The 43,807-nt window shown below is 69.7% G+C and carries 46 protein-coding genes and 1 pseudogene (1 of these 47 only partly in view); 22 read left to right on the top strand and 25 right to left on the bottom strand.

Going from position 1 to position 43,807, the window contains the following annotated elements:
• Positions 1-1,191 precede the first annotated feature (1,191 nt).
• On the top strand, positions 1,192-1,572 hold the full coding sequence (locus tag ASF88_RS19905) for a hypothetical protein (protein WP_055922972.1): 381 nt from the start codon (positions 1,192-1,194) through the stop codon (positions 1,570-1,572).
• Positions 1,573-1,826: 254 nt separating this feature from the next.
• Here the strand turns inward: ASF88_RS19905 and ASF88_RS19900 are convergent, their stop codons facing one another.
• The 6 genes from ASF88_RS19900 to ASF88_RS19875 all read right to left on the bottom strand — a co-directional run bounded on the left by ASF88_RS19900 (position 1,827) and on the right by ASF88_RS19875 (position 8,297).
• Positions 1,827-2,240, bottom strand: a complete 414-nt coding sequence (locus ASF88_RS19900; protein ID WP_055922970.1) for a heat shock protein transcriptional repressor HspR — start codon at positions 2,238-2,240, stop codon at positions 1,827-1,829.
• Positions 2,241-2,255: 15 nt separating this feature from the next.
• Complete coding sequence (locus ASF88_RS19895) at positions 2,256-3,251, bottom strand: DnaJ C-terminal domain-containing protein (protein ID WP_055922968.1); 996 nt, start codon at positions 3,249-3,251, stop codon at positions 2,256-2,258.
• A gap of 109 nt (positions 3,252-3,360) precedes the next feature.
• The gene (locus ASF88_RS19890; protein WP_055922966.1) at positions 3,361-4,011 is read right to left on the bottom strand and encodes a nucleotide exchange factor GrpE; all 651 of its coding nucleotides are present in this window, start codon (positions 4,009-4,011) and stop codon (positions 3,361-3,363) included.
• Positions 4,012-4,013: 2 nt separating this feature from the next.
• Positions 4,014-5,882 (bottom strand): molecular chaperone DnaK, encoded by a 1,869-nt coding sequence (gene dnaK / locus ASF88_RS19885; RefSeq protein WP_055922963.1) that lies wholly within the window; start codon positions 5,880-5,882, stop codon positions 4,014-4,016.
• An 81-nt stretch (positions 5,883-5,963) separates the two neighbouring features.
• Complete coding sequence (locus ASF88_RS19880) at positions 5,964-6,692, bottom strand: pyridoxal 5'-phosphate synthase (protein WP_082519086.1); 729 nt, start codon at positions 6,690-6,692, stop codon at positions 5,964-5,966.
• A 24-nt stretch (positions 6,693-6,716) separates the two neighbouring features.
• Positions 6,717-8,297, bottom strand: coding sequence for an MFS transporter (locus tag ASF88_RS19875; RefSeq protein WP_055922961.1), 1,581 nt, complete (start codon positions 8,295-8,297; stop codon positions 6,717-6,719).
• Between the two features lie 84 nt (positions 8,298-8,381).
• Between ASF88_RS19875 and ASF88_RS19870 the strand changes: the two genes are divergently transcribed.
• The 4 genes from ASF88_RS19870 to ASF88_RS19855 are packed head-to-tail and all read left to right on the top strand — an operon-like array spanning position 8,382 to position 11,916.
• Complete coding sequence (locus tag ASF88_RS19870) at positions 8,382-9,107, top strand: GTP pyrophosphokinase (protein WP_055922959.1); 726 nt, start codon at positions 8,382-8,384, stop codon at positions 9,105-9,107.
• Positions 9,108-9,151: 44 nt separating this feature from the next.
• A complete protein-coding gene (locus tag ASF88_RS19865) occupies positions 9,152-9,736 on the top strand; it encodes a signal peptidase II (protein ID WP_082519085.1) in 585 nt (194 codons plus the stop codon).
• Between the two features lie 58 nt (positions 9,737-9,794).
• Positions 9,795-10,427, top strand: a complete 633-nt coding sequence (locus ASF88_RS19860; RefSeq protein WP_055922957.1) for a DUF2461 domain-containing protein — start codon at positions 9,795-9,797, stop codon at positions 10,425-10,427.
• 49 nt (positions 10,428-10,476) lie between these two features.
• Positions 10,477-11,916: an MFS transporter gene (locus tag ASF88_RS19855; protein ID WP_055922955.1), complete on the top strand. Its 1,440-nt coding sequence runs from the start codon at positions 10,477-10,479 to the stop codon at positions 11,914-11,916.
• A 97-nt stretch (positions 11,917-12,013) separates the two neighbouring features.
• Here ASF88_RS19855 and ASF88_RS19850 read toward each other — a convergent pair whose 3' ends face one another.
• Complete coding sequence (locus ASF88_RS19850) at positions 12,014-12,706, bottom strand: MarR family winged helix-turn-helix transcriptional regulator (protein WP_235493576.1); 693 nt, start codon at positions 12,704-12,706, stop codon at positions 12,014-12,016.
• A gap of 56 nt (positions 12,707-12,762) precedes the next feature.
• Between ASF88_RS19850 and ASF88_RS20585 the strand changes: the two genes are divergently transcribed.
• Positions 12,763-13,896 carry a MarR family winged helix-turn-helix transcriptional regulator gene (locus ASF88_RS20585; protein WP_055922953.1) on the top strand — a complete coding sequence of 378 codons (1,134 nt, stop codon included), beginning with the start codon at positions 12,763-12,765 and terminating at the stop codon, positions 13,894-13,896.
• A 58-nt stretch (positions 13,897-13,954) separates the two neighbouring features.
• A complete protein-coding gene (gene idi, locus ASF88_RS19840; protein WP_055922951.1) occupies positions 13,955-14,509 on the top strand; it encodes an isopentenyl-diphosphate Delta-isomerase in 555 nt (184 codons plus the stop codon).
• A 143-nt stretch (positions 14,510-14,652) separates the two neighbouring features.
• Here the strand turns inward: idi and ASF88_RS19835 are convergent, their stop codons facing one another.
• The gene (locus ASF88_RS19835; protein WP_055922949.1) at positions 14,653-15,180 is read right to left on the bottom strand and encodes a hypothetical protein; all 528 of its coding nucleotides are present in this window, start codon (positions 15,178-15,180) and stop codon (positions 14,653-14,655) included.
• A gap of 22 nt (positions 15,181-15,202) precedes the next feature.
• Positions 15,203-15,808, bottom strand: coding sequence for a dCTP deaminase (gene dcd / locus ASF88_RS19830; protein WP_055922947.1), 606 nt, complete (start codon positions 15,806-15,808; stop codon positions 15,203-15,205).
• Between the two features lie 77 nt (positions 15,809-15,885).
• Between dcd and ASF88_RS19825 the strand changes: the two genes are divergently transcribed.
• Positions 15,886-16,416 (top strand): GNAT family N-acetyltransferase, encoded by a 531-nt coding sequence (locus ASF88_RS19825; protein WP_055922945.1) that lies wholly within the window; start codon positions 15,886-15,888, stop codon positions 16,414-16,416.
• Between the two features lie 7 nt (positions 16,417-16,423).
• On the opposite strand, the gene ASF88_RS19820 is transcribed toward ASF88_RS19825, so the two are convergent.
• The gene (locus tag ASF88_RS19820) at positions 16,424-16,843 is read right to left on the bottom strand and encodes a MarR family winged helix-turn-helix transcriptional regulator (RefSeq protein WP_055923133.1); all 420 of its coding nucleotides are present in this window, start codon (positions 16,841-16,843) and stop codon (positions 16,424-16,426) included.
• Between the two features lie 78 nt (positions 16,844-16,921).
• Between ASF88_RS19820 and ASF88_RS20850 the strand changes: the two genes are divergently transcribed.
• Entirely contained in the window at positions 16,922-17,326 is a 405-nt protein-coding gene (locus tag ASF88_RS20850; RefSeq protein WP_055922943.1) for a helix-turn-helix domain-containing protein, read from the top strand.
• Between the two features lie 39 nt (positions 17,327-17,365).
• On the opposite strand, the gene ASF88_RS19810 is transcribed toward ASF88_RS20850, so the two are convergent.
• From ASF88_RS19810 to ASF88_RS19800, 3 genes are all read right to left on the bottom strand, one after another.
• Complete coding sequence (locus ASF88_RS19810; RefSeq protein WP_055922941.1) at positions 17,366-17,821, bottom strand: hypothetical protein; 456 nt, start codon at positions 17,819-17,821, stop codon at positions 17,366-17,368.
• Between the two features lie 105 nt (positions 17,822-17,926).
• The gene (locus ASF88_RS19805; protein WP_055922939.1) at positions 17,927-18,787 is read right to left on the bottom strand and encodes an NAD-dependent epimerase/dehydratase family protein; all 861 of its coding nucleotides are present in this window, start codon (positions 18,785-18,787) and stop codon (positions 17,927-17,929) included.
• Between the two features lie 47 nt (positions 18,788-18,834).
• The gene (locus ASF88_RS19800) at positions 18,835-19,308 is read right to left on the bottom strand and encodes a hypothetical protein (protein WP_055922937.1); all 474 of its coding nucleotides are present in this window, start codon (positions 19,306-19,308) and stop codon (positions 18,835-18,837) included.
• Positions 19,309-19,382: 74 nt separating this feature from the next.
• On the opposite strand from ASF88_RS19800, the gene ASF88_RS19795 reads away from it, so the two are divergent.
• Positions 19,383-19,946: a TetR/AcrR family transcriptional regulator gene (locus tag ASF88_RS19795; RefSeq protein ID WP_055922935.1), complete on the top strand. Its 564-nt coding sequence runs from the start codon at positions 19,383-19,385 to the stop codon at positions 19,944-19,946.
• Positions 19,947-19,950: 4 nt separating this feature from the next.
• Here ASF88_RS19795 and ASF88_RS19790 read toward each other — a convergent pair whose 3' ends face one another.
• The gene (locus ASF88_RS19790) at positions 19,951-20,967 is read right to left on the bottom strand and encodes an SDR family oxidoreductase (RefSeq protein WP_055922933.1); all 1,017 of its coding nucleotides are present in this window, start codon (positions 20,965-20,967) and stop codon (positions 19,951-19,953) included.
• Positions 20,968-21,115: 148 nt separating this feature from the next.
• Here ASF88_RS19790 and ASF88_RS19785 point away from each other — a divergent pair, with 148 nt between their 5' ends.
• Complete coding sequence (locus ASF88_RS19785) at positions 21,116-21,463, top strand: hypothetical protein (RefSeq protein ID WP_055922931.1); 348 nt, start codon at positions 21,116-21,118, stop codon at positions 21,461-21,463.
• Positions 21,464-21,482: 19 nt separating this feature from the next.
• Positions 21,483-24,512, top strand: coding sequence for an FAD-binding and (Fe-S)-binding domain-containing protein (locus ASF88_RS19780; RefSeq protein ID WP_055922929.1), 3,030 nt, complete (start codon positions 21,483-21,485; stop codon positions 24,510-24,512).
• A 33-nt stretch (positions 24,513-24,545) separates the two neighbouring features.
• On the opposite strand, the gene ASF88_RS19775 is transcribed toward ASF88_RS19780, so the two are convergent.
• The 5 genes and pseudogenes from ASF88_RS19775 to ASF88_RS19760 all read right to left on the bottom strand — a co-directional run bounded on the left by ASF88_RS19775 (position 24,546) and on the right by ASF88_RS19760 (position 28,203).
• Positions 24,546-25,220 (bottom strand): glycosyltransferase, encoded by a 675-nt coding sequence (locus ASF88_RS19775; RefSeq protein ID WP_055922927.1) that lies wholly within the window; start codon positions 25,218-25,220, stop codon positions 24,546-24,548.
• A complete protein-coding gene (locus tag ASF88_RS20575; RefSeq protein ID WP_235493575.1) occupies positions 25,217-25,840 on the bottom strand; it encodes a class I SAM-dependent methyltransferase in 624 nt (207 codons plus the stop codon). The genes ASF88_RS19775 and ASF88_RS20575 overlap by 4 nt, the downstream gene beginning before the upstream one ends.
• Before the next feature lie 244 nt (positions 25,841-26,084).
• A pseudogene (locus tag ASF88_RS21185) lies at positions 26,085-26,483 on the bottom strand (PIG-L deacetylase family protein); the annotation flags it as partial.
• Positions 26,477-27,484 (bottom strand): acyl-CoA dehydrogenase family protein, encoded by a 1,008-nt coding sequence (locus ASF88_RS19765; protein ID WP_055922924.1) that lies wholly within the window; start codon positions 27,482-27,484, stop codon positions 26,477-26,479. The pseudogene ASF88_RS21185 and the gene ASF88_RS19765, both read right to left, overlap by 7 nt.
• A 140-nt stretch (positions 27,485-27,624) precedes the next feature.
• Positions 27,625-28,203, bottom strand: a complete 579-nt coding sequence (locus tag ASF88_RS19760) for a Dps family protein (RefSeq protein ID WP_055922922.1) — start codon at positions 28,201-28,203, stop codon at positions 27,625-27,627.
• Positions 28,204-28,376: 173 nt separating this feature from the next.
• Here ASF88_RS19760 and ASF88_RS19755 point away from each other — a divergent pair, with 173 nt between their 5' ends.
• From ASF88_RS19755 to ASF88_RS19710, 9 genes are all read left to right on the top strand, one after another.
• Complete coding sequence (locus tag ASF88_RS19755) at positions 28,377-29,036, top strand: DUF1345 domain-containing protein (RefSeq protein ID WP_157498443.1); 660 nt, start codon at positions 28,377-28,379, stop codon at positions 29,034-29,036.
• An 83-nt stretch (positions 29,037-29,119) separates the two neighbouring features.
• Positions 29,120-30,295 (top strand): alcohol dehydrogenase catalytic domain-containing protein, encoded by a 1,176-nt coding sequence (locus tag ASF88_RS19750; protein ID WP_055922921.1) that lies wholly within the window; start codon positions 29,120-29,122, stop codon positions 30,293-30,295.
• A gap of 73 nt (positions 30,296-30,368) precedes the next feature.
• Positions 30,369-30,722, top strand: a complete 354-nt coding sequence (locus tag ASF88_RS19745) for an ArsR/SmtB family transcription factor (RefSeq protein ID WP_055922920.1) — start codon at positions 30,369-30,371, stop codon at positions 30,720-30,722.
• Position 30,723: 1 nt separating this feature from the next.
• A complete protein-coding gene (locus ASF88_RS19740) occupies positions 30,724-31,365 on the top strand; it encodes a dihydrofolate reductase family protein (RefSeq protein ID WP_055922918.1) in 642 nt (213 codons plus the stop codon).
• Between the two features lie 9 nt (positions 31,366-31,374).
• Positions 31,375-31,842: an SRPBCC domain-containing protein gene (locus ASF88_RS19735; RefSeq protein ID WP_055922916.1), complete on the top strand. Its 468-nt coding sequence runs from the start codon at positions 31,375-31,377 to the stop codon at positions 31,840-31,842.
• Positions 31,843-31,869: 27 nt separating this feature from the next.
• Positions 31,870-33,348 (top strand): outer membrane protein assembly factor BamB family protein, encoded by a 1,479-nt coding sequence (locus ASF88_RS19730; RefSeq protein WP_055922914.1) that lies wholly within the window; start codon positions 31,870-31,872, stop codon positions 33,346-33,348.
• 45 nt (positions 33,349-33,393) lie between these two features.
• Complete coding sequence (locus tag ASF88_RS19725) at positions 33,394-33,771, top strand: VOC family protein (RefSeq protein ID WP_055922912.1); 378 nt, start codon at positions 33,394-33,396, stop codon at positions 33,769-33,771.
• Between the two features lie 564 nt (positions 33,772-34,335).
• Positions 34,336-34,542: a cold-shock protein gene (locus tag ASF88_RS19715; protein ID WP_055922908.1), complete on the top strand. Its 207-nt coding sequence runs from the start codon at positions 34,336-34,338 to the stop codon at positions 34,540-34,542.
• A 152-nt stretch (positions 34,543-34,694) separates the two neighbouring features.
• The gene (locus ASF88_RS19710) at positions 34,695-35,789 is read left to right on the top strand and encodes a fatty acid desaturase family protein (protein ID WP_055922906.1); all 1,095 of its coding nucleotides are present in this window, start codon (positions 34,695-34,697) and stop codon (positions 35,787-35,789) included.
• Between the two features lie 28 nt (positions 35,790-35,817).
• Here the strand turns inward: ASF88_RS19710 and ASF88_RS19705 are convergent, their stop codons facing one another.
• Positions 35,818-36,225 (bottom strand): MarR family winged helix-turn-helix transcriptional regulator, encoded by a 408-nt coding sequence (locus tag ASF88_RS19705; protein ID WP_055922904.1) that lies wholly within the window; start codon positions 36,223-36,225, stop codon positions 35,818-35,820.
• A 107-nt stretch (positions 36,226-36,332) separates the two neighbouring features.
• On the opposite strand from ASF88_RS19705, the gene ASF88_RS19700 reads away from it, so the two are divergent.
• Entirely contained in the window at positions 36,333-37,112 is a 780-nt protein-coding gene (locus ASF88_RS19700) for an alpha/beta fold hydrolase (RefSeq protein ID WP_055922902.1), read from the top strand.
• Between the two features lie 34 nt (positions 37,113-37,146).
• Here ASF88_RS19700 and ASF88_RS19695 read toward each other — a convergent pair whose 3' ends face one another.
• From ASF88_RS19695 to kdpB, 5 genes are all read right to left on the bottom strand, one after another.
• A complete protein-coding gene (locus tag ASF88_RS19695; RefSeq protein ID WP_055922900.1) occupies positions 37,147-38,520 on the bottom strand; it encodes a YibE/F family protein in 1,374 nt (457 codons plus the stop codon).
• Between the two features lie 85 nt (positions 38,521-38,605).
• Positions 38,606-39,316, bottom strand: a complete 711-nt coding sequence (locus tag ASF88_RS19690) for a response regulator (protein WP_055922899.1) — start codon at positions 39,314-39,316, stop codon at positions 38,606-38,608.
• Complete coding sequence (locus tag ASF88_RS19685) at positions 39,313-41,817, bottom strand: DUF4118 domain-containing protein (RefSeq protein WP_055922897.1); 2,505 nt, start codon at positions 41,815-41,817, stop codon at positions 39,313-39,315. Before ASF88_RS19685 ends, ASF88_RS19690 begins: the two co-directional genes overlap by 4 nt.
• Positions 41,818-41,829: 12 nt before the next feature.
• Positions 41,830-42,453 carry a K(+)-transporting ATPase subunit C gene (kdpC, locus tag ASF88_RS19680; protein ID WP_055922892.1) on the bottom strand — a complete coding sequence of 208 codons (624 nt, stop codon included), beginning with the start codon at positions 42,451-42,453 and terminating at the stop codon, positions 41,830-41,832.
• Positions 42,454-42,473: 20 nt separating this feature from the next.
• Positions 42,474-43,807, bottom strand: the 3' portion of a protein-coding gene (gene kdpB / locus ASF88_RS19675) for a potassium-transporting ATPase subunit KdpB (protein ID WP_055922890.1). Its footprint extends 823 nt past the window's final position; 1,334 of the gene's 2,157 nt are visible here — the last part of the coding sequence; its start codon lies off the right edge, out of view — the gene reads right to left on this strand; its stop codon occupies positions 42,474-42,476.

Here is a 43,807-nt window from a genome sequence, read left to right as displayed (position 1 = left end):
CGTGAAGCCGTAAGTGATATTCAGGCCGAGCTGGCGTCGTACGAACACGCGCACTCCGTGCTCGCCCAGTACGGGAACCTTGACCATGACGACCTCACAGAGGCGCTGCTGGAGGCGCGGGAGCGTCTTCGTCTGATCGAGGAGCAGATCGAACGCAACAACGACTTCTTCACCCAACTCCAAGCAGTGTTCACCGGAGATCTGGAGAANGGAGGCGCGGGAGCGTCTTCGTCTGATCGAGGAGCAGATCGAACGCAACAACGACTTCTTCACCCAACTCCAAGCAGTGTTCACCGGAGATCTGGAGAAACTTGCCTACCAGAACACCGTGCTCGAGCGACTCAAAGACCAAGTCGAGAGCGAGATCGACGACCTCAAGGAAAAGATCGACAAGCTGGAGTGGTTCGTCGCTGACGTGTCGAAATACTTCTCCGACAGTCTGGAGGTGATGCGCCTCGCCACGCAGGCTGCTGTCGAGTTGGACAAGGTCGCGGTCGAGGCCGACGGCAGCTACTACACGAACGGTGTGGACCTCGCACTCATTCGCGGGCTGTCCGCTGCGAAGATTTCCACGCACGGCCACGCCGACGTCAGTGTCCCAGCACAACCTGGGACGGTTCAAGAAGACAACTTCGGATACCCGCTTGGTTACTTACATCAGTACGACCTCGGGCCATACATGAACGACAAGACCCCGGAGGAGGTCTTCGCGTATATCAAAACTCATTTCGGCCAGGTGTTTCCGCCAGCTTGGAGGCGTGACGGCTCCGCTCAAGACGTCACGTTGACTCGCGTCGGCCAAGTGACCCACACCAGATTGGCGGACCTAGAAAACGAAGGTCTGACCTCCGGGGACATCAGAGTCACCAAGCTCACCGACACCAGCTACACCATCGAGGCTCTCCCCGGCCACCCGGAGTACCCGGGTACCGTTGAGTTCACCGTGCGAGCAGGAGCCAACGGGCACAACTTTCTTGACGTAAAAGCTGGCTTCGAGAAGTCGACACCAGAAGGGTGGGACGACGCATACTCACTCTTCACAGGAGTGCTCTGGACGGGTTACGCGGCGAACCTTCAAGCCGCGATGGGACACCCGCCGCTCCCCGCGAAGCCCCCGCAGAAGTGAATCGCGACCTCCACCCGATAGGCAACGCGAGTGAACCGGGTAAGCCACGGCGCCACGGACCTTGGTTGGTCGTCGTCGTCGCCGTCGTCTTCGTTCAATTCGATCTGTGGGCGCGTACGATCTCTTCGCAACACTGGGGCTACTTCCCGGTTTTCGTCGTCATGTTCTTCCTCCTTGGAGCGATTGGCGGTCTTGCGCTCGGCGGGACCGCGTATCTTTTCAACCGTCTTCTCGGTCTCCTCGGAGTCGCGCTTCATTGGCTCGTGGCAGGTCTCTGCGCGGGGCTCTTCTGGGTCGGATGGACGCGCCTCCAGTCTTGGTCCGTCTTCTGGGGAACATGGCTGATGTGGGCCGACCTCATAGTCGGACTCGTGCTGCCGTTCGCAACGCTGCTCCTTCGGCCTCCTGGAGCAGAGACCCGGACGAACGACGTCAGCCGCCCATGACCGAAAATGAGTCGCAGGTCGTGTAGAGGCGCGCGTATGAGAAGCTCGGAAGCTCACTCAGCTGCTCCGAGATGGCATCAGTTTCAAGGAAAGCATGACCTGTGGGCCTCTTCGGCGTTCTCACGAACATCGGCGATACGAGATTCGAGAACCTGGACGCGGGGCATTCCGGTCGCGCGAGAGCGTTGACGCAGTAGTCAGATGCTCCCTGCTAGTGGATGTCACGGACTCCCTCTTGGCGCGCGCTGTTAGTGCTACCGCTCCAGCGGCCTCCACACCACGACCTGATTGCTGCGGCGCACGCGGGTGCCCGCGCGCATCGAGACGACCTCGCCCTCCGAGCCGGCCGCGAAGACGCGGCGGCCCGGGCGGTTGAGGAGTTCGTCGGCCAGTGCCGACTCGAGCTCGCGCACGCGGCCGCTCAGCGCGTTCACGTGGTCTTCGAGCTCCAGGATGCGGCGGATGCCCTCCAGGCTCACGCCCTCGGAGCCGAGACGCGCGATCTCCTGCAGCTTCTCGATGTCGCGCATGGAGTAGCGCCGCGACTTACCGGCCGTCCGGCCGGGGCTCACCAGCCCGAGCCGGTCGTACTGGCGCAAGGTCTGCGGGTGCATCCCGGCCAGCTCGGCCGCGATCGAGATGACGAAGACCTGGGTGTGCTCGTCCATGGGTAGCCTCCGACCCTAGCCTCGGGCCTTGGCGAGAATGTCCTCCCTGGGGTTCTCGTCGGGGAGCTTCTCGGCGAACGCCTCCAGGGCCTCCTTGGCCTCGGCCGACAGGTGCGACGGCACCGCGATCTGCACCACGGCCAGCAGGTCGCCCGTGCCCTTCGCGGTCTGGACGCCCCGGCCCTTCACGCGCAGCACACGGCCGCTCGGGGTGCCGGGCGCGACGCGCAGCTTGACGGGGTCGCCACCGAGCGTGGGCACCTCGATGGTCGCGCCGAGCGCGGCCTCCGCGAACGTGACCGGCACGGTGACTCGCAGGTTGAGTCCGTCGCGCTCGAACACCGGGTGCTTGCGCACGGTGACGGTGAGGACGATGTCGCCGGGCTCGCCGCCGTCCGGGCTGGGCTGGCCCTTGCCGCGCAGCTTGATCTTCTGCCCGTCGGCGACGCCGGCGGGGATCTTCACCTTGAACGGCTTGCCGTCGGCCGCCTGGAGGCTGATGGTCTCGCCCTTGGTGGCGGTGACGAAGTCGATGGTGGTGTGCGCGGTGACGTCGTTGCCGCGGGTGGGGCCGCCGTAGCCGCGGAAGCCTCCGCTGGCGCTGCCGAACCGACCGTTGCCGAACAGGCCGCCGAAGACGTCGTCGAAGCCGCCCTGGCCGCCCTGCTGGAACGTGTAGCGCTGACCGCCGGCGTCCTGGGCGCCGAACATCCCGCCGAAGACGTCGTCGAAGCCGCCCTGACCTCCCGAGCCCGGCGCGGTGAACCGCGCTCCCGAGCCCATGGCGCGAATCTGGTCGTACTCCTTGCGCTGCTCGGGATCGCTCAGCACCGAGTTGGCCTCGCTGATCTCCTTGAACTTGGCCTCGGCCGCCGCGTCGCCCGGGTTGGAGTCGGGGTGGTACTTGCGGGCGAGCTTGCGATAGGTCTTCTTGAGCTCGGCCTCGCTGACGTCCTTGGAGACGCCTAGGACCTTGTAGAAGTCCTTGTCGAACCAGTCCTGGCTTGCCACGGCGCCTCCTCTCCTGTCGTTGTCATCTGTCTCGAAGTCTGCATGTTCTGTCGAGCGAGGAGCGGCGGGACACGCGTCCCGCCGCTCCCGGCGCTCATCGTCCGGCCGGTCAGGCCGGGGTGGAGACGACCACCTTCGCCACCCGCACCACGGTGGAGCCCAGCCGGTAGCCGGTCTCCACCACCTCGGCGACGGTGTCGGCCGTCGCATCGGGGGTGGGCTGCTGGAAGATCGCCTCGTGGATCTGCGGGTCGAAGGGCTCGCCCTTCTCGCCGTACGGGGTGAGGCCGAGCCGCTCGACCGCGGTGCGCAGCTTGCCCGCGATGGCCGCGAACGCGCTGCCCTCCGTCAGGTCGCCGTGCTTGTCCGCACGCTCCAGGTCGTCGAGCACCGGGATGAGGCCCTTGACGGCCTCGCCGATGGCGCGTTCGCGCTCGACCTCCCGGTTGGCCTCGGTGCGCTTGCGGTAGTTCGCGTACTCCGCGGTCACCCGCTGGAGGTCGGCGAGCCGCTCCGCCGCGACCTGGTCGGCCGTGGTCTGACCCGACAGGATGTCGAGGTCGTCATCCGAGAGGATGCTCGCCTCGGCATCGTCGGACGGACCCACGTCGACCAGTTCTTCGTGCGCGAGGTCGTGCTCTTCGCCCTGCGGCTCCCGAACCTTGCCGGTCTCGGGGTCGATCCTCCGCTTGTCGCGGATGATCGGCTCCTCGCGTTCGGGCTCTTCCGAGCCGTGCCCGTCGCGGTTCTGGTCGCTCATGGTTACTTCTTCTCCTCGTCCTCGACGACCTCGGCGTCGATGACGTCCTCGTCGTCGGAGGAGGATCCCTCACCCTGAGCGCCCGCCTCACCGGCGTCGCCGGCCGGGGCCTCGGACGCCTGCGCGGCCGAGTAGATCGCCTGGCCCAGCTTCTGCTGGCTCTCGTTGAGCTTGTCGTACGCGGTCTTCACGGCCTCGTCGTCATCGCCGGCGAGAGCGGTCTTCAGCGCGTCGACGTCGCCCTGGACCTCGTTCTTGACGTCCTCGGGCAGCTTGTCCTCGTTGTCCTTGATCAGCTTCTCGATCGAGTAGACGAGCTGCTCGGCCTGGTTGCGGGTCTCGGCGGACTCGCGGCGCTTCTTGTCCTCCGCCGCGTGCTCTTCGGCCTCGCGCACCATGCGCTCGATGTCGTCCTTCGGCAGGCTGGAGCCGCCGGTGATCGTCATCGACTGCTCCTTGCCGGTGCCCTTGTCCTTGGCGGACACGTGCACGATGCCGTTGGCGTCGATGTCGAAGGTGACCTCGATCTGCGGGATGCCGCGGGGGGCCGGGGCGATGCCGGTCAGTTCGAAGGTGCCGAGCGGCTTGTTGTCGCGGGTGAACTCGCGCTCGCCCTGGAAGACCTGGATCGCGACGGACGGCTGGTTGTCGTCGGCCGTGGTGAAGGTCTCGCTGCGCTTGGTGGGGATGGCCGTGTTGCGCTCGATGAGCTTGGTCATGATGCCGCCCTTGGTCTCGATGCCGAGGGACAGCGGGGTGACGTCGATCAGGAGGACGTCCTTGCGCTCGCCCTTGAGGACACCGGCCTGCAGCGCGGCGCCGACGGCGACGACCTCGTCAGGGTTCACGCCCTTGTTGGGCTCCTTGCCGCCGGTCTCCTGCTTCACGAGCTCGCTCACGGCGGGCATGCGGGTGGAGCCGCCGACGAGCACGACGTGCGCGATGTCGCCGACCTTGATGCCGGCCTCGCGGATGACGTCCTGGAACGGCTTCTTGGTGCGGTCGAGGAGGTCGCTGGTCATCTGCTCGAACTGGGCGCGGGTGAGCGTCTCGTCGAGGTTGGCCGGACCGTTCTCGGTGAGCGACAGGTACGGCAGCTGGATGCTGGTGCTCATCGAGGAGCTGAGCTCCTTCTTGGCCTGCTCCGCGGCCTCCTTGAGACGCTGCAGCGCGATCTTGTCCTTCGAGACGTCGACGCCGGTCGAGTCCTTGAAGCGCTTGATCAGCCAGTCGACGACGCGCTGGTCCCAGTCGTCGCCGCCGAGGCGGTTGTCGCCGGCGGTCGCGCGCACCTGGATGGTCGAGAAGTCGTCGTCCTTGCCCACCTCGAGGAGGGAGACGTCGAACGTGCCGCCACCGAGGTCGAAGACGAGGATGAGCTCGTCCTCCTTGCCCTTGTCGAGGCCGTAGGCGAGCGCGGCCGCGGTCGGCTCGTTGATGATGCGGAGCACGTTCAGGCCCGCGATCTCACCGGCCTCCTTGGTGGCCTGGCGCTCGGCGTCGTTGAAGTACGCCGGAACGGTGATGACGGCGTCGGTGACGGTGTCGCCGAGGTACTGCTCGGCGTCGCGCTTCAGCTTCTGGAGGATGCGGGCCGAGATCTCCTGGGCGGTGTACTTCTTGCCGTCGATCTCCTGGGTCCAGTCGGTGCCCATGTGGCGCTTGACGGACGAGATGGTGCGGTCGACGTTGGTGACCGCCTGGCGCTTCGCGGTCTCACCGACGAGCACCTCGCCGTCCTTCGTGAACGCGACGACGGACGGGGTGGTGCGGAAGCCCTCCGCGTTGGCGATGACCGTGGGCTCGCCGCCCTCGAGCACCGAGACGACGGAGTTGGTGGTTCCGAGGTCGATTCCTACTGCACGTGACATATGTGCTTTCTCTCCTTTGTTGCTGGCTGCTGCCGGTGTAAGTCTGGGGGTCAAGAGTTGAGCCTCGACGGCTCAAGCTTGTCACCCCGGTGGGGAGACTGTCAACCCGTCAAGTTCAAAACTTGAGTACATCTGACTCAACTTTGGGAGACTTGCAGGTATTCCCTGATCAGGGCTGAGTCCGCGAACCGACCAGTGCCCCGCGGTGTCGCGCTCGTAGCGCAGACGGCGATGCAGCCGATCCGGGCTGCCCTGCCAGAACTCGATCGTCGACGGCACCACCCGGTATCCCCACCAGTCGGCCGGCCGGGCGATCGGCACGCCCTCCGCCAGCAGTTCGTCCGCCCTGCGGTGGAGGGAGTCGAAGTCGTCGAGCGCGTCGTCCTGCCGGGAGGCGACGGTCGCGGCGCGCGCTGCGGGCGGCCGGTCGGCGCATAGGGCGTCGGAGGCGTCGGCATCCAGCACCTCGACGGGGCCATCGAGACGCACCTGCAGGACCAGCTCCCGCCAGTACACCGTCACGCTGGCGCGCGGATTGGCGGCCAGTTCCCTGCCTTTGCGGCTCGACGACGAGGTGCCGAACACGGCTCCATCTGCCGTCAGCTCGGCGAGCCGCACCGTGCGGGACGACGGGATCCCGTCCGGGGTGGCGGTGGCCAGGGTCGCGGCGAGCGCCTCCCGAACCGCTCTCTCCTCGGCCTTGCGCAACCATGCCACGAGCAGCACGCCGGGATCGGGCGCAGAGCCCGCGGGCGGCAGGTCGGCGGCGGGGAGCAGAGGCATGGCGTCGCCGGTGAGGAAGTCGGACATGGTCCGACCGTACTCGCGTGGAGGTCAGCCGAGCAGCGGGGCGTCGCTGTCGGAGGGTGCCGGGTCGGGGAGGCGGCGCATCCGGAGCGCATTGCCCGCGCCCAGCAGGCCGGCGACCAGCGGCACCAGCAGCGCCACCTGCAGCGCGATCGGCCGCGCCTCGGTGTTGATGCGGATGACCTCGGCGCGCACCGGCGGCGTCTCGGTGGCGAGCTGCTTCTCGAGCTGGGTGTTCGACATCACCTGCGCGTCCTCCTCGAGCGCAGACGCGACCTGCTGCTTGTCGTCCGCCGGCAGCACCGTGCTGGCGTTCGTCATCGAGGTGAAGGTGAACGCCAGCGTCGCCAGCATGATGGCGCCGGCGAACGCGAGGCCGAAGGACAGCCCGAACGACCCCGCCGCCGAGTTGACTCCCGCGGCCTCGCTGACACGCTCGTCGCTGATCGGCGACAGCGTGTAGTTGTTGAGCTGCGACACCAGGAGGCCCAGCCCGGCGCCGGAGATGATCAGAGGCACGGTGAGGTACCACCCGTTGGTGGCGATCGGCACGAGCGGCAGTAGGATGACGATCCCGACCACCGACAGCACGAACCCGAGCAGGATCAGGTTCGCCGGTCGTCCCTTCGCCCTCCGGCCCGCCAGCAGGGCGACGACGAACATGCTCAGCGAGAGCGGCGCGATCGACAAGCCCGCCTGCAGAGCGTTGTACTCCAGCACCATCTGCAGGTAGATCGGCAGCGCGATCATCGTGCCGCCGAGCGACACCTGCTGCAGCAGCTGGCCGCTGACGCCGGTCCGGAACAGCTTGGAGGAGAACAGGCCGGGGTCGAGGAGGGTCGGCTTGCCGCGGCGGCTGCGGGAACGCAGCCAGAACACCAGCCCGGCGAGCGCAGCCGCACCGACGACGATGAGCAGCAGGACGTACTCGCCGCCCTCCTGCCACACCAGGATGCCGGTGACGATGCCGCCCATCCCGACGACAGACAGCAGTGCGCCCACCAGGTCGATCGACCGGGAGCCCGTGTACGGGACGTCCTTGACCAGCCCGATGCCGGCGAGCACGACGGCGATGATGACGGCCTCCAGCAGGAACCCGACGCGCCACGACAGGAACGTCGTGATGAACCCGCCGAGCAGCGGGCCGACCGCGGCCGCGATGGCGGCGGACGCGCCGACGAGCGCGTAGACGCGCTTCTGGTGCGCGCCCTCGAAGTTGCCGTGGATCAGCGACTGCATCGACGGCAGCAGCAACGAGGCGCCGATCCCGCCGATGAGCGCCCAGAAGACGATGATGGCCGAGAGGTTCTGCGCGAGCGTCATGGCGATGGCGCCGACCGCGTAGCCGAGCAGCCCCAGGATGTACGCGAGCTTGCGACCGATCAGGTCGCCGGTCTTGCCCCCGATGAGGATGAACGCCGCCGAGACCAGCGCCTCCAGCGCGATCGCGCCCTGCACCCCGCTGACGGTGGTGTGGAGGTCGTGGACGACCGCGGAGATCGACACATTCATGAGCGACGTGTCGACGACGAGCACGAACATCGCCATCGCCAGGAGGATCGCGAGCCGGAAGTTGAAGGGCGCCTCCGCGCCGTCCCCAGCACTCATGCGCACACGCTGGCACATCGCCCCCGGGTTTGGCGACAGCGGATTCACACCGTCCGCACAACCCGCCTCGATAGCGTCGAAGACATGGATCCGGACCCCGCCCCGCTTCTCTCCACCCGCGCGATCGAGGCCCTGCAGAGCATCGATCCCGCGACGCTGAGCGAGGTGCAGGCGTTCCGGGAGGACTTCGCGCGGTTCATCATGCCGTACAAGTTCGGCATCGACGAGATCTCCACCAAGGTGTCCATCCTCCGCGAGGAGTTCGCCGAGCTGCACGAGTACAACCCGATCGAGCACATCTCCAGCCGACTCAAGTCCGCCGAGAGCATCGAGCAGAAGGTGCTCCGCAAGAACTGCGAGCCGTCGTTCGATGCGATCCGCGAGGCCATCACCGACATCGCCGGCGTGCGCATCGTGTGCTCGTTCGTCTCCGACGTCTACCGCGTCTTCGAGCTGCTGACCGCGCAGGAGGACGTGCGCGTGCTGCGCGTGAAGGATTACATCGCGCACCCCAAGCCGAACGGCTACAAGAGCCTCCACATCATCGTGGAGGTACCGGTCTTCCTCAGCGGCGGCCCGGTCGCCGTGCCGGTCGAGATCCAGCTGCGCACGGTCGCGATGGACTTCTGGGCGAGCCTCGAGCACAAGATCTACTACAAGTACGACGGGGAGGTCCCCGAGTCGCTGCTGCGCGACCTCACCGCCGCCGCCAGCACGGCCGGCCAGCTCGACATCACCATGGAGGACATCCACCGCCAGGTGCGCGGGGACGGCGGCGGCGTCCACTACGCCCTGCCGATCTCGGTGTAGGCGTCGCGTGCGGCCGTGGCCGGCGCGCGTGCGAGGATGTCGGGGTGACCGACAGCGACGAGCCTCTTCGTGAGCCGACGGCGGCGGACGCGGAAGCCGCACGGGCGGACGACGCTGCGGCGTTCCGAGCACGCCGCTCGCGCGCGCTCGTCATCATCCTCGTCGTCGCCCTCCTCGTGCTGCTCGCCGACCAGCTCACCAAGCTCTGGGCGACCTCCTCACTGAAGGAGGGCGAGTACCACTCGCTGATCGGCACGCTGCTCGGGCTCCAGCTGACGTACAACTCGGGCGCCGCGTTCTCGTTCCTGGTGAACGCGACCTGGGTGTTCACGATCGTCGCCGCGCTCGCCGTGATCGCGCTGCTCTGGTTCTCGCGGGTGGTCGGCTCGCGGTCGTGGGCGGTCGCGTTCGGGCTGCTGCTCGGAGGCGCGGTCACGCACCTCGGCGACCGGCTGTTCCGCGCGCCCTCGTTCGGCCAGGGGCACGTCGTCGACTTCATCGCCTACGCGAACTGGTTCATCGGGAACGTCGCCGACATCGCGATCTTCTTCGGCGCCCTCCTCGCGCTCGTGCTCGCGGTGGCCGGGGTGCCGCTGCGCGGCGGGCCACGGCAGGTGCGCCAGCCGTAGCGCCTCCTGGCCGGAGGCGGTGCAGCGGGCCGCAGCCTGACCGACGTACGATCGGCCCATGGCATTCACCGGTTTCGACGAGGACGCCATCGCGTTCTACCGCGAGCTGACCCTGAACAACGAGCGGGCGTTCTGGCTGGCGAACCGCGACCGCTACGAGACGCGGGTGGCCGGGCCGATGCACGATCTCGCCGCCGCGCTCGAGCCGCGGTTCGGGCCGGCCCGGCTGTTCCGCCCCTACCGCGACGTACGGTTCTCACCCGACAAGTCGCCATACAAGACGCACGCGGCGCTGACGTTCGAACGCGGCGGCTACGTGCAGGTCTCCGCCGAAGGCCTCGCAGGCGGCGCGGGCGCATACCAGCTCGACAAGGAGCAGCTCGACCGGTACCGGCGCGCGGTGGACGCGCCGCGCACCGGGGCCGAACTGGAGGCCGCGCTCGCCGAACTGCGGGCCAAGGACGTCGGCATCGAGATCCCGGAAGCGCTCAAGACCTCCCCGCGGGGCTTCGACGCCCACCATCCCCGCGCCGAGCTGCTGCGCTACAAGGGGATCATCACATGGGCCGACTGGGGCGTTCCCGACTGGTTCGCCACTCCGGAGGCCGCCGAGCGCATCGCGGCGTTCCTGGACGACAGCGCGCCGCTGACGCGGTGGCTGCGAGCCAATGTGACCGGCACGCCGGACTGACGGCGCCGGCGTTCACCGCCTGTTCCCCGCCACGTCCTACGCTGTCCCCATGACCAGCGACAGACCGGCGAGCGCCGGACCGGGCGGCGACGGCGACGCCCTCGTTGCAGCAGCGCCGCTCTTCGGCGACAGCTCGGCCGACCGCCGCATCCCGCGCAGCTGGGTGGCGGCCTGGGCGCTGTGGGACGCAGGCGGGGCGGCGTTCAACGCGGTCATCACGACGTTCGTCTTCACCGTCTACCTGACCAGCGAGTACTTCATCTCGCCCGCGCTCCTCTCGGCGCAGGACGCCGAGAAGAGCGCCTCCGGGCCGGCCCACCACGCGGTAACGGTCGCGATCGCCGACCTCTCCAGCGGGCTCGCGTGGGGCATCGGGATCGCCGGCATCGTCGTGGCCGTCCTCGCGCCGGTGCTCGGCCGGCGCACCGACGGGTCGGGGCGCCGCAAGCTCTGGCTCGGCATCAACACCGGCGTGGTCGTCGTCGTCACGGCGCTGATGTTCTTCGTCGTCGGGGAGCCCGCGTTCTTCCTCTTCGGCGTCGTGCTCGTCGGCGTCGGCACCGTTTTCTACGAGATCGCGACCGTCAACTACAACGCGATGCTCGTGCAGGTCTCGACACCCAAGACCGTCGGCCGGGTCAGCGGTCTCGGCTGGGCCAGCGGCTACTTCGGCGGAATCCTGCTGCTCGTGATCGTGCTCGTGCTGCTCGCATCGCCCAACGGCGACGGCACAGGAGGCATCCTCCGCGTCACCACCGACCAGGGCCTCAACTACCGGCTGGTCGCGATCGTCGCGGCGATCTGGACGCTCGCGCTGTCGGTCCCGGTGCTCGTGCGCGTGCCCGAGGCGCCGGCGAACCAGCGCCTCCCCCGCGTCGGCTTCTTCGCCTCCTACCGGCTGCTGTTCCGCGACATCGCGGTGCTGTGGCGGGAGAGCCGCAACACGGTGATGTTCCTCATCTCCTCTGCGCTGTTCCGCGACGGGCTGGTGGGCGTCTTCACCTTCGGCGGCATCCTCGCCAAGGGGACGTTCGGCTTCACGCAGTCGGGTGTGATCGTGTTCGCGATCGCGGCGAACGTGGTCGCGGGAGTCAGCACGATTCTGTCAGGCCGGTTCGACGACCGGTTCGGCGCCAAGCCGGTGATCGTGACCGCGCTCATCGGCCTGGTCATCGCCGGGCTGGCGGTGTTCTTCCTGCACGACTCCGGCGCGATCGTCTTCTGGGTGTTCGGCCTCATCCTCTGCCTGTTCGTCGGCCCCGCGCAGTCGGCGAGCCGCACGTTCCTCGCACGGATCACGCCTTCGGGGCGGGAGGGCGAGGTGTTCGGCCTCTACGCGACCTGCGGCCGAGCGGTCTCGTTCGTCGCGCCTCTGCTGTTCGCGATGTTCGTCGCGATCGGAGGCGCTCAGTACTGGGGCATCCTCGGGATCGTGCTGGTGCTGCTGGTCGGGCTGCTCCTCCTGTTGCCGGTGCGGTCGCCCCGGTAGGTTCCGGAGGAGATCCGCCCGGCTGCGTTGGCTGGAAGCGGGGTGCGGAGGTGTTCCGGGTGGTGTCGGCCGGGATCTCCTCCGTTCGCGACGGGGCTCAGCGCGGCCAGGCCCGCACGAACCGGTCGAAGAGCTCGGCGAAGGTGCGGGCCTCCTCCGGCGTGAAGGAGGCCAGGGCCGCCTCGACGGCGGACCTCCGGTGGTTCTGCACGTCGCCCAGCTGGGAGCGCCCGGCAGCGGTGAGCTGGAGGAGCGCGCGCCGCGCGTCGGACGGGTCGGGGACCCGGCGCACCAGTCCGCGCTCGACGCCCTCCTGCACCAGCCGGCTCGCGCGCGGCTGATCGACGCCGATCGCGGTCGCGAGCGAGCTGACGGAGAGCTGGCGATCCTCCGCCTCGGCCGCGGCCAGCGCCTCCAGCATGCGGAAGCGTGCCATGCGGCCCAGGGACCCGTCACGGCTGCGGCGACCGGGGCCCGGCCGCGCGGAGTCGCCGAACGGGCCGGGGAAACCGCCCCACGGGCCACGCTGCGCCCAGCCGTGCGCGCTGTCGTGGCCGTTCTCTCCGTGGCCGTGATCCGCGTGCGTGTGATCGCCATGCGTGTGATCGCCATGCGTGTGATCGCCGTGGTGGCCGGGGTGGCCTCCCTGCCCCCAGGGGCCTTGTGCTCCCCACGGGCCCTGCGGCCGACGGCGGGACTGGTCGCGGCGCACCGCCACCAGCGACCGCTCGATCAACTCGACGATGTCCGCTTGCGGCGAACCGCTCTGCTCTTGACGATCCTCACCCATGCATGTAACTATACATTTACTTGTAACAGTACATAGAAAAAGAAGGGGGTCTTTCGATGACGAACATCGACGACTCGAACACCACGCCGCCGGGCTACTGGTTCGGCGAGCTGAACGGGCGCCTCCGTGACCGGATGCGCGACGAACTCCACGACCTCGGCCTCGGCCGCCGCGGGTGGCGCATCCTGCACACCCTGGCCGACGGTCCGGCCACCGCGGAGGACCTGGCCGCCGCCCTGCCCCGCCATGGCCGTCGCGGCCACGCGGGACGACCCGACCACGGAGACCGGGACCAGCACACGGACACGGGCACGGCCACGGACCACGGAACGGACGCACCCGCCGGCCAGCACGAATGGCGCGGACATCCCGACTGGATGCGCCGCGAATGGGAGCGCCGCCAGGAGATGTACCGCGCCTGGATGCAACACGACCGGGAGCACCCGCACCCCGACCCGCGCGACCACGACCACGACCACGAGCACGAGCACGGCGCCGACCACGACCAGCACGAGCACGACGAGCACGAGCACCACGACCACCAGCACGACCACCACGAGCACGACCACCACGAGCACGACCACCACTCCGGCGGACACGGTTCGCAGCAGGCCTTCGAGCGCGGGTTCGAGCGCGGATTCGTCCGTGGCCTCGAGCGCGGAACGCCGTTCGGCCCTGGGCGGTTCGGCCCCGGAGGCTTCGGCGCGGGCGGCTTCGGCGCGGGCGGCTTCGGCCCCGGCCGTTTCGGGCGCGGCCCGTACGGGCAGGCCCACGGCTTCGGCTACGGTCACGGCTACGCTCCCGGTTTCGGTCGGCCTCCCTTCGCGGGACGCGGCGGCTGCGGCGGCCATCACCGCGCGGGCGTCGATCGCGTCCTCGCCGACTTCGTCGAGCGCGGCTGGGTCTGGTTCGACGGCGACGACGCCACGCTGACCGACGAGGGACGCGCCGCCCACGACGCGGCCTTCGAGCGCATCCGCGCCCTCCGGGCCTCCGTCACCGAGGGCATCGACCCGGCCGACCTGGCCACGACCTTGGCGACACTGGAGGCCATGGCACGCAACCTCGGGTGGACTCCCGAGGCCGAGCAGCCCGAGCAGGCCGAGCAGCCCCAGCAGCCCGAGGACCACGGTTCGTCCACCACCACCACCGACGGCGAGACCCGCAGCGACGACCCGGCGACCGACTGACCGGACGCGGGCGGCACCGCACGGGTGCCGCCCCGCCGGCCGAGCCTAGGATGGACGCATGACGCCACCGCGCGAAGAGGTCGTGCTGCTCTCCGACGACGGCACCACCCCCATCGGAACCGCGGACAAGGCGACCGTGCACACCACGCACACACCGCTTCACCTGGCCTTCTCGTGCCATGTATTCGACGGCGAGGGCCGCATCCTCGTGACCCGGCGCGCGCTCGGCAAGGCCACCTGGCCGGGCGTATGGACGAACTCGTTCTGCGGCCATCCCGCCCCCGGGGAGTCGATGGAGGACGCGATCGCCCGCCGGGCGGCCGACGAGCTCGGTGCGACGGTCGAGAACCTGGTCGTCGTGCTCCCCGACTTCCGTTATCGCGCCACCGACGCCGCCGGCATCGTCGAGTACGAGGTCTGCCCCGTCTACACGGCGACCATCGCGAGCGACCTCCACCCGGTCGCGGCGGAGGTCGCCGAGTTCGAGTGGGTCGATCCGCGGGTGCTGCTGGCGGCGGTCGACGCGACCCCCTGGGCGTTCAGCCCGTGGCTGACGCTGCAATTGCCCGCGCTCTACGCGGACGACGCACCCGAAGCTTCAGGTCAGCTGTGAGTCGCTCTCATTATTTTCCACCTGTGTAATTGACTGTGGATAACTGCTTCGGCGTATGCCGCGAACCGAATCCATTCGGGCGCGAAACAGCTAACCCGGAAAGCAGTTGCGCCTCTGCACCCGCCTGATCCGCCGAGGTGCCGTCAGCCCGTGCGGGTCGCGGAGATGTGCTGCTCGAGCCACCAGGTGCGGCCCTCGTCGTCCGACACCCAGCCGTCCCAGTCGAATGCGTCGTCGGTGATGTTCGAGAAGTTCCAGCGGATCGGGCGGCCGTCGGTCTGCGTGCCGTCCTGGCGGATCCCGTCGCGTCGGTGCGGCGTCGCCACCAGCGTGCAGAAGTCGCCAGCGGCTGCGCCGAACCAGCTCACCCTCCACGCCCCGAGCGTCGAGTCGTAGACACGCACCGTCGAGCCGCGGCCGTCGAGGAGGCCCGGGTCGTCGGCGTCGCGCGCGATGAGCACGTCCTGCACCGCACGGCCGCCGAGCGTGTAGGCGAACACCCATTCCGCGACGGACTCGCGCCACTCCCCCGTCGTCTCGTCGAGGAAGCGCACGTCGGCGCGCCAGCTGCCGACCAACCGGCCGAAGAGCTGCATCCGCTGCGGCCGCTCTGGCGTCGGCCCGGTGGCGATGAGGGCTCGCGCGAAAAGGGAATCGGTCGACTCGCTCATGGGCGGCCCTCTCGGATCGGGGTCAGCTGGACGGTCGTCCGGCTTCGGTCGCGGACACGTCGGTGCGATGGAAGTTGAGGTACGAGCGCGACGCCGTCGGGCCGCGCTGGCCCTGGTACCGCGAGCTGTACTCGGCCGACCCGTACGGGCGCTCGGCCGGCGAGGTCAGCCGGAAGAAGCACATCTGGCCGATCTTCATTCCGGGCCAGAGCTTGATCGGGAGCGTCGCGACATTGCTCAGCTCGAGCGTCACGTGACCGGAGAAGCCGGGGTCGATGAAGCCCGCCGTGGAGTGCGTGAGCAGACCCAGCCTCCCGAGCGAACTCTTTCCTTCGAGCCGCGCGGCGACGTCGTCGGGGAGGCTCACCAACTCGAACGTCGACCCGAGGACGAACTCGCCCGGGTGCAGGATGAACGGCTGGTCCGGGTCGACCTCGACGAACCGGGTCAGCTCGGGCTGATCCTCGGACGGATCGATGAAGGGGTACTTGTGGTTGTCGAACAGGCGGAAGAAGCGATCCAACCGCACGTCGATGCTCGACGGCTGCACCATCGCCGGCTCGTACGGCTCCAGCGCGATGCGCCCAGCACCCAGCTCTGCCTTGATGTCACGATCGGAGAGAAGCACGCGCTCAGCCTACCGGGTGCGGCGGCGCCGCCGTCGGTGCCGCCGTTACCGTCGGAGACCTGACGTAGCCTGGTGCGATGAGCACCACCGCCCCGTCGACCACCGTCCGCATCCGACCGGCCGCCGACGACGAATACGCGGCGATCGGCGAGCTCACCTACGCCGCGTACTCCCACGACTACGCCGACCTCTCCGACGACTACCGCACGCAGCTGCGGCATCCGGAGACCCTCCTCGAGGCGTTCGACTTCTTCGTCGCGGAGGACGACGCCTCCGGCGAGCTGGTCGGCACGATCGCGGTCATGCGCGCCGGCCACGACCCGCACGGGAGCATCGGGCCGCACGAGCTGTACTTCCGCCTGCTGGCCACGCACCCCTCGGCCCGAGGCCGCGGCGTCGGCGCCGAGCTGACCCGCTTCGCGATGGCGGAGGCACGCCGCCGCGGCCAGCGGGCCGTCGTGCTCAACAGCGGCCCCGAGATGCTCGGCGCGCACGCGCTCTACCGCAAGCTCGGCTTCAGCAGGCGCGCCGAGCGGGAGAGCGTCATCGTCCTCCCCGACGGGCGCGAGCTCGAGCTGCTGACGTTCGTCCTCGACCTCGAAGGCTGAGGCCGCGTCACCCCGCGAGCTTCGCCAGGATCCTCCGCAGCTCGGTCGTCTCACGGGCCGTCAAGGGTGCTGTCACCGCCTCCTGAGCGCCATCGAGCGCCGCGTGCAGAGCCGGCAGGAGCTCGCGGCCACCGGATGCGAGGGCGACGATGTTCCGTCGCCGGTCGTCCGGATCGGGCTGCCGTTCGGCGAGTCGGCGTTCCGTGAGGAGGTCCACCGCCACGGCGACGTCTTTGCGGTCGAGTGCGAGGTGTCGCCCGAGATCGGCCTGGCTGAGTTCGCCGTGCTCGTCCAGCGCCGCCAGCACCCGGTAGTGCAGAGGGCGCAGGTCGAAGACGGCGAAGGCGTCGGCGAGAAGCGACTGAGCGCGGGCGTTGGCCCGGTTCAGGAGCCAGGTCGGCGTCGCGGCGACACGGGTGACGGGCATGCTGTCAGCGTACCCGAACTGTTGGATCACCCAACAATCTGTTATCGTTGGGTCACCCAACGATTTGAGGAGCCTGCGATGACCACCTTCGGACCCCAGCTGATCGGAGCGACCGAGAAGACGCTGAACGCTCTGCTGAACCACGTCCTGGCCGAGACCGACCTGACCGAGCCGCAGTGGGTGACGCTCCGGCTCGCGGCGCAGAACGCGTCCGCCGCGCCCCTCGGCGCGGTCCTGCGCGGGCGAGCCCGCTTCGCCGACGCCGACGCGATCATCGACGACCTGAGCCGTCGCGGCCTGATCGCCGGCGACACCCTCACGCCCGCGGGGCGCGAACTGGTCACCGGCCTCGAATCGCGGATCACCTCCCTCACCGCGCCGGTCTGGGCGGAACTCGCACCCGACGACGTCGCCGCGACCGAGCGGGTGCTCACCAGCGTCACGGCACGGGTCGGGGGAATCCTCGACGCCCTCGCCTCCTGACGCCGGCCGTGCGCCGGGCGCCGGCCGACGCCCTCGCGATCACCCCGCGACGGTCGAGCGCTGCCGCGTCAATGCCGCCGCTCCGACCGCGATGTACAGCGCGGCGGCCACGACGAATCCGACAGACATCACGAATGACAGCCAGTCGCTGCCGGTGAACAGTGTCGCCACCCCGGCGAGGAATGTCACGATGATCACGACGAACCCCCAGAGCCCGGCGCGCTGCGCGACCCCGGCACGGCGAGCGGTCGTCCAGACCCGCACGGCCACGACGATCAGCCCGATGCCGACGAGCCCGTGGAGGCCGACGAGGATGCTCCCGAAGACCCGGGCGGCGCCCTCGTTCTCTTCGGGGCTGCCGATGAGGTTCGCCCCCATTCCGAGCAGGAACTGAAGGGCGAGCGCGCTCAGGACCTCCCTGGAGCGGCGGACCAGGTCGGCGGAGGAGGCCGGAGCGGAGGAGTTCGGAGCGGAGGAGTTCGGGATCGTGGACATCGGTGCCCCTTTCGTCACGCCCATTCTGTTCGCGCGTGCCCGTGCTGTCATGGGGTGAATGGAGTAGCTTCCCCTACTCTCTCCGGAGTACGGAATGCGCCGCGCTCAGTACGGGCAGACCAGCCCCCGCGCCTCCTCCTCGTCCATCCCGCGGATCTCGTCCACGAACGTCCCGAAGTGGTGTTCCGGACGGTAGCCGATCTCGGCCCATCCCGCCGTCGGCTGGAGTTGCGGCGTCGGCGAGATGTCGAGGCCGAAGCGCTCGACGACGTCGCGGGCGCCGGGGAAGAGGCGCTCGGCCGTACCGACCGGGTCGGCCTCCCAGCCGGCGATGTCGTCCGCCGTGAACGCGTTCGCGCGCACCGCATCGACGATCAGCTCCGCGCTGGGGGTGCGGGCCAGATAGTCGATGCTGCGGAGCGCCGCCTGCAGCACGTCGCGGCGGTCCACGCCGATCCCGAGGAGGCGTGCGCCGTACTCGCGCGGCCAGTCGTCGGTCCACGGCGTGAACGCAGCGGGCCGGAGCGCTACGTACGACAGGCCGGAGCGCCGGTGCTGGTACGCGAGCAGTTCCTCCCCGATGCGCTTGGTGAAGCCGTATTTGTCGTAATGGTCGTGCCAGGCCTGCGACGACAGGAACAGGACCCGCGCTCCCGTCGCGACCGCCGCCTGCGTCATCCACATCGTGCCGTCGACGTTCAGCCTCCAGAAGTCGACCTCCGTGCGAACGCCCGTGTGGATGCCGTGCCACGCCGCGGTGTGCACGATCACGTCGCAGTCGCGCGCCGCCCGCTCCAGGCCGACACCGATCTGCACATCGACCTGGTGGAAGACGATCTCGGGACGCCGGTCGAGCCACGCGGGCTTCACGATGTCGGAGATCACCAGTTCGTGCCCCGCCTCGAGCAGCGGCCCGCTCAATCCGCGACCGACGTTGCCTCCGCCACCCGTGATCAGAATCCTCATGCGCGCATCATACGAGCAGGGGTCGTGGCGGTCTCGGCCGAACGGCCTCAGGCCACGAACAGCGTCGCGCACAACAGCGCGATGGCGATCGCGAGGAGCGTCGCACGCAGCACGATGATCGACTCCCACCGGTCTTGCAGGGCGCGCGCGTTCGTCGGCACCTCGCCCGCGGACACGGCGGAGGTGAACACGCTGTTGATGGGCTTGGCGATCCGCGAGAAGAGCAGGAGCCAGGCCAGCAGAAGGGCGAACCCTACAGCGGCGAGCGCACCGGCGATCGGCGAGCCTCCGACGAAGGCGAGCACGACGGTCGCAGCGGTGGCGATCGTCCCTCCGATGCCGATGACAGGGAACCGTCGATCCCCGTAGTAGTGGCCTCGACCGACGACGCGAACGAGCGTGCGGTCGTCCAGCTCGGCGTAGACCGCGCGCTGCACGACGGCGACGCTCATGTCGGTGCCGAAGATCACGGCGAGGCTGAGGATGGCGAGAGTGGCGGTGATGCCGATGGCGAGGAACATTGCTTATCCGTTTCGTTGGCGGCGGAGTCGTTGATGTTAGCGTTGCTAACTGTTAGCAGTGCTAATGTAACCGCATGCCCCGATCAGCGCAAGACTCCGAACGAGTGCGCGAGCGCGAGTCCCGCATCGTCAGCGCCACCCGCGACATCGCGGAGCACGAAGGCTGGGCCGCTGTGACGGTCCGGCGCCTCGCCGACGCGGTCGGGGTCAGCCAGCCGATCCTCTACCGGCACTTCCCCGGCGGACGCGACGACATCGTCGGCCGCGTGGTGGTGGACGGCTATGCGGAACTGGCCGCCGCGATGGAGGGCGCCGACACCGGCTCGGACCCATTGCCGGCAGTGGTCGCCGCCTACCTCGCCTTCGCGCGCGAGCATCCGGCGGTGTACGAGGCGATGGCCTCCGCCCGCAGCAGCATCGTCTTCGCCTCCGACGAGACACCCGAAATCCTCCGCAGGGGGTTCGGACTGCTGGAGCGTGCCGTGGGCGGCGCCGATGCGCGCGAGCGAGCGGTGCGCGCCGAACTGCTGTGGAGCACCCTGCACGGCATCAGCCAGCTCGGCGCCCACGACCGGCTCGACCCCGAGCTCGACGGCCTCCGGGAGGCGGCGGTCGCCGCTCTGTTCGCGCGGCGGTGAGTCGCTACCGCCGACGGGATGCCGCGGCGATCATCGCCACCCCGCCCAGCGCGGCCCCCACCGCGCCCAGCGCTCGCCGGTTGCGCGACGCCCAGGCCTGAACGCTGGTCGCCTTCGAGCGATCGCCGAACGGCCCGTGCATGCCGTGGTCGACCGTCCGGTCGGCAGGCTCCCACAGGTTGGCGGGCTGGTCGGCAGGCCGCGGCTCATCGGTCTGCTGCGACGAGTAACCGGTCATCCCGAGGTAGCGATCGAGGAGGCCCGGGATCAGCCGGTTGCCGATGATCGTCTGCACCGTCGAGACTCCCACCCAGTACGCGCGCCGCGGGCGGATCGCGGCCCGGACGATCGAACGGGCCGCGACCTCCGGCTGGTAGATCGGCGGCACCGGCTGCGCCTGCTGCGGGAGGCGCGACAGCAGCCACCGGAACTGCGGCGTGTTCATCGCGGGCAGATGCACCATCGTGATCGCGACATCGCTGTGGTCGTGCATCAACTCGGTGCGCACCGACTCCGTGAACCCGACGATCGCGTGCTTGGCGCCGCAGTACGCGGACTGCAGCGGGATGCCGCGATACGCCAGCGCCGACCCGATCTGCACGATCGTGCCGCGGCCCGCCGGCCGCATCCGGCGCAGCGCCGCCATCGTCCCGTACACGAAGCCGAGGTAGGAGACCTCGGTCGTGCGGCGGAACTCGTCGGGCTCGATCCTGCCGAGCTCGGCGAAGACGGACGAGAAGGCGCAGTTCACCCACACGTCGATGCGTCCCCACTCGGTGACGACGCGCTCGGCGGCGGCCTCCACGGCCTCCGCGTTGGCCACGTCGACGGGCACCACGAGCGCCTGGCCGCCCGCTGTGCGCACCTCTTCGGCCGCGCCCTCCAGCCCCGCCTCCCCACGGGCGAGCAGCGCCACGCGCGCTCCGTTGCGCCCGAACTCGACGGCGGCGGCACGGCCGACGCCTCCGCTCGCGCCCGTCACGACGACGACAGCGCCCTCCAGGGTGTCGATCCCGTTCATTGCACTCCTTCCGCTCGCCCCCTCTGACCGTTCGGCCCTCTGTGGATGGTCCGCGCGACCTCCGAATGCGGTCAACCCCTTGCGTTCCCGCACGGGCGGGCATTGCATCCGGTTCGAGGCGTCGGGACAATCAAGGAAGGTTCGAATCATGACCGTCAAGCTGAACCGCAAGGCCCTCGAGCACGCCCGCTCCCTCGTGGAGAAGGGCTCGGTCGTCCACGACGAGCGCGACGACTGGAGCGAGCACGCACCGAGCGCGGACGACGAGAACGCCTTCATCGAGAAGCACGGCTGGGACGAGTACGCGCTCTGGCACCTGGGCGAGGACGCGGAGGCGAGCGAGGAGACCAAGGGGCGGTTCAGCTTCCCCTACGGCGACTTCCGCAAAGTCCACCGCTGCGGCGTCATCTCGCTCGAGAGCCGCGCCGCGCAGAACGACCACGACGACATCGCGAAGGCGTCGAAGAAGCTCCTCGATCAGATCGACGAGGACTGAGCCGGCGGAGGGCTGAGCGATGAGCACGATCACCTCCGGCGGCGTGGACGTCCGCAGCCTGGCCGACGCCCTCGCCGACCGCGTCGACGGAGAGGTGCGCTTCGACGACGGCAGCCGGGCCGCATACTCGACCGACGCCTCCAACTATCGGCAGGTGCCGATCGGCGTGGTCGTGCCACGCACTGTCGAGGCGGCGGTGGAGGCCCTCGCCGTCTGCCGTGAATACGGCGCGCCGGTGCTGAGTCGCGGCGGCGGCACGAGCCTCGCCGGCGAGTGCACCAACCACGCGATCGTCATCGACTGGAGCAAGTACTGCAACCGCGTGCTCGCGGTCGACCCCGACGCGCGCACGGCGACCGTCGAGCCCGGCATCGCGCTCGATGACCTGAACGCGGTGCTGGCGCCGCACGGCCTCCAGTTCGGCCCGAAGCCGGCCACGCACTCGCACTGCACCCTCGGCGGGATGATCGGCAACAACTCGTGCGGATCGAGCGCGCAGGCGTACGGCAAGACGGTCGACAACATCCGCCGCATGGAGGTGCTGACCTACGCAGGCGACCGCTTCTGGGCGGGGCCGACCTCCATCGCGGAGTTCGAGCGCATCCAGCGCGCCGGCGGCCGGGTCGCCGAGCTCTACACCGCGATGCGCGACCTCGCAGAGACGAACGGCGACCTGATCCGCGAACGCTACCCGCGCATCCCGCGCCGAGTCTCGGGGTACAACCTCGACTCGCTGCTGCCGGAGTTCGGGTTCGACGTGGGGAAGGCGCTGGTCGGCTCGGAGTCCACCCTCGTCACCGTGCTGCGCGCCGAGCTCGACCTCGTGCCCGTGCCGCCGACCCGCACCTTCCTCGTGCTGGGCTTCCCGAGCATCGAGGACGCCGCGGACGCCGCGACCGCGATCGCCGCGCACGACCCGCTCACGATCGAGGGCCTCGACAGCGTGCTGGTGAACGACCAGAATACCAAGCGGCAGAACGTGGAGGCGCTGAACCTGCTCCCGGAGGGCGACGGCTGGCTGGTGGTCGAGTTCGGCGGGCGGACCAAGGAGGAGTCGGACGAGAAGGCGCGCGCGATGGTCGCGTCGCTCCAGAGCCGCGATGTCGTCCCGCACGACCGCCAGTTCGACGACGAGGCCCACCAGAGGGAGATCATGGAGGTGCGCGAGGCCGGCCTCGGCGCGACCGCGTGGATCCCCGACCGCAAAGACACCTGGGAGGGCTGGGAGGACGCCGCCGTTCCTCCCGAGCATCTCGGCGGCTACCTGCGCGACTTCGGCGACCTCCTCGGCGAGTTCGGGTACGAGAACGTCTCGCGCTACGGGCACTTCGGCCAGGGCTGCGTGCACTGCCGCATCCCGTTCGACCTCGTCACCGAGGAGGGGATCGCGCACTACCGCGCGTTCATCCAGCGCGCGGCCGAGCTGGTCGCGCGCTACGGAGGGTCGCTCTCGGGCGAGCACGGCGACGGGCAGTCGCGCGGCGCCCTGCTCCCGGTGATGTTCGGCGAGGAGGTCGTCGAGCTCTTCGAGCGCTTCAAGGCGCTGTTCGACCCGCAGAACCGGATGAACCCGGGCAAGGTCGTGCACCCCTACCAGCCGACCGAGAACCTCCGGCTCGGCGCCGGCTACGGGCCGAAGGTCGAAGTCGAGCTGCACTTCTCGTACCCGAAGGACCGCGGGCGGTTCGACCGCGCGTCGCTCCGCTGCGTCGGCGTCGGCAACTGCCGCAGCCACAGCGGCACCGTCATGTGCCCGTCGTTCCGCGCGACGAATGAGGAGGAGCACTCCACCCGCGGCCGCTCCCGGCTGCTCTTCGAGATGCTGGAGGGGCAGTACCGCGAGAGCCCGATCACCGACGGCTGGCGATCGACGGAGGTGCTCGACGCGCTCGACCTGTGCCTGTCGTGCAAGGGCTGCAAGACCGACTGCCCGGTCAACGTCGACATGGCGACCTACAAGGCCGAGTTCCTCTCGCATCATTACGAGGGGAGGCTCCGGCCCGCCGCGCACTACACGATGGGCTGGCTGCCGATCTGGGCGCGGGTCGCGAGCGTCGCGCCGTCGCTGGTGAACCGGCTCGCGCGCATCCCCGGCCTCTCCCGTGTCGCCAAACGGCTCGGCGGGGTGGAGCCCGACCGCCCGGTGCCCCGGTTCGCCCCGGAGCGCTTCACCGACTGGTTCGCCGCCCGGCCGCCCGCACCGCCCGCGCCGCTCGGCGACGTGATGATCTGGCCGGACACCTTCACCGACAACTTCCACCCCTCCATCGGCCGCGCCGCCGTCACCGTGCTGGAGGACGCCGGTTATCGGGTCGTGCTCCCGCCGGGGCACCTCTGCTGCGGACTGACCTGGATCTCGACCGGCCAGCTCGCGACGGCCGGCCGGATGCTCGCGCACACCGCCGCGGTGCTGGCGGACGCGCTCGGCGACGGCGTCCCCCTGGTCGGGCTGGAGCCGAGCTGCCTTGCGGTGTTCCGCTCCGACGCGCCCGAGCTGCTGCCGGACGACCAGAACGTCGCGGCGGTCGCCGAGCGGGCGACCTCCTTCGCGGAGCTGCTGGAGCGGACGCCGGACTGGTCGCCGCCGCACATCGGCGGCAGTGCTGTCGTGCAGCCGCACTGCCATCAGCACGCGGTGGGCGGCTTCGGCGCCGACCAGGCGATCCTCGACAAGTCAGGCATCGAGACGACCACGGTGGAGGGCTGCTGCGGTCTCGCGGGCAACTTCGGCTTCGAGGACGGTCACCTGGACGTGTCGGTGGCGGCCGCCGAGCACGCGCTGCTCCCCGCGATCCGGGAGGCCGGCGGGGGCGCCCGGGTGATCGCCGACGGCTTCAGCTGCCGCACGCAGGTCGAGCAGCTCGGCGGCACCGCCGGTCTCGACGACACCTCCCGGCCGCTGCACCTCGCGGAGGTCCTCGCCCTGCAACTCGCATCCCGCCGGGGCACGCCGGCGCGCGTGGACCGGCCGGGCCGGACCGCCGAGCGCATCCCGACCCCGGCCGTCGAGCGGGCGCTGTCGTCGGACCGGGTGAAGCAGCGCTCGTGAGCTCGCGCCCGATCGTTCAGGTCGCTCGATCGATCAGGTGGGAAGGCCGCGCAGGTAGGAGGCGTAGCCGTCGGGCGCGCGGCCGACGAGACGGCTCGACGTGGTGACGGGATGACGCTCGCTCTCCGCGACGGGGTGGCGAGCGGCGCGCAGACGCGCGACCAGGTCCACATCCTCGCCGACGAAGAGCGGAAGGAAACCGCCCACGTCGAAGTAGGCTCTCGCGCGGACGCCGAGGTTGGCGCCGTGCACGTGGCCGAGGGTTGCACCAGGGGGATGCGTGCGTTCCCACGTCCGCCGGCGCAGCTCGTCCAGGTCGGTCAGCCGGGGCACGACCGCGCCCACGTACGCGTCGGCCTCCCTCGCCGCCCGGAGATGCTCCCGCAGCCAGGAGCGCGGCACGGTGCTGTCGGCGTCGGTGAACGCGATCCACGTCCGCTCCGGTGCGGCCCCGGCGGCGCCGCACCCGGCCAGGACCGCGTCATGACGGCTCCGGCCGACGTTCCCGTGATCCCTCTCGATCACGAGAGTGCCCGCGAAGCGGCGCGCCACCTCGGCCGACCCGTCGGTGCAGGCGTCCAGCACCAGAACGACGGACGACGGGACGGCGACAGCATTGCGAGCGACCTCGATGGAGTGCAGGCAGTCGGCGAGGGTGGCCTCCTCATCGCGCGCGGGCACGGCGATCAGCACGTGGTCGACCGTCACCCGAAGACCTCCAGGAGGAACTCCTCGTCGTGGTGCTGCACCAGCAGGCGCAGTCCCGCGGTGTTCGCGAACGCGGCGTGGGCATCCCCGCCGGACTGGGCGAAGTCGTCCGCGTGCCCCGTCCAGTGACAGAGCACCACCTGGCCGCCCTCGGCCAGCGATCCCACGATCCTGTCGACCGTGGCCGCCCACTGATCCGCGGCGAGGTAGTAGGCGACCTCCGAGACGACGATCAGGTCGAACAGCCCGTCCGGCCACTCCTCCGGGATCCGCATCCGCCGGATCACGACGTTCGCGAGGTCTGCGGTCCGTTCAGTGGCGAGCGCGACCGCTGTCGGCGCGCTGTCCACGCTCACCAGCGTCTCGAACCGCTCGGCGAGCAGCGCCGACAGCTCGCCGATGGAGCATCCGATCTCGAACCCGCGACCGTAGCTCTCGCGGGGGAGGACCGCACAGGTGATCGCGCGCTTGCGTCGCTCGTACCACCGCGTGCGCACCGACCACGGGTCGCCCTTCGCCCGGTGCAGCGCTTCGAAATGGTCCACGACGACTCCCGCCTCGGGCTCGAACAGCACCTCCCTGCCGTTCACCGCGCGCTCGACGAAGTCTTCGGCGAGCACACCGTCGGGGTTCGCCGCCGTGTGCAGCTGGGCTCGTGAAGGCCGCGAGCGCGACGCGCTTGCGCGCGCGGGCGGGTGCGGTCAGCTCGACCTCGCTCACCCGATCCCACGGCAGGTCGTCGGGCCCGCCCCACTGCCACAGCCAGACCGGGTACAGCAGGAGGTCGTCGCCGTGCACCGCGCACGCGGCGGCCACTTCGCGGCCCAGCGTCCGATGATCGCCGTGCCGGTCGCCCGGCCACGGCGCCAGCACCAGCGTCGTGTCACCCCGGCGCGATGCGAGGGCCAGGTCGATCCCGTCCCGGAGCCGATCGGCCTCGTGCTTGAGGCCGCCGTCGGTCAGGCCGAGCACGGTCAGGTCGGTGGTCGACCCGAGCAGCGATAGCGCGGTCTGCAGCTCGACGACCCGCTCCTCCCGGTCGCTCGTCGCGACGATCACCGAGATGTCGATCCCGAGTTCGCCGGCCAGCGCGAGGAGTCCGCCCACCCCGAGCGTCTCGTCGTCCGGGTGCGCGGAGAAGACGACGATCCGGGTGTAGCCCGCGAGCCACTCGGTGGTGCGCCGCGGCACGGACTCCCAGCGGGCGGGGTCCTCCCAGGTGTCGAACGGTGTCGTCGCGACGAGGGGGTCGAAGGTCACCATGCGGGCAGCCCTCCCGCCAGGTGACCCGCGAGCGAGGCGTCGTCGCGGCCGCGGTGGTACTGGGAGACGTAGAGCTCGAGGTCTGCGCAGCGCCGCGCCAGGCTCTCGTCGAACGCCAGCGCTGCGGGGCCGAGCACGTCGCGCGCGACGTCGAGGGTCGCGACGACCGCGTCGGCGACCGTGCCGCGGACGGCGTGGGCGAGCACGGCCGCATCCGGCACGTCGCCCGAGTCGATCCGCGCCGCGGCGTCGTCCAGGGCCAGCCGCCCGACGTCGAGGCGGCGATAGAGCTCGCCGGCGCGTGCTGCGAGGATGGCATCGTCCGGACGCTTCCGCGTGCGCGCGATGAGAGCGTCGACGATCGGGAGGCAGCCGCCCCACCAGCACGCGGCGACCCCGATCGCACCCCAGCGGAACCCGGGCCGGTCGAGATACCACCCGTTGCCTCCCACCGAGCGCGCCGGAGATCGGTCGAAGGAGACCGGCCCGCTGACGACGTCGACGAGGCCGCGGGCGACCCAGTGAGCCGGTTCGACAGTCACGCCGGGCGCCCCCATCGAGACCGCGAACATGCGGCGAGCGCCGTCGGGAGTGACCGCCGTGACGAGCGCACTGGTGAGCCGGCCGGCCAGCGAGCACCAGGGCTTGCGGCCCTCCAGCACCCACCGGCCCTGCTCCGGCTGCGCGAGCACCACGTCGCGGGGCGACTCGGCGGCGAACACGCCCCAGGTCGTGCCCGGCTCGGGCTCCGGGGCATCGGCCTCCGCGAGGATCGCCACCGCGTCGAGGTGCGGTTCGATCACGCGGGCCGCCGTCACATCCACCGCAGCGACCCGGGCGAGCCCGCGAAAGCGCTCCGCGGTCCGCCCAGAGCCCGGGGGCGGCAGCAACGCACCGGGCGGCGTCGCGCGCAGGACCTCCACCAGCGGCGCGACACGTCCGCCGCACCCCGCCGCGGCCTCGAGGTAGGCCGCGATTCCCGCGATCCCGGTCTGCTCCATGGCCTCCACACTCGCCCGTGCACGACCGGGATCAACCCCCTTGCGCGGTCCGACCGTCCGTGTGCACTCCGACCGTTCGTGAGCCGGACAGGCCGAAGGGCGCGCCGTCGGGAGCGCGCCCTTCGGGGTCGGGGCTGCCGTCAGCGGGTGGCCGGGCGCCGGTTCTCCGCGCTCACCATCCACGCCAGCTGCTCCAGCCGCTCGATGATCTGATGCAGCAGATCGGCGGAGGTCGGGTCGGCCTCGTCGACATCATCGTGCACCGAGCGGACCGTGCGCACCACGGTCTCGAGCCGGTCGGTGATGAGATCCACCGCGTCGGCGGTGTCGATCTCGCCGTTCGGGATCTGCGCCAGCGCCGTCGTCTCGGCCACGGTGCGCGACCTGCCGTCGGTCGTCGCGTGCAACGCACGCAGGCGCTCGCCGACGTCGTCGCTGAACTCGCGCGCCGCCTCCACGATCTCGTCGAGCTGCAGGTGGAGGTCGCGGAAGTTGCGGCCAACGATGTTCCAGTGCGCCTGCTTGCCCTGCAGCGACAGCTCGATCAGGTCGACCTGCACGCGCTGGAGGTCGCTGGCGAGCGACGCGGACGCGACGAACCCGTTCTCGGCGTTCTCGCGACGGGTCTCGTGCTCGCCGGGCGCCGCTCCCCGGGCACGCGTGGTGCGCGGTGCGGCCGCGGCCTTCGATTTGCTCTGGGTCTTCGAGGTGGTTGCCATGTGGTCTCCTTCTCGTGTTTCTGACGCGGACCGTAGGCCGGTCTGCCCGCGCTCCCCAAGGGGGTTGACCTCTCCGCGAACTGTGATGCCGCGCTCGGCGGCGGCCGGCGCGCTCGCTGAAGAGGTGTACAGCGAGGTTGGATGCGCACCGCTCCGGTGGGAACGTCTGCTGTATGAATGGCGCAGTTCGCGAGACCGGACACACGTCCGGGATCCGCACGACCGTGATGATCGTGGCGGGCGCGGTGGCGTTCGCTGTCACCGGAGCCTTCGGGCAGTGGCCGTACGCAGCCTCCGTCGGCTGGGCGGTCGCCTGCGCCGTCTACGTCACGTGGGTGTGGGTCACGATCTCGCGCGTAGGCGGTGCGGAGACGCGGAGGCGCGCCTCGGCCGAGGACCCGTCCAAGACGACGAGCGACGTTCTGCTGCTCATCGCCTCGGTCGCCAGCCTCGCCGCGCTCGTCCTCCTGCTCGGACAGACGAAGAACGCGTCCGCGCCCGGCAAGGATCTCATCGCACTTCTCGGCGCGACCTCCGTCGGGCTCTCGTGGTTCTTCATCCACACGCTCTACACGCTCAGATACGCGGTCCTCTACTACAACGAGCCCGGCAGCGGGAGGCACGGCATCGACTTCAACGAGGACACCCCGCCCCGCTACCTCGACTTCGCCTATCTTTCGTTCACGGTCGGAATGACGTTCCAGGTCTCGGACACCGACATCTCCAGCCAGCGGATCCGGGCGGCGATCCTCCGCCACATGCTGCTGTCATACCTGTTCGGCGCCGTCATCATCGCCGCGTCGGTGAACCTCATCGCGAGCCTGGCCTCCTGACAGGGGCCCATGGGCGGTACTACACCCCTCGCGCGCCGTGTGAAGCCCTGTCCCGGCGTCGATCGAGCGCGTAGAAACAGCACATGAGAGCACTCACCTGGCAGGCGACCAAGCAGCTCGCGGTGATCGACGCACCGGAGCCCCGCATCGAGGAGCCGACCGACGTCGTCATCCGCATCACCTCGACCGCGATCTGCGGCTCCGATCTGCACCTCTACGACGTGCTCGGCCCGTTCCTCGCGAAAGGCGACATCCTGGGCCACGAGCCCATGGGGATCGTCGAGGAGGTCGGCTCCGAGGTCACCCGGCTCACGGTGGGCGACCGGGTGGTCGTGCCGTTCGTGATCGCGTGCGGGCACTGCCACTTCTGCCGGCTCGGGCTCACGACCCAGTGCGAGACCACGCAGAATTACGATCACGGCACCGGCGCGATGCTCTACGGCTACACCGAGTTGTACGGGTCGGTGCCCGGAGGCCAGGCCGAGCGACTGCGCGTGCCGCTCGCCGACTTCAACGCGCTGAAGGTCGGCACCGAGCTGCCCGACGAGCGTTATCTCTTCCTCAGCGACACCCTCCCCACCGCGTGGCAGGGCGTGCAGTACGCGAACCTGCCCGAACGCGGCGTGCTCGGGGTCATCGGCCTGGGCCCGGTCGGTCAGTTCGCGGCGCGCGTCGGTGTGCACCTGGGCCACCGGGTGGTGGCGGTGGACCCGGTCCCCGAGCGCCGCGCGATGGCGGAGCGGCACGGCGTCGACACGTTCGACCTGTCCGACGATGTCGCCGACTGGCTGCGCGAGGCGACCGACGGGCGCGGCCCGGACGCGGTGATCGACGCCGTCGGCATGGAGGCCCACGGCAACCCGGCGACAGCGCTCACGCAATCCGCGGTCGGCCTGATGCCCGACCCGATCGCCAAGAAGCTGATGACCACGGTCGGAGTGGACCGGCTGGCCGCGATGATGCTCGCGTTCGACGCCGTGCGCCGCGGCGGAACCGTGTCGCTCAGCGGTGTGTACGCGGGCGTGGCCGACCCGGTCCCGTTCATGAACCTGTTCGACAAGCAGGTCGCGCTGCGGATGGGCCAGTGCAACGTCCACGCCTGGCGCGACGAGTTGCTCCCCCTGGTCGAAGACCCAGCCGACCCGCTCGGCACCGAGGACCTCGTCACGCATCACGCCGCACTCGAGTCCGCGCCGGAGATGTACGACCTGTTCCGGGACAAGCAGGACGGGTGCGTCAAGGTGGTCCTGCACCCCTGAGAGGTGCCCGGTCGGGCGGCCGGCTCGTCGTCGAGGCTTGACCCTGCCGGCTTCTGCTGCAATAGTTAGGCATATGCCTCAGTTTCACTCCGAGCTCGACGCCGTGCTCCGCGCCCTCGCGGACCCGACGCGCCGGGCCGTCGTGGAACGACTCGCGAAATCACCCGCTGTGGTGTCGGAGCTCGCGGCTCCGTTCGCGATGGCGTTGCCGTCGTTCATGCAGCACCTGCGCATCCTCGAGGCGGCGGGAGTCGTCGACTCGGAGAAGCACGGGCGCGTGCGCACCGTGAGCCTCCGGCCGGGAGCGCTCGACGTGCTGCACCTCTGGCTCGGGGAGCAGCGCACCCCCGCGGAGCGCCAGGCCGACCAGCTCGGCGTGCACCTGGCCCTCACCTCCACCCGTCCGACCTCTTCGAAGGAGAACTGACATGACCCGCGTCCGCATGGACCTCTTCACCTCGCTGGACGGCTACACGCCGTCCGACCCGAGCCCCGACGCGCCGATGGGCGCCGACTGGGGCCGGCTCACCGCGGCATACACCGCGACCCGCACCTTCCGCGCCAAGGTCTTCGGCGACACCACCGGCGCCGGCACGACCGGCCTCGACGACGCGTACGCGGTCGCCTTCTTCGACGACATCGGGGCGGAGATCATGGGCGCCGGGATGTTCGGGCTGCACTCCTTCGGCGACGACCCGGAGTGGAAGGGCTGGTGGGGCGACGAGCCGCCGTTCGGCACTCCGGTGTACGTGCTCACGCACAGCGCGCCGCGCCCCGACCTCCCCGTCGGCAGGACGACGTTCCGCTTCCGCGACGCCACTCCCGAGGACGTGCTCGCAGAGGCGACGGAGGCCGCGGGCGGTCAGGACGTGCGCATCGGCGGCGGCTACGGCACGGCTCGCGACTTCCTGCGCGCCGGCCTCGTCGACGACCTGCACCTCATGGTCGCGCCGATCTTCCTCGGCCGGGGGCACCGCATCTGGGACGACCTCGCCGGCTTCGACCAGACCTACACGGTGCGCTCGGAGGTCGCGGACAGCGGCGTCATCCACGTCACCCTGAGCCGCTAGGAGCAGCCGATGACCATCGAACGCCGGCTCGCCCGCTCCGGATTCACCCTCACCCGCGACTATCCAGCGGCTCCCGAACGCGTCTGGGACGCCTTCGCCGACGAGAGCCAGAAGCTCAGCTGGTGGGGCGCCGGCGACGCCGCCGAAGCCCGCGAATGGGCCTTCGACTTCCGCGTCGGCGGACGCGACATCGCCGAAGCCCAGTTCCACGACGGCCCGCTCTCGCGCTACGAGGCGACGTACACCGACATCGTCGAGCACGTGCGCATCGTCACGACCTACGACATGTGGCTCGACGGCGATCACATGTCGACGTCGGTGGCCTCACTGGAGTTCGAGCCGATCGACGGAGGCACGGGCACCCGGTTCACGCACGTCGAGCACGGCGTCTTCTTCGACCGGTTCTGGGCCGACGGCGTCGGCCGCGAGCGCGGCACGTTCGGCTTGCTGGAGGCGCTGGCTCGCTATCTCGCGTGACGCGCACAGGCGGCATACGCTGACGCCATGCACCGCGCGGCGCGGGAACCGGTCAGCCGCGGGCGCACCCGGATCGGGGCGCTCGCGGTGGGCGCCCTGCTGCTGCTGGCCGGGTGCTCCGCGCCGCCGCCCGCGCCGGCGACCTCGCGCGCGCTGAGCTCGCCGACGCCCTCCCGCCCGTCGCCGACCGGCTCCGCGGCCCCGGTCACCGTCCCGCTCCCGGGCATCACGGCGTGGCCCTCGTATCACGCCGACCAGTCGCGCACCGGGGCGGTGGGCGCTGGAGCGTCTCTGGCCTCGCTCGGCCGGGCGTGGTCGGCCTCCCTCGGCGGCGCCGTCTTCGGTCAGCCTGTCGTGGCGGGAGGCCGCGTGATCGCCGCGACCGAGACGAACCGGGTGGTGGCGCTCGATCCGACCAGCGGGAACATCATCTGGTCGGCCTCCCTCGGCGACCCGCTGACCGACGTCGCGTCGGTCGCGGGCTGCGGAAACATCGACCCGCTCGGCATCACCAGCACCCCCGCCGTCGACACCGCGAGCGGGACCGTGTTCGTCGTCGGCGAGGTGAGCACCGGCGGCGGCGCGGTGCACCACCAGCTGGAGGGTCTCAGCATCGCCACGGGCCAGGTCGTGCTCTCGGAGGCGGTCGATCCGCCCCTCCCCGCCGGCGAGGACCCGGTGCACCTGCTGCAGCGGGCCGCGCTCGCGGTGGCGAACGGTCGCGTCTACGTCTCCTTCGGAGGCAACTACGGCGACTGCGGCGCGTACCACGGCTGGGTCGTCGGGGTGAACGAGACGGGCGCGCCCAATCCCGTGTCATTCGAGGCGGCGCCCGACGGCCAGGGCGGTGCGATCTGGCAGGGCGGAGGCGCGCCTGCGGTCGATGCCGCGGGGAACCTCTACGTGTCGACCGGCAACTCCAACCCCGACCCTGCCCCCGGCGGGCCCGACCCGATCGAGTACGCGGAGAGCGTGGTCAAGCTGTCGAGCGATCTGAAACCGCTCGCCGCTTTCAAGGACCGGACGGCGGGCGGCGACGACGACCTCGGAACCGGCAACCCGGTGCTGCTGCCGGGCGGCCTCCTGTTCGCGGCGGGAAAGACCGACGTCGGGTTCGTCCTGCGTCAGTCCGACCTGTCGCAGGTCGCGGCGATCCGAGGCCTCTGCGGCAGCGACCCCGACGGCGGCGCCGCCTACGATCAGGCCACGAACCGCCTCTTCGTGCCGTGCCGTGACGGCGGCATCCAAGCCGTCGACCTCAGCACCGACCGGTTGGGCCCGCTGCTCCAGGGCGCGAACGGCGCGCCGATCGTCGTCGGAGGAGCGGTCTGGGCGGTGCAATACCCGGAGGGCACGCTCAGCCAGTTCGAGGCCTCCACCGGCACGCTGCTGCAACGGCAGGAGGTCGGCCAGTCCGTCCCGCACTTCGTGAGCCCGAGCAGGGCGCTCGGGCTGCTGCTCGTCGGGACCGACACCGGAGTGGTGGCGTTCCGCGGGGGCGGTTAGGTTCCGGGGGTGGCGCCGGTGGGCGACGCCCCGGATACTGGCCCCGTGGAGATTCTGCAGGTCGCGCAGCACGCCGACGATCTCGACCGCGCCGCCCGGTTCTACGAGAAGCTGCTCGGGGAGGCGCCGGCTGCGCGTTTCGACCCACCCGGCCTGCTGTTCTTCAACCTCGGCATCGGCAGGCTGCTGCTCGAGAAGGGCGCCCCGTCGGCGCTCGTCTACATCCAGGTGGACGACGTGACCGAGTTGGTGGAACGGCTGCGCAGCGATGGGGTGAGGGTGGTCACCGAACCGCATGTCATCTTCACCCATGTGGACGACAGCATCGGTCCGGCCGGGAACGACGAGTGGATGGCGTTCATCGAGGACAGTGAAGGCAACACGGTCGGTCTCGTCAGCTTCGAACCGCGGCACGACCCGTGATCGGCGGACTCGTGTAGGCTGGTCGGAGTCCGTGAAGCACCATCGTCGCTCTTCGGGCTTGATCACGCGTTTCTGATCGTGTGACCGAGACGGTCCCGCATCAGAAACCGGTCCTTCCCAGCCGGGTGTCGTGTGCGGGGCCGCCCTCCACTCCGATGTGACGACAGGCCCTCATCCATCGCCCACAACCCGGCCCTCATCTCCGTCCGCGCAGCAACGTAGCCGCGGCAACACCCCGCCTCCTCGGAGGCGAAAGGACTCACCATCACCAGCATTACGCGGCCCTCGGCCGCACTCACCTGGCGCCAAGCAGACGACTCCGTCTGGGTCGCCACCGCCGACGACGAGTATGCCGGCATCGCCGAACTCGACAACGGCCGGTTCCGCGTGCTCGACAGCCGCTCGCACGCCGTCGGAACCGCGCAAACGATCGCGGAGGCGGAAACCCTCCTCCGTCGCACAGAATCGCACCGCGTCCGCCGCGGTGCCCACCACCGTCCGCGCCGAATCGGGCGCGGCGACCGGAGCCGTCCTCACGGCTCCCGAAGAATGAAGGAAGAAAAGATGCCCACTGGCACCGTCAAATGGTTCAACTCGGAAAAGGGCTACGGCTTCATCGCCCCGGATGACGGCAGTGCCGACGTCTTCGCCCACTACAGCGAAATCGCCGCCACCGGCGGATACCGCAACCTCGACGAGAACCAGAAGGTCGAATACGACCTCGCACAGGGACCCAAGGGTCCCCAGGCCGCGAACATCCGCCAGGCCTGATGGATCCAGGTGCCCGGCCATTCGGCCGGGCACCTGTTTTTTTTGCCGCGGCGCACCGACGAACACTCAGCAAGCGCGAATACGATTGCGGCATCTCGGGCGTTCGCCCACATCCTCGGCTGGGAAGTCGTCGCGACACAGCGGAGGAAAGCATGACTGCATCCACCCTCGGGCCGGTCCTCCGGACCCGCCCTCGCTCCGAAACGCGAGCCCCCGTCACCAGCACGTACAACGAGCTGCTCGGGCGGGTTCGCAGCGAGGGCCTCCTCGAACGCCGGCGCGGCTTCTACATCACGATGTTCGCCGTGCTCACGGTCGGGCTGCTCGGCGCGGCGGCCGGGTTCGTGCTGCTCGGAGACTCCTGGTTCCAGTTGCTCATCGCCGCGGCCCTCGGGTTGATCTTCACCCAGTTCGCGTTCCTGGGTCACGAGGCCTCCCACCGCCAGGTGTTCGCCTCCGGCCCCGCCAACGACCGTGCCGGGAGGCTCATCGCGACCTGGCTGGTTGGCATGAGCTACCAGTGGTGGATGACGAAGCACACGCGCCACCACGCCAACCCGAACACCGCGGGCAAAGACCCCGACATCGCCTTCGACACGATCTCGTTCACCGTCGAGGACGCCGCCCGGCAGCGGGGCCTCCTCGCCGCGATCACCCGCCGGCAGGGCTACCTGTTCTTCCCGTTGCTCCTCCTCGAGGGCGTCAACCTCCACGTCACCTCGGTCCGGTCCCTGCTCGCACGCGGGCCGGTCGAACGCCGCCGCAGCGAGCTGGTCGCGATCGGGCTGCGCCTCTCGATCTTCGTCGCGATCGTGTTCCTCATGCTCCCGCTCGGTATGGCGTTCGCGTTCCTCGGAGTGCAGCTCGCCGTGTTCGGCGTCTACATGGGCGCCTCCTTCGCCCCCAACCACAAGGGCATGCCGCTGCTGCCGGCCGGCTCGCGCGTCGACTTCCTGAACAAGCAGGTGCTGACCTCCCGCAACATCCGTGGAGGCTGGACCATGAGCGCTCTGATGGGCGGACTCAACCACCAGATCGAGCACCACCTGTTCCCCAGCATGCCGCGACCCCACCTCCGCCGTGCCCGCGAACTCGTCCGGGCGCACTGCGCCGCCCACGACATCCCCTACACCGAGACCGGTCTCGTGACCTCGTACGGCATCGTCATCCGCTACCTGAACCGGGTCGGGCTCGCCGCCCGCGACCCGTTCGACTGCCCGGCTGCGGCGCAGTACCGGCGGGCGTAAGCGCGGCTCTTCACCCGACGAGGGCTCTTCACCCGACGAGTTTGTCGAGGATGGTGTCGAGCTGCTGGAGCTCGGCCGCGCTCAGCGGGTGGAACGACTCCGCTAGGACGTCGTCGACGAGCTGCTGAGCGCTCACGCGCAGCTGTTCGCCTCTGGCCGTTATCCGGTGGCGCACGGCTCGCCCCGGCCCCGCCGTCCGTTCGAGCAGACCGCGGTCGATCATGCGCTGCGCGAGCGTTCCCATCGCCTGGTCGGACTGGAACGTGAGCCCGGCGAGCTCGTGCAGCGATGCCTGCGGGTTCTCGTGCAGGTGACGGAGCGCGTCCCACTGCACGAGGGATATCCCCAGCGGCGCGAGAGCCGCGTCGATGGCGCGATGATGGCGCGCCTGCAGACGCTTGATGCGCAGGGCGATGCGCGAGAGTTCACGGGTCACGAGTCGAGTCTACGCGTTAATCAGCTTGTTTGTATCAACATGTTGATTTAAACTGACGGGCAGAGGACGGCTCCGATGCCGCCCACCTCTCGAAGGGAGGCATGCCAATGCCCACCACACAACGAACGGTCACCGTCGGCCCCGAGAAGACGGCACTCCAGCTCAGCGAGTACGGCGACGGCGACCGCGTCGTCCTGCTCCTGCACGGCGGCGCAGGGCCGACCTCCGTCGACGCGTTCGCCCAGAAACTCGCCGCCGATCGCGACGTGAGGGTGGTGGTGCCGACCCATCCCGGCTTCGCGGGCGCCGACCGCCGGCCCGGCGTCGCCACCATCGCCGACATCGCGGCGCTCTACGATGCGCTGCTGGACGAGCTCGGGGCGACCGACGCGACCGTCATCGGCAACTCGATCGGAGGCTGGATCGCCGCCGAGCTCGCGTTGCTCGGCAACGACCGGCTGGGCCGGCTCGTGCTCGTCGACGCCGTCGGCCTCCACGTGGACGATCACCCCGTCGCCGACTTCTTCGCCCTCGACTTCGAGCAGCTCGCGGAGCTGAGCTACGCCGACCCGGAGCGGTACCGGATCGACCCGTCCGCGCTCCCGCCCGCCGCGCAGCAGGCGATGGCGGCCTCCCGCCAGGCCCTGCGCGACTACGCCGGCACGAGCATGGTCGACGAGACCCTGGCCGGTCGGTTGCCCGGCATCACCGTCCCGACCCTCGTCGTCTGGGGCGACCACGATCGGATCATCGACGCGCACGTCGGGCGCGCCTACGCGTCCGCGATCCCCGACGCCCGCTTCGTGCTGCTCGAACGCACCGGCCACCTCCCCCAGCTCGAGAGCCCCGACCGGCTCCTGGAGGCTCTCGACGGGTTCGCCTTCTGAGCGAGAGCGGGAAGCCTGGCCAGAGCCTCCTGGGCTAACCCTTGAACTCGTGGACCCGTGACGGCGCCTGCACGGCGTCGTGCGCCGGTCTTGGGATGAAGGAGTACCACCACAGCTTCAATGACGCGGTGACGCGGTTCTCGTCCGCCCGGGTGAGCTCCTGGGGAACGAGGAGCGCGGCGAGGGCGGTGGTGACGGGCACGGCGAGCACCAGGCCGATCGCACTGCACAGAGTGCGGACGACCTCGGCGGCGAGGTCTTCCTGCGACAGCAGGCTGACAGCCGGGCGGTTGTAGAGGTAGATGACGATCAGGGTGACCATGGCGGCGCCGGCGTATGCGAACACGATGGTGTAGATCGTGGAGGCGATGTGGTCGCGGCCGATGCGCATGGCCCGGGAGAACAACTGCCGGCGAGACAGCAAAGGGGAGGCCGCGCGCAACTCCCACACGGCCGACGCCTGCGTCACCGTGACGTCGTTGAGCACGCCGAGGCCGGCGATGACGATCGCGCAGGTGAGAACGCCGCGGAAGTCGATCTGCGTGGACCCGGCCAGCATCCCGCCGACATCTCCGGTGACGCCCGTCAGGTGAGTGGTGCCGACAGAGAGTTGCGCCAGACCTGCGGTCAGCACGATGCCGAAGAGGGTGCCCAGCAGAGCCACGCTGGTGCGCATGGAGGGGCCGTGGGCGAGATAGAGGACGACGAACATGATCGTCGAGGCCCCGACGACTGCGACGGCCAGCCCGGGCTGACCGGAGATGAGGGCGGGGAGCACGAACCCCACGAGCACGAACCCGCTGAAGCCCAGCGCCACCAAGGCCATCAGACCCCGGAGGAGCCCGACGGCGACGACGATGACCGCGAACAGCACCACCCAGGCGGTCAGCGATTGGTCGCGCACCACCCCGTTGACAGTGATGCCCTGCGCTTCGGTCGCGAGGGTCTGCGCGTCCAGGCCCGACGACGACGCGTCGGACGCCTTCGGCGGCACCACCAACTCGATCCGGTCGCCGACGCGCAGGCCGGCGCTCGAGTACGGCCACAGCAGCGGCACGGTGACCGAGCTCCCCGTGGAGGCGCCGTCGAGGAGCGTCACTTTCGCGAGCTGGCACGCGCGTGTGTCCCCGGGCGCGGAGGTCGACGCGGACCCCGAGGAGAAGTAGCCCGGGCACGTCTTGGACATCGCGACGATCCGCCCGGTCGGGAATGTCGTGCCTTTGGCCGCGAACTCGATTGTGGAGGACGCGGCCGCGACCTTCCCATGATCCGGCCAGAGCAATGCCAGGCCGGCCGCCGTCGCCACCGCAGCCAGCACCAGTACGGCGGCGACGACATTCCGGAGGATCCGGCCCCGCGGTCCCGTACGGAGGGCCGCACCATGCGAGTGAGCGTGCGCGTGCACCATGGAACCTCCGGTCAGTTCGATCGGGGCGACACTCTATCGTCGCGGCCTGAACGGGACGCTGAGATGCATGCGAGAACGGACATCCTCATCCACGTCCCCGGTCTTGGTCGGGGTCGGGCTGGAATCGGTACCCCATGCCGGGTTCGGTGAGGAGGAACCGCGGCCGTGCGGGATCCGGTTCGAGCTTCTTGCGGAGCTGTGCGATGTAGAGGCGCAGATAGCCGGAGTCGCTGATGTGCAGCGGACCGCGGATCTCGGTCAGGATCGTGCGCTGCGTGACCAGTTTGCGCGGGTTGCGCAGCAGCAGCTCGAGGATCTGCCATTCCGTGGGCGTCAGCCGCACCGGCGTCTCCCGCTCGCCCCGCTGGACGAGGACGATCTTGTTGCCGAGATCGACGGAGACATTCGCGAACCGCACAACAGGGGTCTCGACCGCACCGGTCGCCCGCCGGGTGAGCGCTCGGATCCGCGCCAGCAGTTCGTCGGCGGAGAACGGCTTCGCGACGTAGTCGTCGGCGCCGGCGTCCAACGCGCCCACTTTGTCCGACGAGTCGGTACGGCCGGAGACGACGAGGATGGGCACGGTGTTCCACCCCCGGACCGCCTTGATCACCTCGACGCCGCTGAGCTGGGGCATGCCGAGGTCGAGGATCAGGAGGTCGGGATGCTCGTCGACGACGAGACTCAGCGCCTCCTTGCCGTTGCGGGCGAGAGCGACCTCGTACCCGTGAGCACCCAGCATGATCCGGAGCGCTCCGAGCATCTGCGGGTCGTCATCCGCTACGACGATCTTCATCGTGACGCGTCCAGGTTCTCCTGGTCGACGGGAAGGGCCAGCACCATGGTGAGGCCACCGGCCGGTGTGTCATCCGCGACGAGTGTTCCGCCCATCCCTTCGACGAAGCCTTTGGTCAGAGCGAGCCCGAGACCGATGCCGGCGTTGTTGTCCGTGTCGCCCATGCGTTGGAAGGGGTGGAAGATCTCCTCCTTGCGGTCGTCGGGCACGCCGGGGCCGTGGTCGGCCACCCGGAGCTCGACCTGTCCGCCGAAGGTGCTGGCGCTGAGACGAGGCGGGCTTCCGACGGGGGAGTACCGCAGAGCATTGCTGAGCAGGTTGACGATGGCACGGCGCAGCAATACGGGATCGGCAGTGACCGAGGGCAGGTCGTCGGGCACGTCGATCGCGACCTCCCCCGGCTTGACCGACAGTTCGTCGAGGACGGGTGGCAACAGATCTTCGAGGTCGACCGGCTGCAACGAGACGGCGAGGACGCCGGCCTGCACACGGCTGACGTCGAGGAGGTTCGTCAGGAGATCGGCGAGGTTGCGGAGGCTGACCTCCGCCGTGTCCAGGAGTTCGATCTTGTCGCGGCTGGAGAGTCGGCTGCCGGCTGTACGCAGACTCGTCACTGCGGCCGTCGCGGCCGCCAGTGGACGGCGCAAGTCGTGGCCGACGGCAGCGAGCAGAGCGGTGCGGACGCGGTCGGTGGCCTCCAACGGCCCGACTTCTTGCGCAGCGTTGCTGAGGTCGGCATGCTCGAGCGCCGCGTCGAGCTGGGTCACGATGACGGACAGCAGTCGGCGGTCGGCCGCTTGGAGGTCGTCGCCGTACAGCTCCAAGCTCCCCCGCTCGCCCACCGGGACGCGCGTCGGAAGGGCGTCGGCGGGGATCTCGCCGTCGACGTTCAGCACGGCCCCGTCGTCGGCGGTGAACCGGACGGCCTTCAGCCCGAAAGCTTCGCGGGTGCGGGAGACCAGTGACTGCACGGCGTCTCCCCCGCGGATGACGCTTCCCGCGATGGTCACCAGCAACTCCGACTCGGCCGCGGCGCGGGCGGCACTGCGGGTGCGGCGCGCGGACTGGTCTACGACGACGCTGACCAGCACGGCGATGACGATGTAGAGGGCGAGGGCGATCAGATGGGTCGGCCGGCCGATCGTGAGCGTGTTGTAGGGACTGACGAACACGAAATCGAGCGTCAGACCCGACAGCACCGCGGCGAACAAGGCCGGCCAGATGCCGCCCACCAGCGCGACGACGACCACCAGCAGTTGATAGCTCAGCGTCTCGGCGGTGAGAGAGTCGCTGCTGCGGATCTGCGTGAGGGCCAGAGTCAGCGCCGGCCCGGCGATCAGGGCGAGCGCGAAGCCGTAGACGCGCCTCCGGACGCTGAGAGCACCGGTGCGCCGGAACTTGGGCAGATTGCGCCCGCCTGCAGCGGCGTGCGAGACGATGTGCACGTCGATGTCCCCGGACTCGCGGATCACCGTGGCGCCCACTCCGGAACCGGTGAGGAACGCGCTGAGCCGATTGCGCCGCGAGACGCCGATCACCAGCTGCGTCGCGTTGCTCGCCTTCGCGAAGGCGACCAGAGCCTCCGGAGTGTCGGTGCCGACGACCTGGTGGTACGTGCCGCCGAGTTCTTCGACCAGTTTGCGCTGGGCGGCCAGCGCGGCCGGGTCGGTTTCGCGGAGGCCGTCCTGGCTCGCGACATGAACCGCCAGCAGCTCGCCGCTGCCCGATCGTGCCGCCACGCGGGCACCGCGACGGAGGAGCGTCTCGCCCTCGGGGCCTCCGGTGAGGGCGACGACCACGCGCTCCCGCGCCTCCCACTTCTCCTGGATACCGTGCTCCGCGCGGTAACGCTGCAGGGCCTGGTCGACTTCGTCGGCCAGCCAGACCAGCGTCAGCTCGCGCAGCGCCGTGAGATTGCCCAAGCGGAAGTAGTTGGAGAGCGCCGCGTCGATTCGGGCAGCCGGATACACCTGGCCCTCGGCGAGACGGTCCCGCAACGATTGAGGCGTGAGGTCGACGACCTCGATCTGGTCGGCGCTGCGGACGATCGAGTCCGGGATCGTCTCACGTTGCGGGACGCCGGTGATCTGTTCGACGACATCGTTGAGGGACTCGATGTGCTGGACGTTGACCGTCGAGATCACATCGATCCCGGCGGCGAGGATCTGCTCCACGTCCTGCCACCGCTTGTCATTCTCGGATCCGGGCGCATTGGTGTGCGCGAGTTCGTCGACCAGGGCGATCTGAGGCTTGCGGGCGATGACAGCGTCGAGGTCCATCTCGGTCAGGGTGATTCCGCGGTGCTCGACGGTGCGCCGGGGAACCAGCTCGAGCCCGTCGAGTAGCGCGGCGGTGGCCTCCCGCTCGTGGGTCTCCACCACCGCGACGACCACGTCTTTGCCGAGGTCATGCAGGCGATGCCCCTCTTCGAGCATCATGAAGGTCTTGCCGACCCCGGGTGCTGCCCCCAGCAGCACCCGGAGCCGGCCTCGAACTGCCATCCGTCTGTACTCCTACTTGTTGCCGCTGGGGTCCATCGCCGCCAGAGCGATGTTCAACTGCAGAACGTTGACGGTGGGCTCGCCGAGATAGCCGAGGTCGCGCTGCTGGACGTGGCTGTCCACCAGTTTGCGCACCGAGTCGGCGCTGATCCCTCTGGCCTTCGCCACCGCGTCCACCTGGAGCAGGGCGTAGGCGGGTGAGATGTGCGGGTCTAGTCCGGACCCCGACGCGGTCAGTGCGTCGGCGGGGATCTGCCCGGCGCTGACGCCGTCGACCTTCTCGATCGTCTGCTTGCGCTGCTGGATCGCCTTCAGGAGGTCGGGGTTGTTCGGGCCCCAGTTGCTTCCGCTGGACGCTCCGGCGTCGTATCCGGTTCCTGCCGCGGACGGCCGAGACTGGAACCACTGCGGCAGCGGGTTGCCCTTCTTGTCGGTGAACGACTGGCCGATCAGGCTGGAGCCGACGACCTTTCCCTGTGAGGTGGTCGCCGAGCCGTTGGCCTGGGCCGGCAAGGCGAGCAGGCCGATCCCGGTGATGACGAGCGGGTAGACGATGCCGAGGGCGACGGTGAAGATGAGCAGCGCCCGCAGGGCGACCCAGTACTGGCGCCCGGTTCCACGTGCCGAAGCATTCATGATGAGTTCCGTTCTGGTTTCTAGAATCCGGGGATCAGGCTGATGATCAGGTCGATCAGTTTGATGCCGATGAAGGGTGCGATGATCCCGCCGAGGCCGTAGATCAGGAGGTTGCTGCGCAGCAGGAGCGAGGCGCTGGTCGCCCGGTACCGCACGCCGCGCAGGGCCAGCGGAATCAGGATCACGATGATGATCGCGTTGAATATCACCGCCGACAGGATCGCCGAGGACGGCGAGTGCAGCTGCATGATGTTGATCGCCTGGAGGCCGGGGAACACTCCCACGAACATCGCCGGGATGATCGCGAAGTACTTCGCGACGTCGTTCGCGATCGAGAACGTGGTCAGGGCACCGCGCGTGATGAGCAGCTGCTTGCCGATGCGCACGATGTCGATCAGCTTGGTCGGGTCGGAATCGAGGTCGACCATGTTGCCGGCCTCCTTCGCCGCCGACGTGCCGGTGTTCATCGCCACGCCGACATCCGCCTGGGCCAGCGCCGGAGCGTCGTTCGTGCCGTCGCCGGTCATCGCGACGAGGTTGCCGCCCTCCTGCTCCTTGCGGATCAGGGCGAGCTTGTCCTCCGGGGTCGCCTCTGCCAGGAAGTCGTCGACCCCGGCTTCGGCAGCGATCGCCTTGGCCGTGACGGGGTTGTCGCCGGTGATCATCACCGTGCGGATGCCCATCCTGCGCATGTCGGCGAACCGCTCGGTCAGGCCGGTCTTGACGATGTCCTTCAGATAGATCACTCCGAGGATCGTCGCCTCGCCCGTCGCCGACTTGGTGGCGACCGCCAGCGGTGTGCCGCCGGCCTCGGAGATGTGCAGCACCTTCTCGTCGAGGTCGCTCAGGATGGACGAGGCCACCCGGGAGGACTCCTGCGCCCACGCGACGACCATGGAGGCCGCCCCCTTGCGCACCTGGGATCCGTCGGCGAAGTCGACGCCGCTCATCCGGGTCTGCGCCGTGAACGGCACCACCTCCCCGTCGAGCGATCCTTCGTGGACGAAGCTCTGCTGTTCGGCGAGCGCGACCACGGAGGATCCCTCCGGGGTGGGATCGCTCAGCGACGCCAGGGCGGCCGCCTTCACGAGCTCGGCCTGGTCGACGCCGTGCACGGTCGTGAACTCCGCCGCCTGGCGGTTGCCGTAGGTGATCGTCCCCGTCTTGTCGAGCAGCAGCGTGGTCACGTCGCCGGCCGCCTCGACCGCGCGCCCGGACATGGCCAGCACGTTGTGCTGCACCAGCCGGTCCATGCCGGCGATGCCGATCGCGGACAGCAGTGCGCCGATCGTGGTCGGGATCAGGCAGACGAGCAACGCGACGAGCACCGTGACGCTCGGGGCGGCATCCGCGA

It is taken from the genome of Leifsonia sp. Leaf336, assembly GCF_001423695.1.
Classification (GTDB): Bacteria; Actinomycetota; Actinomycetes; order Actinomycetales; family Microbacteriaceae; genus Leifsonia.
The sequence above is the reverse complement of the archived record's forward strand: the minus strand, read 5'-3'. Positions and strand labels throughout refer to the sequence as shown.

Coding starts and splice junctions, on each gene's coding strand:
- ASF88_RS19900 (WP_055922970.1), bottom strand. CDS start 2,240: ATGGACGAGCACACCCAGGTCTTCGTCATCTCGATCGCGGCCGAGCTG.
- ASF88_RS19890 (WP_055922966.1), bottom strand. CDS start 4,011: ATGAGCGACCAGAACCGCGACGGGCACGGCTCGGAAGAGCCCGAACGC.
- dnaK (WP_055922963.1), bottom strand. CDS start 5,882: ATGTCACGTGCAGTAGGAATCGACCTCGGAACCACCAACTCCGTCGTC.
- ASF88_RS19880 (WP_082519086.1), bottom strand. CDS start 6,692: ATGTCCGACTTCCTCACCGGCGACGCCATGCCTCTGCTCCCCGCCGCC.
- ASF88_RS19875 (WP_055922961.1), bottom strand. CDS start 8,297: ATGAGTGCTGGGGACGGCGCGGAGGCGCCCTTCAACTTCCGGCTCGCG.
- ASF88_RS19870 (WP_055922959.1), top strand. CDS start 8,382: ATGGATCCGGACCCCGCCCCGCTTCTCTCCACCCGCGCGATCGAGGCC.
- ASF88_RS19860 (WP_055922957.1), top strand. CDS start 9,795: ATGGCATTCACCGGTTTCGACGAGGACGCCATCGCGTTCTACCGCGAG.
- ASF88_RS19855 (WP_055922955.1), top strand. CDS start 10,477: ATGACCAGCGACAGACCGGCGAGCGCCGGACCGGGCGGCGACGGCGAC.
- ASF88_RS19850 (WP_235493576.1), bottom strand. CDS start 12,706: ATGGGTGAGGATCGTCAAGAGCAGAGCGGTTCGCCGCAAGCGGACATC.
- ASF88_RS20585 (WP_055922953.1), top strand. CDS start 12,763: ATGACGAACATCGACGACTCGAACACCACGCCGCCGGGCTACTGGTTC.
- idi (WP_055922951.1), top strand. CDS start 13,955: ATGACGCCACCGCGCGAAGAGGTCGTGCTGCTCTCCGACGACGGCACC.
- ASF88_RS19835 (WP_055922949.1), bottom strand. CDS start 15,180: ATGAGCGAGTCGACCGATTCCCTTTTCGCGCGAGCCCTCATCGCCACC.
- ASF88_RS19825 (WP_055922945.1), top strand. CDS start 15,886: ATGAGCACCACCGCCCCGTCGACCACCGTCCGCATCCGACCGGCCGCC.
- ASF88_RS19820 (WP_055923133.1), bottom strand. CDS start 16,843: ATGCCCGTCACCCGTGTCGCCGCGACGCCGACCTGGCTCCTGAACCGG.
- ASF88_RS20850 (WP_055922943.1), top strand. CDS start 16,922: ATGACCACCTTCGGACCCCAGCTGATCGGAGCGACCGAGAAGACGCTG.
- ASF88_RS19810 (WP_055922941.1), bottom strand. CDS start 17,821: ATGTCCACGATCCCGAACTCCTCCGCTCCGAACTCCTCCGCTCCGGCC.
- ASF88_RS19805 (WP_055922939.1), bottom strand. CDS start 18,787: ATGAGGATTCTGATCACGGGTGGCGGAGGCAACGTCGGTCGCGGATTG.
- ASF88_RS19800 (WP_055922937.1), bottom strand. CDS start 19,308: ATGTTCCTCGCCATCGGCATCACCGCCACTCTCGCCATCCTCAGCCTC.
- ASF88_RS19795 (WP_055922935.1), top strand. CDS start 19,383: ATGCCCCGATCAGCGCAAGACTCCGAACGAGTGCGCGAGCGCGAGTCC.
- ASF88_RS19790 (WP_055922933.1), bottom strand. CDS start 20,967: ATGAACGGGATCGACACCCTGGAGGGCGCTGTCGTCGTCGTGACGGGC.
- ASF88_RS19785 (WP_055922931.1), top strand. CDS start 21,116: ATGACCGTCAAGCTGAACCGCAAGGCCCTCGAGCACGCCCGCTCCCTC.
- ASF88_RS19780 (WP_055922929.1), top strand. CDS start 21,483: ATGAGCACGATCACCTCCGGCGGCGTGGACGTCCGCAGCCTGGCCGAC.
- ASF88_RS19765 (WP_055922924.1), bottom strand. CDS start 27,484: ATGGAGCAGACCGGGATCGCGGGAATCGCGGCCTACCTCGAGGCCGCG.
- ASF88_RS19760 (WP_055922922.1), bottom strand. CDS start 28,203: ATGGCAACCACCTCGAAGACCCAGAGCAAATCGAAGGCCGCGGCCGCA.
- ASF88_RS19755 (WP_157498443.1), top strand. CDS start 28,377: ATGAATGGCGCAGTTCGCGAGACCGGACACACGTCCGGGATCCGCACG.
- ASF88_RS19750 (WP_055922921.1), top strand. CDS start 29,120: ATGAGAGCACTCACCTGGCAGGCGACCAAGCAGCTCGCGGTGATCGAC.
- ASF88_RS19745 (WP_055922920.1), top strand. CDS start 30,369: ATGCCTCAGTTTCACTCCGAGCTCGACGCCGTGCTCCGCGCCCTCGCG.
- ASF88_RS19740 (WP_055922918.1), top strand. CDS start 30,724: ATGACCCGCGTCCGCATGGACCTCTTCACCTCGCTGGACGGCTACACG.
- ASF88_RS19735 (WP_055922916.1), top strand. CDS start 31,375: ATGACCATCGAACGCCGGCTCGCCCGCTCCGGATTCACCCTCACCCGC.
- ASF88_RS19730 (WP_055922914.1), top strand. CDS start 31,870: ATGCACCGCGCGGCGCGGGAACCGGTCAGCCGCGGGCGCACCCGGATC.
- ASF88_RS19715 (WP_055922908.1), top strand. CDS start 34,336: ATGCCCACTGGCACCGTCAAATGGTTCAACTCGGAAAAGGGCTACGGC.
- ASF88_RS19710 (WP_055922906.1), top strand. CDS start 34,695: ATGACTGCATCCACCCTCGGGCCGGTCCTCCGGACCCGCCCTCGCTCC.
- ASF88_RS19700 (WP_055922902.1), top strand. CDS start 36,333: ATGCCCACCACACAACGAACGGTCACCGTCGGCCCCGAGAAGACGGCA.
- ASF88_RS19695 (WP_055922900.1), bottom strand. CDS start 38,520: ATGGTGCACGCGCACGCTCACTCGCATGGTGCGGCCCTCCGTACGGGA.
- ASF88_RS19690 (WP_055922899.1), bottom strand. CDS start 39,316: ATGAAGATCGTCGTAGCGGATGACGACCCGCAGATGCTCGGAGCGCTC.
- ASF88_RS19685 (WP_055922897.1), bottom strand. CDS start 41,817: ATGGCAGTTCGAGGCCGGCTCCGGGTGCTGCTGGGGGCAGCACCCGGG.
- kdpC (WP_055922892.1), bottom strand. CDS start 42,453: ATGAATGCTTCGGCACGTGGAACCGGGCGCCAGTACTGGGTCGCCCTG.